This is a genomic window from Arthrobacter sp. zg-Y238 (assembly GCF_024385525.1).
Classification (GTDB): Bacteria; Actinomycetota; Actinomycetes; order Actinomycetales; family Micrococcaceae; genus Arthrobacter_B; species Arthrobacter_B jinronghuae.
Map to the genome: position 1 here is coordinate 1 of NZ_JANFLU010000009.1, position 55,989 is coordinate 55,989.

Annotated in this window: 58 protein-coding genes (1 of these 58 only partly in view); 34 read left to right on the top strand and 24 right to left on the bottom strand. The window is 65.7% G+C overall.

All coding sequences use genetic code 11. The features are described 5' to 3' along the window. Positions 1-87 precede the first annotated feature (87 nt). A complete protein-coding gene (rpsT, locus tag NNX38_RS08655; RefSeq protein WP_146361896.1) occupies positions 88-348 on the bottom strand; it encodes a 30S ribosomal protein S20 in 261 nt (86 codons plus the stop codon). 174 nt (positions 349-522) lie between these two features. Continuing rightward, complete coding sequence (locus tag NNX38_RS16920; protein WP_370646403.1) at positions 523-1,251, bottom strand: type II toxin-antitoxin system PemK/MazF family toxin; 729 nt, start codon at positions 1,249-1,251, stop codon at positions 523-525. 175 nt (positions 1,252-1,426) lie between these two features. Here NNX38_RS16920 and lepA point away from each other — a divergent pair, with 175 nt between their 5' ends. Together lepA and hemW are read left to right on the top strand one after the other, a co-directional pair. Further along, positions 1,427-3,280 (top strand): translation elongation factor 4, encoded by a 1,854-nt coding sequence (lepA, locus tag NNX38_RS08665; RefSeq protein ID WP_255797630.1) that lies wholly within the window; start codon positions 1,427-1,429, stop codon positions 3,278-3,280. Next, on the top strand, positions 3,277-4,509 hold the full coding sequence (hemW, locus tag NNX38_RS08670) for a radical SAM family heme chaperone HemW (RefSeq protein WP_255797631.1): 1,233 nt from the start codon (positions 3,277-3,279) through the stop codon (positions 4,507-4,509). Before lepA ends, hemW begins: the two co-directional genes overlap by 4 nt. A gap of 72 nt (positions 4,510-4,581) precedes the next feature. Here the strand turns inward: hemW and NNX38_RS08675 are convergent, their stop codons facing one another. Together NNX38_RS08675 and NNX38_RS08680 are read right to left on the bottom strand one after the other, a co-directional pair. After that, complete coding sequence (locus NNX38_RS08675; protein ID WP_255797632.1) at positions 4,582-5,010, bottom strand: DUF4870 domain-containing protein; 429 nt, start codon at positions 5,008-5,010, stop codon at positions 4,582-4,584. 117 nt (positions 5,011-5,127) lie between these two features. Further along, positions 5,128-5,976 carry a DUF3097 family protein gene (locus tag NNX38_RS08680; RefSeq protein WP_255797633.1) on the bottom strand — a complete coding sequence of 283 codons (849 nt, stop codon included), beginning with the start codon at positions 5,974-5,976 and terminating at the stop codon, positions 5,128-5,130. A gap of 221 nt (positions 5,977-6,197) precedes the next feature. Here NNX38_RS08680 and hrcA point away from each other — a divergent pair, with 221 nt between their 5' ends. The 3 genes from hrcA (at position 6,198) to NNX38_RS08695 (ending at position 9,224) form a co-directional block, all read left to right on the top strand. Next, complete coding sequence (gene hrcA, locus NNX38_RS08685; protein ID WP_255797634.1) at positions 6,198-7,211, top strand: heat-inducible transcriptional repressor HrcA; 1,014 nt, start codon at positions 6,198-6,200, stop codon at positions 7,209-7,211. 104 nt (positions 7,212-7,315) lie between these two features. Next, positions 7,316-8,455, top strand: coding sequence for a molecular chaperone DnaJ (gene dnaJ / locus NNX38_RS08690; RefSeq protein WP_229951825.1), 1,140 nt, complete (start codon positions 7,316-7,318; stop codon positions 8,453-8,455). 1 nt (position 8,456) lies between these two features. After that, complete coding sequence (locus NNX38_RS08695; protein ID WP_255797635.1) at positions 8,457-9,224, top strand: 16S rRNA (uracil(1498)-N(3))-methyltransferase; 768 nt, start codon at positions 8,457-8,459, stop codon at positions 9,222-9,224. 15 nt (positions 9,225-9,239) lie between these two features. On the opposite strand, the gene NNX38_RS08700 is transcribed toward NNX38_RS08695, so the two are convergent. Next, complete coding sequence (locus NNX38_RS08700) at positions 9,240-10,211, bottom strand: GerMN domain-containing protein (RefSeq protein ID WP_255797636.1); 972 nt, start codon at positions 10,209-10,211, stop codon at positions 9,240-9,242. 381 nt (positions 10,212-10,592) lie between these two features. Here NNX38_RS08700 and NNX38_RS08705 point away from each other — a divergent pair, with 381 nt between their 5' ends. From NNX38_RS08705 to NNX38_RS08740, 8 genes are all read left to right on the top strand, one after another. After that, positions 10,593-11,672: a PhoH family protein gene (locus tag NNX38_RS08705; protein WP_370646406.1), complete on the top strand. Its 1,080-nt coding sequence runs from the start codon at positions 10,593-10,595 to the stop codon at positions 11,670-11,672. After that, complete coding sequence (ybeY, locus tag NNX38_RS08710; RefSeq protein WP_255797638.1) at positions 11,669-12,145, top strand: rRNA maturation RNase YbeY; 477 nt, start codon at positions 11,669-11,671, stop codon at positions 12,143-12,145. Before NNX38_RS08705 ends, ybeY begins: the two co-directional genes overlap by 4 nt. A 20-nt stretch (positions 12,146-12,165) precedes the next feature. After that, on the top strand, positions 12,166-13,470 hold the full coding sequence (locus NNX38_RS08715; RefSeq protein ID WP_370646407.1) for a hemolysin family protein: 1,305 nt from the start codon (positions 12,166-12,168) through the stop codon (positions 13,468-13,470). Then, positions 13,463-14,392 carry a GTPase Era gene (gene era, locus NNX38_RS08720; protein ID WP_255797640.1) on the top strand — a complete coding sequence of 310 codons (930 nt, stop codon included), beginning with the start codon at positions 13,463-13,465 and terminating at the stop codon, positions 14,390-14,392. Before NNX38_RS08715 ends, era begins: the two co-directional genes overlap by 8 nt. 90 nt (positions 14,393-14,482) lie before the next feature. Then, positions 14,483-16,006, top strand: a complete 1,524-nt coding sequence (locus tag NNX38_RS08725; RefSeq protein ID WP_255797641.1) for an LCP family protein — start codon at positions 14,483-14,485, stop codon at positions 16,004-16,006. A gap of 175 nt (positions 16,007-16,181) precedes the next feature. Then, complete coding sequence (gene leuA, locus NNX38_RS08730) at positions 16,182-17,924, top strand: 2-isopropylmalate synthase (RefSeq protein ID WP_255797642.1); 1,743 nt, start codon at positions 16,182-16,184, stop codon at positions 17,922-17,924. 67 nt (positions 17,925-17,991) lie between these two features. Beyond that, on the top strand, positions 17,992-18,741 hold the full coding sequence (gene recO / locus NNX38_RS08735; protein WP_255797643.1) for a DNA repair protein RecO: 750 nt from the start codon (positions 17,992-17,994) through the stop codon (positions 18,739-18,741). A gap of 41 nt (positions 18,742-18,782) precedes the next feature. Continuing rightward, positions 18,783-19,628: an isoprenyl transferase gene (locus NNX38_RS08740; RefSeq protein WP_370646404.1), complete on the top strand. Its 846-nt coding sequence runs from the start codon at positions 18,783-18,785 to the stop codon at positions 19,626-19,628. Here the strand turns inward: NNX38_RS08740 and NNX38_RS08745 are convergent. Beyond that, positions 19,612-20,610: an alpha/beta hydrolase gene (locus NNX38_RS08745; RefSeq protein WP_255797644.1), complete on the bottom strand. Its 999-nt coding sequence runs from the start codon at positions 20,608-20,610 to the stop codon at positions 19,612-19,614. The two genes, NNX38_RS08740 and NNX38_RS08745, sit on opposite strands and share 17 nt — an antisense overlap. Before the next feature lie 78 nt (positions 20,611-20,688). On the opposite strand from NNX38_RS08745, the gene NNX38_RS08750 reads away from it, so the two are divergent. Further along, entirely contained in the window at positions 20,689-21,759 is a 1,071-nt protein-coding gene (locus NNX38_RS08750; RefSeq protein WP_255797645.1) for a quinone-dependent dihydroorotate dehydrogenase, read from the top strand. 66 nt (positions 21,760-21,825) lie between these two features. Here NNX38_RS08750 and NNX38_RS08755 read toward each other — a convergent pair whose 3' ends face one another. Further along, on the bottom strand, positions 21,826-22,419 hold the full coding sequence (locus tag NNX38_RS08755) for a DUF3043 domain-containing protein (protein ID WP_255797646.1): 594 nt from the start codon (positions 22,417-22,419) through the stop codon (positions 21,826-21,828). Between the two features lie 38 nt (positions 22,420-22,457). Here NNX38_RS08755 and NNX38_RS08760 point away from each other — a divergent pair, with 38 nt between their 5' ends. The 7 genes from NNX38_RS08760 to NNX38_RS08790 all read left to right on the top strand — a co-directional run bounded on the left by NNX38_RS08760 (position 22,458) and on the right by NNX38_RS08790 (position 29,215). Continuing rightward, the gene (locus NNX38_RS08760; RefSeq protein ID WP_255797647.1) at positions 22,458-23,873 is read left to right on the top strand and encodes a dipeptidase; all 1,416 of its coding nucleotides are present in this window, start codon (positions 22,458-22,460) and stop codon (positions 23,871-23,873) included. Between the two features lie 160 nt (positions 23,874-24,033). Then, positions 24,034-24,414, top strand: a complete 381-nt coding sequence (locus NNX38_RS08765; protein ID WP_229951839.1) for an iron-sulfur cluster assembly accessory protein — start codon at positions 24,034-24,036, stop codon at positions 24,412-24,414. 182 nt (positions 24,415-24,596) lie between these two features. Then, the gene (coxB, locus tag NNX38_RS08770) at positions 24,597-25,454 is read left to right on the top strand and encodes a cytochrome c oxidase subunit II (protein WP_255797648.1); all 858 of its coding nucleotides are present in this window, start codon (positions 24,597-24,599) and stop codon (positions 25,452-25,454) included. Between the two features lie 8 nt (positions 25,455-25,462). Beyond that, positions 25,463-27,187, top strand: a complete 1,725-nt coding sequence (gene ctaD, locus NNX38_RS08775; RefSeq protein WP_229951841.1) for a cytochrome c oxidase subunit I — start codon at positions 25,463-25,465, stop codon at positions 27,185-27,187. Continuing rightward, positions 27,187-27,588: a cytochrome c oxidase subunit 4 gene (locus tag NNX38_RS08780; RefSeq protein WP_255797649.1), complete on the top strand. Its 402-nt coding sequence runs from the start codon at positions 27,187-27,189 to the stop codon at positions 27,586-27,588. The genes ctaD and NNX38_RS08780 overlap by 1 nt, the downstream gene beginning before the upstream one ends. Before the next feature lie 211 nt (positions 27,589-27,799). Beyond that, positions 27,800-28,597 (top strand): GntR family transcriptional regulator, encoded by a 798-nt coding sequence (locus tag NNX38_RS08785; protein ID WP_370646405.1) that lies wholly within the window; start codon positions 27,800-27,802, stop codon positions 28,595-28,597. 60 nt (positions 28,598-28,657) lie between these two features. Beyond that, a complete protein-coding gene (locus NNX38_RS08790; RefSeq protein ID WP_255797650.1) occupies positions 28,658-29,215 on the top strand; it encodes a hypothetical protein in 558 nt (185 codons plus the stop codon). Positions 29,216-29,313: 98 nt separating this feature from the next. On the opposite strand, the gene NNX38_RS08795 is transcribed toward NNX38_RS08790, so the two are convergent. The 4 genes from NNX38_RS08795 to NNX38_RS08810 all read right to left on the bottom strand — a co-directional run bounded on the left by NNX38_RS08795 (position 29,314) and on the right by NNX38_RS08810 (position 33,640). Then, the gene (locus NNX38_RS08795; RefSeq protein WP_255797651.1) at positions 29,314-30,999 is read right to left on the bottom strand and encodes a ubiquinol-cytochrome c reductase cytochrome b subunit; all 1,686 of its coding nucleotides are present in this window, start codon (positions 30,997-30,999) and stop codon (positions 29,314-29,316) included. Between the two features lie 2 nt (positions 31,000-31,001). Continuing rightward, complete coding sequence (locus NNX38_RS08800) at positions 31,002-32,033, bottom strand: ubiquinol-cytochrome c reductase iron-sulfur subunit (protein WP_255797652.1); 1,032 nt, start codon at positions 32,031-32,033, stop codon at positions 31,002-31,004. Positions 32,034-32,118: 85 nt separating this feature from the next. Beyond that, complete coding sequence (locus NNX38_RS08805) at positions 32,119-32,919, bottom strand: c-type cytochrome (RefSeq protein ID WP_255797653.1); 801 nt, start codon at positions 32,917-32,919, stop codon at positions 32,119-32,121. 82 nt (positions 32,920-33,001) lie between these two features. Beyond that, positions 33,002-33,640, bottom strand: coding sequence for a heme-copper oxidase subunit III (locus tag NNX38_RS08810; protein WP_255797654.1), 639 nt, complete (start codon positions 33,638-33,640; stop codon positions 33,002-33,004). A 160-nt stretch (positions 33,641-33,800) separates the two neighbouring features. On the opposite strand from NNX38_RS08810, the gene trpD reads away from it, so the two are divergent. Then, positions 33,801-34,847 (top strand): anthranilate phosphoribosyltransferase, encoded by a 1,047-nt coding sequence (gene trpD, locus NNX38_RS08815; RefSeq protein WP_255797655.1) that lies wholly within the window; start codon positions 33,801-33,803, stop codon positions 34,845-34,847. A 27-nt stretch (positions 34,848-34,874) separates the two neighbouring features. Here trpD and NNX38_RS08820 read toward each other — a convergent pair whose 3' ends face one another. The 5 genes from NNX38_RS08820 to NNX38_RS08840 all read right to left on the bottom strand — a co-directional run bounded on the left by NNX38_RS08820 (position 34,875) and on the right by NNX38_RS08840 (position 38,118). Beyond that, positions 34,875-35,156, bottom strand: a complete 282-nt coding sequence (locus tag NNX38_RS08820) for an Lrp/AsnC family transcriptional regulator (RefSeq protein ID WP_227921514.1) — start codon at positions 35,154-35,156, stop codon at positions 34,875-34,877. 92 nt (positions 35,157-35,248) lie between these two features. Then, entirely contained in the window at positions 35,249-35,647 is a 399-nt protein-coding gene (locus tag NNX38_RS08825) for a DUF3054 domain-containing protein (RefSeq protein ID WP_255797656.1), read from the bottom strand. Further along, a complete protein-coding gene (locus tag NNX38_RS08830) occupies positions 35,644-36,249 on the bottom strand; it encodes a TetR/AcrR family transcriptional regulator (protein WP_255797657.1) in 606 nt (201 codons plus the stop codon). Before NNX38_RS08830 ends, NNX38_RS08825 begins: the two co-directional genes overlap by 4 nt. 25 nt (positions 36,250-36,274) lie before the next feature. Beyond that, complete coding sequence (locus NNX38_RS08835; RefSeq protein WP_255797658.1) at positions 36,275-36,976, bottom strand: ABC transporter ATP-binding protein; 702 nt, start codon at positions 36,974-36,976, stop codon at positions 36,275-36,277. After that, positions 36,973-38,118: an ABC transporter permease gene (locus NNX38_RS08840; RefSeq protein ID WP_255797659.1), complete on the bottom strand. Its 1,146-nt coding sequence runs from the start codon at positions 38,116-38,118 to the stop codon at positions 36,973-36,975. The genes NNX38_RS08835 and NNX38_RS08840 overlap by 4 nt, the downstream gene beginning before the upstream one ends. Before the next feature lie 168 nt (positions 38,119-38,286). Here NNX38_RS08840 and NNX38_RS08845 point away from each other — a divergent pair, with 168 nt between their 5' ends. After that, entirely contained in the window at positions 38,287-39,378 is a 1,092-nt protein-coding gene (locus tag NNX38_RS08845; RefSeq protein ID WP_255797660.1) for a YbhN family protein, read from the top strand. A gap of 6 nt (positions 39,379-39,384) precedes the next feature. On the opposite strand, the gene NNX38_RS08850 is transcribed toward NNX38_RS08845, so the two are convergent. From NNX38_RS08850 to NNX38_RS08870, 5 genes are all read right to left on the bottom strand, one after another. Then, the gene (locus tag NNX38_RS08850; protein WP_255797661.1) at positions 39,385-40,170 is read right to left on the bottom strand and encodes an SDR family oxidoreductase; all 786 of its coding nucleotides are present in this window, start codon (positions 40,168-40,170) and stop codon (positions 39,385-39,387) included. Between the two features lie 37 nt (positions 40,171-40,207). Next, complete coding sequence (locus tag NNX38_RS08855; protein ID WP_255797662.1) at positions 40,208-40,555, bottom strand: UBP-type zinc finger domain-containing protein; 348 nt, start codon at positions 40,553-40,555, stop codon at positions 40,208-40,210. A 158-nt stretch (positions 40,556-40,713) separates the two neighbouring features. Then, positions 40,714-42,345, bottom strand: coding sequence for an alpha-amylase family glycosyl hydrolase (locus NNX38_RS08860; protein WP_255797677.1), 1,632 nt, complete (start codon positions 42,343-42,345; stop codon positions 40,714-40,716). A gap of 107 nt (positions 42,346-42,452) precedes the next feature. Beyond that, positions 42,453-43,700, bottom strand: coding sequence for an RNA polymerase sigma factor (locus tag NNX38_RS08865; RefSeq protein ID WP_255797663.1), 1,248 nt, complete (start codon positions 43,698-43,700; stop codon positions 42,453-42,455). 2 nt (positions 43,701-43,702) lie between these two features. Beyond that, complete coding sequence (locus NNX38_RS08870) at positions 43,703-44,146, bottom strand: YciI family protein (RefSeq protein WP_255797664.1); 444 nt, start codon at positions 44,144-44,146, stop codon at positions 43,703-43,705. A 193-nt stretch (positions 44,147-44,339) separates the two neighbouring features. On the opposite strand from NNX38_RS08870, the gene NNX38_RS08875 reads away from it, so the two are divergent. Both NNX38_RS08875 and NNX38_RS08880 read left to right on the top strand, forming a co-directional pair. Beyond that, positions 44,340-44,969, top strand: coding sequence for a ClpP family protease (locus NNX38_RS08875; RefSeq protein WP_255797665.1), 630 nt, complete (start codon positions 44,340-44,342; stop codon positions 44,967-44,969). Further along, positions 44,966-45,553, top strand: a complete 588-nt coding sequence (locus tag NNX38_RS08880) for a ClpP family protease (RefSeq protein WP_255797666.1) — start codon at positions 44,966-44,968, stop codon at positions 45,551-45,553. The genes NNX38_RS08875 and NNX38_RS08880 overlap by 4 nt, the downstream gene beginning before the upstream one ends. Before the next feature lie 57 nt (positions 45,554-45,610). Here the strand turns inward: NNX38_RS08880 and NNX38_RS08885 are convergent, their stop codons facing one another. Continuing rightward, positions 45,611-45,940 carry a helix-turn-helix domain-containing protein gene (locus NNX38_RS08885; RefSeq protein ID WP_255797667.1) on the bottom strand — a complete coding sequence of 110 codons (330 nt, stop codon included), beginning with the start codon at positions 45,938-45,940 and terminating at the stop codon, positions 45,611-45,613. Positions 45,941-46,174: 234 nt separating this feature from the next. Between NNX38_RS08885 and NNX38_RS08890 the strand changes: the two genes are divergently transcribed. From NNX38_RS08890 to NNX38_RS08905, 4 genes are all read left to right on the top strand, one after another. After that, entirely contained in the window at positions 46,175-47,011 is an 837-nt protein-coding gene (locus NNX38_RS08890; protein ID WP_255797668.1) for a class I SAM-dependent methyltransferase, read from the top strand. 1,123 nt (positions 47,012-48,134) lie between these two features. Beyond that, complete coding sequence (locus tag NNX38_RS08895; RefSeq protein ID WP_229951861.1) at positions 48,135-48,437, top strand: DUF4193 domain-containing protein; 303 nt, start codon at positions 48,135-48,137, stop codon at positions 48,435-48,437. A gap of 89 nt (positions 48,438-48,526) precedes the next feature. Further along, on the top strand, positions 48,527-48,961 hold the full coding sequence (locus tag NNX38_RS08900; protein ID WP_255797669.1) for a cytidine deaminase: 435 nt from the start codon (positions 48,527-48,529) through the stop codon (positions 48,959-48,961). Positions 48,962-48,972: 11 nt separating this feature from the next. Continuing rightward, positions 48,973-49,545: a GNAT family N-acetyltransferase gene (locus NNX38_RS08905; protein WP_255797678.1), complete on the top strand. Its 573-nt coding sequence runs from the start codon at positions 48,973-48,975 to the stop codon at positions 49,543-49,545. On the opposite strand, the gene NNX38_RS08910 is transcribed toward NNX38_RS08905, so the two are convergent. Further along, positions 49,518-50,075 (bottom strand): heme-binding protein, encoded by a 558-nt coding sequence (locus NNX38_RS08910; protein WP_255797670.1) that lies wholly within the window; start codon positions 50,073-50,075, stop codon positions 49,518-49,520. The genes NNX38_RS08905 and NNX38_RS08910 overlap by 28 nt on opposite strands. A 64-nt stretch (positions 50,076-50,139) precedes the next feature. On the opposite strand from NNX38_RS08910, the gene NNX38_RS08915 reads away from it, so the two are divergent. Beyond that, on the top strand, positions 50,140-50,769 hold the full coding sequence (locus NNX38_RS08915) for a peptide deformylase (protein WP_255797671.1): 630 nt from the start codon (positions 50,140-50,142) through the stop codon (positions 50,767-50,769). A gap of 11 nt (positions 50,770-50,780) precedes the next feature. Here the strand turns inward: NNX38_RS08915 and NNX38_RS08920 are convergent, their stop codons facing one another. Beyond that, the gene (locus NNX38_RS08920) at positions 50,781-52,820 is read right to left on the bottom strand and encodes a S9 family peptidase (protein WP_255797672.1); all 2,040 of its coding nucleotides are present in this window, start codon (positions 52,818-52,820) and stop codon (positions 50,781-50,783) included. Positions 52,821-52,877: 57 nt separating this feature from the next. Between NNX38_RS08920 and NNX38_RS08925 the strand changes: the two genes are divergently transcribed. The 4 genes from NNX38_RS08925 to NNX38_RS08940 all read left to right on the top strand — a co-directional run. Further along, positions 52,878-53,714, top strand: a complete 837-nt coding sequence (locus NNX38_RS08925; RefSeq protein ID WP_255797673.1) for a methyltransferase domain-containing protein — start codon at positions 52,878-52,880, stop codon at positions 53,712-53,714. Between the two features lie 199 nt (positions 53,715-53,913). Continuing rightward, positions 53,914-54,393: an NfeD family protein gene (locus NNX38_RS08930; protein WP_230023739.1), complete on the top strand. Its 480-nt coding sequence runs from the start codon at positions 53,914-53,916 to the stop codon at positions 54,391-54,393. Positions 54,394-54,500: 107 nt separating this feature from the next. Next, the gene (locus NNX38_RS08935) at positions 54,501-55,466 is read left to right on the top strand and encodes an SPFH domain-containing protein (protein ID WP_255797674.1); all 966 of its coding nucleotides are present in this window, start codon (positions 54,501-54,503) and stop codon (positions 55,464-55,466) included. Positions 55,467-55,711: 245 nt separating this feature from the next. Beyond that, positions 55,712-55,989: the 5' portion of an RNA polymerase-binding protein RbpA gene (locus NNX38_RS08940; protein WP_229951869.1), read on the top strand. 70 nt of this gene lie beyond the right edge of the window; only the first 278 of its 348 coding nucleotides appear in the window; the start codon lies at positions 55,712-55,714; its stop codon lies off the right edge, out of view.

A 55,989-nucleotide genomic window follows, 5' to 3' on the forward strand; every position in this document is an offset into this window, starting at 1 on the left:
CTGCTACGGGCGGCCCTGCTAAACCCCCGGGGTCCCGCGCCCCGCGGCCCCCCCCACGCTTGGTAAGTCTGTAATGCTGGCTGCTGGTTAGAGCGCGCTGACCTTCTTGGAGATGGCCGACTTGCGGTTGGCAGCGTTGTTCTTGTGGATTACGCCCTTGCTGACGGCCTTGTCCAGCTTGCGGCTGGCGGTCTTCAGCGCTTCGGCTGCTGCGTCCTTGTCGCTGGCCTTGACTGCGGCATCAACCTTGCTGATGACGGTCTTCAGCTCGGACTTCACCGAGTTGTTACGCTGACGCGCCTTCTCGTTGGTGAGGATGCGCTTCTTCTGGGACTTAATATTGGCCACTTATAAACTCTCTTTGTATTGCGGACTTGGTCGGTGAGGGTATTTCAGCCCAGACATTGACTGAGCGGCGTGGGGATACCGTAATGGCGCCTGAACCAAAGTGCCCGTCGACCTGCGCGGACACACAGCAATAAATGTTAGCAGAGTTTGGGCTCCGGTAACTAAAGCGGCGGTTCAGCGTGCCGGACGCATCACGGCCAGCCGGCGGGCAACTGTCTGGAAAACGTTCTTATCCATGATTGCACCTTCCCTGCGCACGCTGCCCGGTTCGAGCTGCAGCACGCGGTCCAGCCTCACCTCGCTGGGCCGCCCCTTGCTGTCCCACGGGCCGGTGCCCACATCGAGGTAGCGGGGATCGGAACCGCTGCTGTTGTTCCGGTCCCGGCTGGTCATCATCAGGCCCAGCAACATGCCGCCGCTGCGCCCGATGAGCAGGACCGGACGGTCCTTGCCCTGGCTGGGGTCGTCTTCGAACGGGACCCAGGCCCACACCACTTCGCCGGGATCAGGATCGCCGTCGGGCTGCGGGGCGTAGACCGGGGTGACAGGACCGGTGTAGTCACCGAGGGAACCTGTCCCGGCGGCCGCCGCGGTGGTCCGCGCGGATGACCGCGACTGCGACGACGGCGGCAAAGTCGACGGCGACTGCCCAGTCGCCGGGCTGCGCGGGGGAGCTGCCTTGGCCCTGGGGGAGGGCGACGGCGTCCGTCGGGTCTCCGGGGTCCGGCCGCCCTCCGGCGTCCGCCGGGTCTCCGGGGTCCGGCGGCTATCCGGTGTGCGGGAGCGGTCCGGGCTGCGGGTCTCACGGCTGCTTTCGGCTGGGCCGGCAGAGGAGGAAGCGGAACGCAGCAGGCGGAGCGCCGTGCGGGCAATCGAGGCAAAAGAGCGGGCGTTAAAGGGCATGGCACTACGTTATGCTCCCCGCCGCAAAACCTCAGGTGCGTCCGGTTCCTGCTGCGGCAGGCAAACGTGGGAGACTGTTAACTCGACAGAACTCCCACTAGAACCGCCAGGACCAAGGACACCCGCGCACCGCGCCGCGTCCGGATTGTCCCGGAACAGTAAAGGAACCGCCACAGTGTCACCCATGGCCCGCTTCTCGCCGGTGCCTGCCGCGACGGATCCGGCGATCATCAGAAATTTCTGCATCATCGCCCATATCGACCACGGCAAGTCCACCCTGGCCGACCGCATGCTCCAGTCCACCGGAGTGGTTGAGCACCGGAACATGAAGGCCCAGTACCTGGACCGGATGGATATCGAGCGTGAGCGCGGCATCACCATCAAGTCCCAGGCCGTGCGCATGCCGTGGGAGCTGGACGGGCAGTCCTACGCCCTGAACATGATCGACACCCCGGGCCACGTGGACTTCACCTACGAAGTTTCCCGTTCCCTGGCTGCCTGCGAAGGAGCAGTGCTGCTGGTGGACGCCGCCCAGGGTATCGAGGCGCAGACGCTGGCGAACCTGTACCTGGCGATGGAAAACGACCTGACCATCATTCCGGTCCTGAATAAGATCGACCTCCCGGCGGCGCAGCCGGAGAAGTACGCCGAGGAACTGGCGAAGCTGATCGGCGGCGACCCGGCGGACGTACTGAGGGTCTCCGGTAAGACCGGTGTTGGCGTTGAAGCCCTGCTGGACCAGATTGTCCGCGAGATTCCGGCACCGGTGGGCGACCCCAACGCTCCCGCCCGAGCCATGATCTTCGACTCCGTGTATGACACCTACCGCGGCGTCGTCACCTATGTCCGCGTGATCGACGGATCGCTGTCCCCGCGTGAACGCATCCAGATGATGTCCACCCGGGCCAGCCATGAACTCCTCGAAATCGGCGTCAGCTCGCCGGAACCCACCCCGTCCAAGGGCCTGGGCGTGGGCGAGGTGGGCTACCTCATCACCGGCGTGAAGGACGTACGCCTGTCCAAGGTGGGCGACACCGTCACCAACCTGGCCAAGCCGGCCTCTGAATCACTGCCCGGATACGCCGACCCCAAACCCATGGTGTTCTCCGGGCTGTACCCCATCGACGGCGCCGACTACCCGGTGCTGCGTGAAGCGCTGGAAAAACTGATGCTTAACGACGCCGCGCTGGTGTACGAACCCGAGACGTCCGCGGCGCTGGGCTTCGGCTTCCGGGTGGGCTTCCTGGGCCTGCTGCATCTGGAAATCACCCGTGAACGGCTCGAGCGTGAGTACAACCTCGACCTGATCTCCACCGCGCCCAACGTGGAGTACGAGGTGACGCTCGAAGACAAAAAGGTGGTCACTGTGACCAACCCGAGCGAGTATCCCGAAGGCAAGATCAAAGAGGTCCGCGAACCGATGGTCTCCGCCACGATCCTGGCGCCGAACGAATTTGTCGGCGCCATCATGGAGCTGTGCCAGGCCCGGCGCGGCGTCCTGGGCGGCATGGACTATCTCTCCGAGGACCGCGTGGAAATCCGGTACCGCCTGCCGCTGGCCGAAATCGTTTTCGACTTCTTTGACATCCTCAAGTCCAAGACCCGCGGCTACGCCTCCCTGGACTGGAAGGCCGACGGCGACCAGGTTGCCGACCTGGTCAAGGTGGACATCCTGCTCCAGGGCGAGCAGGTTGACGCCTTCAGCTCCATCACGCACAAGGACAAGGCCTACGCCTACGGCGTTATGATGACCGGCAAGCTGCGTGAGCTGATCCCGCGGCAGCAGTTCGAGGTACCCATCCAGGCAGCCATCGGTTCCCGCATCATCGCCCGCGAATCCATCCGCGCCATCCGCAAGGACGTGCTTGCCAAGTGCTACGGCGGCGATATCAGCCGTAAGCGCAAGCTGCTGGAAAAGCAGAAGGAAGGCAAGAAGCGCATGAAGATGGTGGGCCGCGTGGAAGTTCCCCAGGAAGCCTTCGTGGCTGCGCTTTCCTCCGACGAATCCAAGGACAAATCCAAGAAGTGACACCCAGTGCACTGCCCCTCGGAGACCCGGCACCCGCCGACGGTCTCCTCCCCGCACAGGCCGCGGACGGAGCAGCGGAGCGGAACTTCGGACTCTACGTCCACATTCCGTTCTGCTCCGTCCGCTGCGGCTACTGCGACTTCAACACGTATACGGCCACCGAGCTGGGCGGCGGTGCGTCGCAGGCAGCCTACGGCGGAACGGCGGCCCGCGAGGTGGTCTTCGCCGCGGACGCGCTGCGGCGTTCGGGCCTGCCGGAACGCCGGATGGGCACCGTTTTCTTCGGCGGCGGTACGCCCACGCTGCTCCCGGCGGAGGATCTTGCGCTGATCCTCCGCACCGCCGTCGACCAGTGGGGCCTGGCTCCCGGTGCCGAAGTCACCACCGAAGCGAACCCGGACTCCGTCACGCCGCAGTCCCTGCAGCTGCTTGCCGACGCCGGGTTCACCCGGGTTTCCTTCGGCATGCAGTCGGCCGTGCCGCACGTACTGGCAGTGCTGGACCGCACGCATACGCCGTCGAGGGTTCCGCAGGCCGTGCAGTGGGCGCGCGACGCCGGCCTGCATGTGAGCGTTGACCTCATCTACGGAACCCCGGGCGAGTCCATGGCCGACTGGAAGCACTCGCTTGAAGAGGCGCTGAGCTACGAGCCGGACCATATCTCCGCCTACGCGCTCATCATCGAGGAAGGAACCAAACTCGCCGCCCGGATGCGCCGCGGCGAGGTGCCGCCCATCGACGACGACGACCATGCCGACAAGTACGTGCTGGCGGATGAAATGATGACCGCTGCCGGGCTGAACTGGTACGAGGTCAGCAACTGGGCGCGTACCCCGGAGGACCAGTGCCGCCACAACCTGGCCTACTGGCGCAGCGATGACTGGTGGGGAGTCGGCCCGGGAGCCCATTCACATGCCGGCGGCGTCCGCTGGTGGAATGCCAAGCATCCCACCGCCTATGCCCAGCGGATCGGCGCGGGGGAGTCGCCCGCCGTCGGGCGCGAGACCCTGGATGCTGATACCCGGTACGTGGAAGACGTTATGCTGCGGACCCGTCTCGCCGAAGGCCTGGCCCTGGACCGGCTGCGTGAGCCCGGCAGGCTGGCCGTGGCGGGACTCATGGCCGACGGCCTTGTGGATCCGAGGGCTGCGCTGACCGGAAAGGTGATCCTCACCCCGGCGGGGCGGCTGCTGGCCGACGCAGTGGTCCGGCGGCTGCTGCCGGACTGAGTTCGGCGGCGTAGCTGCCCTGCACCGCTGCTTCCTGCGGCGCTACTGGATGCACCGCTACTGGATGCGGCGCTACTGGATACGGCGCAGGTTGAGCGGGTAGCGGTACGGCCGGCCGCGGTTGCACTCGATGCCTGCGATCACCGAGGACACGGCAACGTAGACCCAGATCATGGCATTGAGCACGGCGAAGAAGCCGCCGATCTCGGGAATGAAGGACAGAGCCCAGACCGTCAGGGCAGCAATGCTTGGCGGGAGCGTGAAGTTCAGGGCTTCCTTGGACTCCTGTGCAGTGAACGGACCGCGGTCGCGGAACACCAGGTAAATGATCAGCGACGGAACAAAAGCGAGGATGCCGCCGAAGTGCGCCAGAGTTGCCCACTGCCGGTCCTCGGATGCGGTCAGCGGCAGTGCATTGGCCGGGGCGCCCTGGTAAACGGGACGCTGCGCTCCGCCGTGTTCTTCCGGTCGGGGGTGGTGGTTCTGGCGTGTGTTGGACACGGCGTATATTCCTTTTGGCTCATGGTGACACAGGGTCGGTCCGCTACTACGTATTCCTCAAGGGTACTGGCTCGCGCACTTCCTACAGGAAAGGAGGCAGGCAGTGCGATGCGCGTCTCACCCGGGAACGGTCAGGAAATCGATGACTTCCTCCACCCGTCCGAGCAGTGACGGTTCCAGGTCCGCATAGCTGTTCACCTGCCCCAGCAGCTTCTTCCAGCCCATTGCGACGTCGGTGTGGTCCCGGTGCGGCCAGCCCAGTCCCTGCAGGATGCCGGTTTTCCAGTCCAGGTGACGGGGGACAACCGGCCAGGCGGTACGTCCGATCACGGACGGCTTGATGGCCTGCCAGACATCCACGTACGGATGCCCGACAATCAGGACATTGCCCGGCGCGCCGGGGGAGGTCATCGCCTCGGCCGCGATGCGCGATTCCTTGGAGCCTGGAACCAGGTGATCCACCAGAATGCCCAGCCGGCGTCCCGGGCCCGGGGCAAACTCCCGAACTGCGGAGTACAGGTCATCGACGCCGTGGAGGGGCTCGACGACGATTCCCTCCACCCGCAGGTCATCACCCCAGACCTTTTCCACCAGTTCGGCGTCGTGCTTGCCTTCCACCCAGATACGGCTGGCGCGGGCGGTGCGGGCGCGCTGGTTGGCAACGCGCACCGAGCCGGACGCCGTCCGGGCCGGACCTGCCTTGGCTGAAGCGGCAGCCGCGGGCACAACTTCCACCGGCTCGCCTTCGAGCAGGAAGCCGAAGCCCAGTTCGAAGGATTTCTTTTTCCCGCGCCGGTCTTCGAGCACCATCAGGTGCAGTCCGCCGGATTTCTCCACGCGTACCACCGCGCCGACCCAGCCCGAGGCCACGTCCTCAAGGACCAGGCCGGTTTCAGCGCCGACTTTGCGCAGGACGGTCCGGGCCGGCGCGGTGATGTCCTGCGGACCCCAGGAAAAGCTGGACACGGAAGTTGCCTCACTTACGGTTCTGATCGGGCGGAAACCGCAGCAGGCCACGGGTCCCTCAATGCTAGCAACGCTGCCGATCCGTACTAGACTTGGCACTTGAACACTGTGAGTGCTAAACGTCCGGCGCTCTGCCCATAGATCACGACGCAGGTCACGACGCAGGTCACGACGCAGGTCAACAAGCCGATCAAACCGCCGATCAACAGGGAGGGAAAACCATGAGTGAGCCACGCCGACTCGAGGTCCTCCGCGCCATTGTTGAGGACTACGTCCATTCGCGCGAGCCCGTGGGATCCAAGGCACTTGTGGAACGCCACCACCTGGGCGTTTCCTCGGCGACCATCCGCAATGACATGGCCGCCCTTGAGGAAGAGGGGCTGATCACCGCCCCGCATACGTCCGCCGGGCGCATCCCCACTGACAAGGGCTACCGTCTGTTCGTTGACCGGATCTCCGACGTCAAGCCGCTCTCGGCTCCCGAACGGCGCGCCATCCAGTCGCTGCTGGAGGAGGCCGACGACCTCGACGATGTGATGGACCGTACCGTCAGGCTGTTGTCCCAGCTGACCAACCAGGTGGCCGTGGTCCAGTACCCGCATCTGGGCAATGCCAAGGTCCGGCACATTGAATTTGTCCTGCTGGCACCGTCGCAGGTGCTGGTGGTGCTCATCTCGACCACGGGGCGGGTAGAGCAGCGGGTCATTACCGTTCCGCAGCCGGTGACGGAGCCGGACCTGATGGACCTGCGCCAGCACTTCCTGGCCGCGTTGGCAGGCACGCCGCTGAGCAGCATCACCAGCCAGCTGGCCAATGCCCTTGCCACCGTGCCTGCCGATCGCAGGCGCGTCGGCAACTCCCTGGGCCACTGCCTGGAGCAGCTGGCGGGCATCAACCGCGAGGACCGCATGGTGATGGCAGGGACAGCCAACCTGGCGCGCTCCACGGTAGACTTCCCGCTGACTATCGGTCCCGTGCTTGAAGCGCTTGAGGAACAAGTGGTGATGCTCCGGCTGCTGTCCGAGATGGAACAGGATGCGCGCGGCGTTGCCGTCCGGATCGGACGGGAGAATCCGCACGGCGGGTTGTCGGAAGCATCGGTGGTGGCTACGGGATACGGTCCCGACGCCACCGCGAAAGTCGGCATTCTCGGCCCCACGCGGATGGACTATCCCACCACCATGGCGGCCGTGCGTGCCGTGGCTAGGTATCTGTCCCGAATACTGAACAACTAACGCGGTCCCCAGCAGTGACGGACCCGCCCGCCGGGGAACCGGCGGAATCCAACCTCCGTCTTCAAAGTTTGAAGGCACGCAATACAGGAAAGCGATGTGCACGAGTGAGCGATCACTACCAGGTTCTGGGTGTCGGACGAGACGCCACCGGTGAAGAAATCAAGAAGGCGTACCGGAAGCTAGCCCGCAAGCTGCACCCGGACGTCAACAATGCTCCGGGTGCCTCGGACGAATTCAAAGCCGTATCGCACGCCTACGAGGTTCTTTCCGATCCGGAAAAACGGCGGATCTACGACACCACGGGCAACGAGAACGGCAACGACAACGGCTTTGGCGGCGGGGGCTTCGGTGCCCAGGGCTTCGGCTTCCAGGACATTTTCGACACCTTCTTCGGCGGCGGCGCCCCGGGCGGAGGACGCGGACCGGCCTCACGCAGCCGGCGCGGACAGGACGCCCTGATCAACGTCCGGATCGACCTCAAGGACGCCGTCTTCGGCACCAACAAGAAGATCGACGTCGACACTGCAGTCGTCTGCCCCACCTGTGACGGCTCTTGCTGCCAGCCCGGCACCTCCCCGCGTACCTGCGACATCTGCCACGGCACCGGTCAGGTTCAGCGGGCGGTCCGCTCCATCCTGGGCCAGGTCATGACCTCGGCGCCCTGCGGCACCTGCAACGGCTTCGGCACCGTCATCCCCGACCCCTGCCACGAGTGCTCCGGAGAAGGCCGCGTCCGCAACCGCCGCACCCTGACCATCAAGATCCCCGCCGGCGTCGCCACCGGTACCCGGATCCAGCTCGGCGGACAGGGCGAAGCCGGGATGGCCGGCGGCCCCGCCGGCGATCTCTACGTGGAGATCCGGGTCAACAATGACCCGACGTTCCTCCGCGACGGCGATGACCTGCACGCCACACTCACCATCCCCATGACGGCCGCAGCGCTGGGAACCACCGTTGCACTGGAGACCTTCGACGGCGAACGCGAAATCACCGTCAAGCCCGGCACGCAGTCCGGCGAGGTGTCCGTCCTCAACGACCTCGGCGTCACGCACCTGCGGGGCCACGGCCGCGGCGATCTCCGGGTGCACCTGCACGTGGAGACCCCGCAGAAGCTGGACTCCGAGCAGGAGGAACTGCTCCGCCGGCTCGCCAAGCTGCGCGGTGAGGAATACAGCGAGGGAAAGCTGAACAGCTCAGGCAACGGCGTTTTCGCCAAGCTGCGGGACCGTCTGGGCAACCTCTGAGATGACCAACCCGATTTTCTTCGGTGACCCGGCGCAGGTGGCAGCGGCCGGGCCCGGAGACATTTTCCGTCTCGAGGGGCCGGAGGCACGGCATGCGGTGTCGGTCAAGCGCCTCGAAGCCGGTGAAAGCGTGGACGTGGTCGACGGCGCCGGGCGCCGACTCACCGGCACGGTGACGGAAACCGGTGCGTCCCTTCTGGAACTGCGGGTGGCGGACGTCCTTGACGAACCGGTTGCACCCGAACGGTTCCTCCTGGTGCAGGCACTGGCCAAGGGGGACCGGGACGAGCAGGCCGTGGAAGCTGCGACGGAGCTGGGAGTCGACACCGTCATACCGTGGCAATCCGACCGCAGCATTGTCCGGTGGCGCGCCGAGAAGGCGGCCAAGGGACAGGCCAAATGGCAGGCTCTTACTTTTGCCGCGGCCAAGCAGTCCCGGCGTTCCCGGATCCCTGCGGTGGAGCCCGCGCTGGACAGCCGCGCCCTGCCGGCCCGGCTGGCGGAGCTTGACCTTGTCCTTGTGCTCCATGAGGAGGCCGATGTACCGCTGGCGAATGCGCTGCGTGACCTCGGCAGGCGCGCTCCGGACGACGCCTCCGCATCCATTGCGGTAGTTGTAGGTCCGGAAGGCGGCATCAGCCCCGCCGAGCTGGAAGCGCTGCGCGGCGTCGGGGCCGTTGCCGTCCGGCTGGGACCGCACGTGCTTCGTTCCTCCACTGCGGGGCCGGCGGCGCTGGCCGTGCTGAATCAGCTGCTCGGCCGCTGGTAGAGGAAGTCCGCCGGCCTAGTGCCCCGGATCCTGCGGGGACGCCGAGACCGTAATGCGCTTGGAATCCCCGGCGGTTTCCTGCCCGGTGTAGTAGACCCGAAGGCTGTATTCACCCGGGGCGAGGGAAGCAGTGAAGCTGAATTCGCCGGTCTTGCCGGGCGCCTTGTCCAGTTCGACGTTGCCGGAAGCGGCAGCCCCGGATGAGGGCCTGCCGTCCACTATGGGTTCGGCCCGCCAATGCAGTTCAGCCGTCTGCGCCACCGCAGTTCCGCTGACCTCGACATCCGTGCCGCGGATCTCCGATTCCTGCGGATCAATCACCCAGATCGGCGCCACCAGCGCGGGGTCCCTGTTCAGGGGCTCCTCCAGGGGCACATGGCCGAACGCACGGTACCCCTCCTTGCCGTCCACCAGGATCGCCACGCTGCTTTCCTGCCCCACGGTCGTCAAACCCGCGTTGGCGGCTGCCGCCGTGGCTGTGTAAACCAGCTGCTGCACTGCACGGTGGGCCATGCCGGAGTCGAGGGAACCCTTGAACGCATCCGAGGAGATGTCCACGGTAATAACGTTCTTGCTGGAAATGGAGGCGGTGACGCTGTCCGCCGCGTGCCAGGGCGTGAAGTAGTCCTGGTCCAGCGGCTTGTCCGCCGTCATGGCCTGAACTGCCTCACCGATGGGATCACCGGTGTTGTCCGAGTGAAGGAACTCACGGTAGAGACTGACCGTCGAGTCGTTTCGTCCCAGCCAGTACACCGGCATGAGGGTGCCGACGGAACTCGCTTCCGCCGGCGGTGAGACGGTCATGGGAGCAGCGGCGGGGACTTCGCCGGCGTCGAAGGACGAGGGCATCGTGATGGTGGGATTCTCGGCTACAACGCCGCATCCACCCAGCCCCAGTGCAGCCGCGGCCACTAGCGAACCGGCCAGGAAATACCGCTGGCTTAGCCCTCGGAGACAGGACGTTGCGTTGTTGGATCCGGCGTCCATCCATCCTCCTTAGGGGTAACTCGAAAACGTACGTCTTCAACCTTTGCACATGCTTCGGGGCCCGCCCGTGCTGCGGACGGGCCTGCGCCCGGACTGAAACACGATTGAGACATCACCGTTGCGGGGCCGAGATAAAACCGGATGCTGTTCCGTGCGCCGGGGGGTGCATCAAGTAAGATTTAGGTAGCGTGCGGTGCGCGGCGCGCAGAGGCCGCACCCGTGTTCAGGGGAAATAATCGCCTGCATCAGGGCGTTTGCTTTGGTGGGACGGATACCCGAACCAACCGTCACCACCGTAAAAAGTTCGATGAACTTTTAAAACCAGACTCTATAAGGGGCGATGAAAGGCCTGAAAGGGCCGTCTATATGACCGAATCTTCAATGGAAATCGGCACCATTCGGCTGGACAACCAGACAATAGTCTTTGACTCCACGGAACACATGGTCCAGTCGCTGGGTGCCAACGATGAGGCGCTCAGGATCATTGAGACGGCAAATCCCGAGGTAAGCCTGATGGTGCGCGGCAACGAACTGTCCGTATCCGGCCCCGCCGCGGAGGTGGAGCAGACCGTACGCCTGGTCAATGAAGTCCGTGTACTGGCCCGTCACCAGACCCGGGTCACACCGCAGGTTCTCGAGCAGTTGATCAGCATGCTCAAGGACCAGAGCACGCACCGCCCGGCCGATGTCCTGACGCAGAACATCCTCTCCACCCGGGGCAAGACCATTCGGCCCAAGACCCTGAACCAGAAGAACTACGTGGATGCGATTGACCGCAACACGGTGGTTTTCGGCATCGGTCCTGCGGGCACCGGCAAGACGTACCTGGCCATGGCCAAGGCGGTGCAGGCCCTGCAGCAGAAAGAGGTCAACCGGATCATCCTCACCCGTCCGGCAGTGGAAGCGGGGGAGCGGCTCGGTTTCCTTCCGGGGACCCTGAGCGACAAGATCGACCCGTACCTGCGGCCGCTCTACGACGCCCTCCACGACATGATGGACCCCGAGTCGATTCCCCGCCTGATGGCCGCCGGCACCATTGAAGTGGCGCCCCTGGCCTACATGCGCGGCCGGACGCTCAACGACGCGTTCATCATCCTCGATGAAGCCCAGAACACCACGCCCGAGCAGATGAAGATGTTCCTCACCCGTCTCGGCTTCGGCTCCAAGATGGTCGTCACCGGCGACGTTACCCAAGTGGACCTGCCCGGCGGCACCGCCTCCGGCCTGCGGATTGTCCACGACATCCTGGGCGGCATCGAGGACGTCGCATTCTCGGAACTGCAGGCAGTGGACGTCGTCCGGCACCGCCTCGTCAGTGACATTGTCACGGCCTACAGCGAATGGGACGAGGTCCGGCGCTCCGGAGCAGCCCGCGGAAACGGCGCCCGGTCCAACGACGGCGCCCGGTCCAACAGCAGCGGCCACTCCAGTGCCGGACGCAGCCGGGAGGCCCGCGCATGAGCATCGAAGTGAACAACGAATCCAGTGCACCGGCTGTCGATGAAGAGGAACTGGCCCGGCTGGGCCGGTACCTCTTGGACAGCCTGTACGTGCATCCGGAAGCAGACCTGTCCATCATCCTCGTGGACGAGGACGCCATTGAGAAGCTGCACATCGAGTGGATGGACCTGCCAGGTCCCACGGATGTGCTGTCCTTCCCGATGGATGAGCTGCGCCCCGGAACCGCCGGCCGGATCACCCCCGCGGGCGTCCTTGGCGACATTGTGCTGTGCCCGCAGGTGGCGGCCCGGCAGGCCGCCGACGCCGGCCACAGCACCGGTGAGGAGCTGCTGCTCCTGACCACCCACGGCGTCCTTCACCTGCTGGGCTACGACCACGCCGAGCCGGAGGAGGAGAAGGAGATGTTCGGTCTCCAGCGCCGCCTCCTTTCCGCCTACCTGGGTAAACAGGCACCCAAGGAGACCCGAAGTTGAGTATTGGCGTCCTCATCGTCATGGCCATGGCTTTCATGGTCCTGGCGGGCCTGCTGACCGCCGCGGAATCGGCGTACGGCTACCTGCCCCGGCAGGATGCCGAAGCGCTGCTCCACGGCAAGGCAGGAGCCCCGCTGCGCCGTATCCTGGCGCACCCGGTGGCACACATGCATGCGCTGCGGTTCTGGCGCGTCTGGTTCGAAATGGCCATGGCCGTGTCTGTGGCGACGCTCTTCCAGCTGCTGCTGGACAATATCTGGCTGGCGGGCCTGCTTGCCACGGTGACCATGGCTGCCGTCGGTTTTGTCCTCGTCGGCGTCTCGCCAAGACAGATCGGGCGCAAGCACGTCACGGCCGTCGTTGTACTCACGGCCGGACTGGTCCGTGTGCTGCGGACGGTGCTGGGACCGATCCCGGGATGGCTCGTCCGCCTCGGCACCGCCGTCGCCCCCGGCACCCAGGGGCCCGATGCCGCGTTCTTCACGGAAGAGGAATTCCGGGAACTGCTGGACCGCGCGTCCGATGCGGACATGATCGAGGATACCGAGGCGGAACTGATCCACTCGGTCTTCGAACTCGGCGACACCAAGGTCCGGTCCGTCATGGTCCCGCGCACGGACATGGTGTGCATCGAAGCCGGCAGCACGCTGCGCCAGGCCATGTCGCTGTTCCTGCGCTCGGGCTATTCCCGTGTCCCGGTCATCGAGGACAGCGCGGACCATCTGGTGGGCATCCTCTACCTGAAGGACGTCGCCGCGCAGATGCACAGTGACCCGGAGCGGGCCTCGGTGCAGAAGGTCGAGAATTACGCCCGGAGCGTCCGCTACGTTCCAGAGTCCAAGGCCGTAAGCGAGCTGCTGCAGGAACTGCAGCGCGAGTCCACGCACGTGGCGATCGTCATCGATGAATACGGCGGAACGGCGGGATTGGTTACGCTGGAGGACCTGATCGAAGAGATCGTCGGGGAAATCGTGGACGAGTACGACTCGGAGCGCCCCGAGATCGAAGGCCTCGGCGACGGCCGCTACCGGGTCAGCTCCAAGACCGGCATCGACGACCTTGGTGAGTTATTCGGCGTCGAACTGGAGGATGATGAAGTGGACACAGTGGGCGGCCTCCTGGCCAAGGCCCTGGGCCGCGTCCCGATTGTCGGCAGTGAGGTAGTGGTCGAAGGCATCGCACTGCACGCCGAACGGTTGGAGGGCCGGCGCAACCGCGTTTCGCATGTGCTGGCCTGGAACACAGAAAACGAAGAAATCAGCGATGAGGGCAGAAACCCTGCTCCGCGCACCCGCTCTACAGAATTGGTACCCCGTAATGACTGAACCGCAGTTCCGCGCAGGATTCGTTTCCCTGGTGGGCCGGCCCAACGCCGGAAAGTCCACCCTGACCAATGCGCTGGTCGGTTCCAAGGTGGCCATCACTTCCGCCAAGCCGCAGACCACCCGGCACACCATCCGCGGCATTGTCCACCGCGAGGACTCCCAGGTGATCCTCGTGGATACCCCGGGCCTGCACCGTCCGCGGACCCTGCTGGGCAAGCGGCTGAACGAACTGGTGGCGGATACCCTGGCGGAGGTTGACGCCGTTGGTTTCTGCCTGCCCGCCAACGAGGCGGTTGGCCCCGGCGACCGCTACATCGCTGCCCAGCTGGCGGCCCTGAAGCGGACACCCGTAATCGCCTTGGTCACGAAGACGGATCTGGTGGACCGCGCCGCCCTGGCCAAGCAGCTGATGTCCGTCACCGCGCTGGGCAATGAAGTGCTGGGGGAGGCTGGATGGGCCGACGTCGTGCCCGTTTCGGCAGCCGACGGATTCCAGGTCGGTACCGTGGCGGAAGTCCTGGCGGGGCACATGCCCGCGTCCCCGCCCCTGTACCCCGACGGCGAACTGACTGATGAGCCCGAAGCCGTGATGGTGGCCGAACTGGTCCGTGAAGCAGCCCTTGAAGGCGTCCGCGACGAGCTGCCGCACTCGCTTGCAGTAGTGGTGGACGAGATTGTGCCGCGCGAGGGACGCAGCGAAGAGAATCCGCTGCTGGATGTCCGGGTCAACCTCTACGTAGAGCGTTCGTCGCAGAAGGCCATTATTATCGGCCGCGGCGGGTCCCGGCTGCGCGACGTCGGAACCACCGCCCGACGCGGCATCGAGGCGTTGCTGGGCACTAAGGTGTACCTCGACCTGCACGTTAAAATCGCCAAGGACTGGCAGCGCGATCCCAAGCAGCTGGTGAAGCTCGGTTTCTAGTCCGGAGCGGCCCGGTCCCGTATCCACAGGATCTGGCCGTACACTTTGAAGCATTCGTTTGAGCACTTTGATTCATGAAGGGGACCGGCTATGTCATCTCGCCGTGCCGCAACGGGCGGCGGCCCCTTGGGAAAACCGACTACAGGTAAGGGTTCAGCAGAACCAGGCGGCAGGCACCTTTCGAGCGGCGCCGCCGCCGGCCACCCGTTGCTTAAAGGCATTGCCGCGGCGCTGGCCCTGGTGCTGGTCGGCGGGGTGGTGTTCGGCGCCGTCCAACTGCTGAGGCTGAGGGGTAACTTCGAAACCCAGCCCCTGAATCTTGGGTCGGATGACACACCGGTGGAGCAGGTAGACGCCAACACTGATCCGATGCAGATCCTGGTGCTCGGCACCGATAAGCGTGACGGGCAGGACTCGAACAACTCCGACGTCATGATGCTGGTGAATCTCACGGCGGACCGCTCGAACGTCACCGTGGTCAGCTTCCCCCGCGATCTTCTGGTCCCGCTGCCGACATGTGAGGATCCCGAATCCGGCACGGTGTATGACGCCATGGACCTGGGCCAACTGAACGGGGCCCTGGGCAACGGCGGCCCCGGCTGCACCGTTGCTGCCATTAACGAGGTCACCGGTCTATCGATCGACCACTTCATGATGGCCGACTTCGATGCAGTGAAGGAACTGTCGAACACCCTCGGCGGCGTGGAGGTCTGCGTCAACCAGCCCGTTGACGACCCGCTCTCCGGCCTGAAGCTGCCGGCCGGAGTGAGCAGCGTCCAGGGCGAGCAGGCCCTTGCCTTCCTCCGGACCCGGCACGGTTTCGGCAACGGAGGCGACGAAGGCCGGATCCGCGCGCAGCAAAGCTTCCTGGCCTCCATGGTCCGGAAGGTCAAGGATGAAGGAACGCTGAACAACCTGCCCAAGCTCTATTCGATTGCGGAGACCGTCACGAAGAACCTCACCGTGGACGAAGAGCTTGCGAACATCCCCGACCTGGTTTCACTGGCCACCCGCCTTAAAGACGTTGACCTCGGCAATGTTGCCTTCGTAACGGCTCCCGTGGTGCCGTATGAATACGACACCAACCGGCTGGTCCTCGACGAAGCCAAGGCCCAGCCGCTCTTCGACGCGCTGGTCTCCGACCAGGGCATCACCGCGGGCGCAACACCGTCACCGGAGGCTACGGATACGGCAGAAGCGGGCACCCCTGCCGCTCCCGGGACGGCGGAACCTGCCGCCCCCGCCGTTGACCCCGCTGCCGTTCCGGTGACACTGGTCAACGCTTCGGGCACCGCCGGCCGCGACACCGCGGTCCTCGAGTACCTCACCTCCAAGGGGTTCATCCAGGCCCTTGCCGGCGGCACAGCCGGTGCCCAGAGCCCGGCCACCCAGATCTTCTACGGCTACGGATATGAAGAGATGGCCATGGAAGTGGCCCGGACACTGAACATTCCTGATGTGCAGGTGGTACTCAGCGGCGCCTACACCGGGGTATCCGTGCAGATCGGCACGGACTTCGCCAGCGGTTCCACGATGGGGGATCTGGGCGATCTGGGAGACCTGGACGGACAAACCGCGGCCCAGGTTACGTGCCAGACGGCGTTTGGGAACTAGCTCTTCAGGAACCTGGACGGCTGCGTGTTAGTCTGGTCACGTGCACGCAGAGATCCTCCTCCTTAGCTGCCGCGGCGAGGCCACACAAGCACCTGCTTAGGCCGCCCCTCGCTGCGGAGTCTGTGTTGCCCGGCCACTCTTTCTGACGATCGACTAGAAAAGGCCAGACAACACCATGCGTAACGCACAGCAGCCCTCGGGCATGCCGATCAACAAGTACGTCCCCTTCCACGAGCAGATTGCCGTGGACCTGCCGGACCGGACCTGGCCGGACAAGGTCCTCACCAAGGCACCGCGCTGGTGCGCCGTGGACCTGCGGGACGGGAACCAGGCGCTGATCGACCCCATGACGCCCGAACGCAAGCATAAGATGTTCGACCTGCTGGTGAAGATGGGGTTCAAGGAGATCGAGGTCGGTTTCCCCTCCGCCTCCCAGCTGGACTTTGACTTTGTGCGCCAGCTTATCGAGGGGGACCGGATCCCCGATGACGTCACCATCCAGGTTCTGACCCAGTCCCGGGAGCACCTGATTGAGCGCACCTACGAATCCCTTGAGGGCGCGGACCGGGCGATCGTCCACCTGTACAACTCGACGTCGGTGCTGCAGCGACGCGTTGTGTTCAACACGGACCGCGACGGCATTGTGGATATTGCCCTCTCGGGTGCGCGCCTGTGCAGAAAATATGAGGAGCAGCTGCGCGGCGTCGACGTCACCTACGAGTACTCGCCCGAGTCGTACACCGGCACGGAGCTGGATTTTGCCCTGCGGATCTCCGACGCAGTCGCGGAAGTCCTGGAGGCATCCCCTGACCGGCAGATGATCCTGAATCTTCCGGCAACGGTGGAAATGACCACACCGAACGTCTACGCGGACTCCATTGAGTGGATGCACCGGAACATTGCCAACCGTGAATCCGTCATCCTGTCCCTGCACCCGCACAATGACCGGGGCACCGGTGTCGCAGCGGCGGAACTGGGCTACCTCGCCGGCGCGGACCGGATTGAAGGCTGCCTCTTCGGCAACGGCGAACGCACCGGCAATGTGGACCTGGTGACGCTGGGCATGAACCTGTTCAGCCACGGCATAGACCCCCAGATCGACTTCTCCGACATGGACGAGATCCGCCGCACCGTCGAATACTGCAACCAGCTCCCCGTGCCCGAGCGGTCACCGTACGGCGGGGACCTGGTCTTCACCGCCTTCTCCGGCTCCCATCAGGACGCCATTAAGAAGGGCTTCGAAGCCATGGAGAGCCAGGCCGCCGCGGACGGCAAGACGGTGAACGAGCTGCAGTGGGGCGTGCCCTACCTGCCGATCGATCCGAAGGACATCGGCCGCAGCTACGAAGCAGTGATCCGCGTGAATTCCCAGTCCGGCAAGGGCGGCGTGGCCTACCTGCTCAAGAATGAGCACAACCTGGACCTGCCGCGCCGCGCGCAGATCGAATTCTCCGGGGTGATCCAGCGCCGCACGGACACCGCCGGCGGCGAGATCACCGGAGCAGAGCTCTGGAAGGTGTTCCAGGACGAGTACCTGCCGCACACGCCGGAGTCCGACGGCGCGGCCTGGGGACATTACGAGCTGACGTCGGTAAACGCGGACTCGGCTGCCGACGGGCGCTTCAATCTCACCGCCACCCTGAGCGCGGACGGCATAGTGAAGCGGCGGATGGCCAGCGGAACCGGTCCCATTGCGGCGCTGCTGGAAATCCTGGGCCAGGACGGGATCGACGTCCGGCTGCTCGACTACACCGAACACGCATTGTCCGCCAGCGGCAACGCGCACGCCGCGGCGTACGTTGAGCTGGCCGTGGGGGAGCGGGTGCTGTGGGGTGTGGGGATCGATCCCAACACGACCATGTCGGCGTTGAAGGCCGTCATCTCGGCCGTGAACCGGGCCATCCGGGACCAGTCCTAGGCTGCCCGGAGGCACGCCGGGCGGCAGCGGTCCGCCGGGCGTGCCCGGGCATGGGAAAATAGGTTTCGTGGCCAAATCCTTTGCATCCCGCACTTATCGGGATGACGCGGTTGTCCTGCGCACCCACAAGCTGGGCGAAGCGGACCGCATCCTCGTCCTCCTCACCCGCGAACACGGGCAGGTCCGGGCCGTGGCCAAAGGCGTTCGGCGGACGTCGAGCAAGTTCGGCGCCCGGCTGGAACCGTTCATGGTCGCCGAGCTGCTGCTCGCGCACGGCCGAAACATGGACATCGTGACCCAGGCCCAGACCAAGGGCGCCTACGGGCACGGCATTGCAGCCGATTACGCCCGCTACACAGCTGCGGCCGCAATTGCCGAAACCGCGGAGCGGCTGACCGACATCGACGGCGAGTCCGCCAAGGCCCACTACCAGCTGGTGATCGGCGCCTTCGCGGCCCTCAGCCGCGGTTCCCACGCCCCGGAACTGATCCTGGATTCCTATCTGCTGCGCGCCCTGTCCACCGCCGGGTGGGCACCGAGCTTCACCGACTGTGCACGCTGCGGAGCCCCTGGCCCGCACACCGCGTTCTCCGCACCGCTGGGCGGAGCTGTTTGTCCCGCGTGCCGGCCGCCCGGCTCGGCGTCGCCGTCCCCGGAGACCATGGTGCTGCTCGGCGCGCTGCTTACCGGTGACTGGCCCACGGCCGACGCCTCCGGCCCGCAGCCGCGCCACGAGTCCGCCGGCCTGGTGGCCGGATATCTTCAGTGGCACCTGGAACGGGTGCTGCGGTCCCTTCAACATGTGGAGCGTGTCTGACCTTGCGTTCAAAATCTTCCGCTGCCAGGCCGGCAGGACCCGTGAGCAGGCCTGCTCCGCACCCCTCCGGCGCGGTTCCGCCGCCTGTTCCGGCGGAGCTGGTGCCCGCCCATGTGGCGATCGTGATGGACGGCAACGGCCGCTGGGCGAACCAGCGCGGCCTGCCCCGGACCGAGGGACACCGCGCCGGGGAGGCTGCGCTGCTGGACGTTATGGCCGGCGCCATCGAGATGGGCATCCGCCATGTTTCCGTGTACGCGTTCTCCACGGAGAACTGGAAGCGTTCCCCGGAGGAGGTCCGCTTCCTCATGGGCTTCAGCCGGGATGTACTGCGCCGGCAGCGGGACCAGCTCAACGAGTGGGGTGTACGGATCCGCTGGTCGGGTCGCCGTCCCCGGCTGTGGCAAAGCGTGGTGCGGGAACTGGAAATTGCGGAAGAGGAAACCCGCAGCAACACCGTGTGCACCTTGAACATGTGCGTGAACTACGGGGGCCGGGCCGAGATCGCCGACGCCGTCGCCGCCATTGCCGCCGACGTCCAGAAGGGCAAGCTGCGGCCCGGGTCCATTTCCGAGAAGACCATCCAGAAGTACCTGGACGAACCGGACCTGCCCGACGTCGACCTGTTCCTGCGCACCTCGGGGGAGCAGCGGTTCTCCAACTTCATGCTCTGGCAGTCCGCATACGCCGAGATGGTCTTTATGGATACCCTGTGGCCGGACGTAGACCGGCGGACCCTGTGGGAAGCGGTGGAAATCTATGCCCGCCGGGACCGCAGGTACGGCGGTGCCGTAGACAAGGCGGCCGGCGGCACGGACGCGGGGGAAGCGGCCGGCCAGGCGCCTGCGGCTGCTCCTGACAAGGCCGGAGCTAACGCGGGAGGATAAAGGCCCTGGACCACCGCTGGATCCCCTCGTAGACCCGGGTGCGGACGGGCAGCGCGGAAAGCAGGGTGTCATGCAGGGCACCGTCGAACCGGTACACGGTGATCTCCGGGCCAAGCAGGACGCCGCGCTGCACCATCAGGTTCACGTCCAGCACGCTGTCGGTGCGCAGCATCAGCGGATTCCACGTGGGGGAGATGGTGGAGGCGGCAGAGGCGAGCAGCAGGACCGGGACCCGGATGTCGAGGCCGCGGGCGACCCGGGCGTGCCCCGCGAGCACAGCCCTGAGCCAGCCGGCGCGGACCGGGAAACTGAACGGCGGACGCCAGAGCGGATCCACGTCCCACTCTCCGTCCATCGCTGAACTGATGCTCCGGAAGTAGAAACCGAACTCGGGGATCTTCAGCCGGGTCCGGGGCCTCCGGCGGGCGACCGGTTCCAGCAGGCCGTTGGTGGCGAAGCGGAGCATGGAACTGCCGCTGAGCTCCAGCCAGGGACTGTTCAGGATCAGTGCCTGCAGGCGCCCGGGGAAACGGTCCGCCCAGAGTGCGGCGACCAGCCCGCCGGTCGAGTGCGCCATCAGCGTGGTGCGCATGCCCGCGCCGAAACGGGCCTGGATATCCGCCTCCATAGCCTCGAGCGCCGCCTCGATATCGGCGTCGTACTCCGCCAGGTCGCTCACATAGCCCTCCGACTGCCCCGGGCGCAGGCTTCTGCCGTATTTGCGCAGGTCGAGGGCGTAGAAGGCCGCCCCCTGCGCGGCCCAGAACCGTGCCAGGTCCGCCTGGAAGAAATAGTCACTCCATCCGTGCAGGTACAGGACGGCATCGATCTTGCCCCCGGCCGGGACGGGCGGAACCGGCGGACAGTACGAGACCAGGGTTGCAACCACCGGGCCTTCGTCGTCTTCCCCCAGCTCGAGGGTCAGGCTGCGGAACCCGTCGCCGAGAACATCAGGTTTCCAAGTGGGGTGTTCGCGGCGCATGCAACCGACATTAGCCGACCGCGCGCCGGTTTGCCGTTGGGGTTTGGCACACGGTGCCGGTTCTGCAATCTTTGACGTATGCGCATCTATCCCGCCTTTTTCCGGCTCGTTTTCTCCGGCATGGATCCCGAACTGGCCCACCGGATCGGTTTTGTCCTCATCCGTGCCGCCGCCCGCACGCCCGCCGGTCCGGTGCTGCGCCGCCTGATGCGCCCTGCCCCGGTGCTGCGGACCGAGGCACTGGGCCTGACGTTTCCGTCCCCGTTCGGGCTGGCTGCGGGATTCGACAAGGAAGGCTCGGGCATTGTTGCCCTCTGCAACCTGGGCTTCGGACACGTGGAGGTGGGTACCGTGACTGCCTCCGCCCAGCCGGGCAATCCGAAGCCTCGCCTGTTCCGCCTCGTCGAGGACCGGGCGGTGATCAACCGGATGGGCTTCAACAACGACGGCGCCGCCGCCGTGGCGCCCCGCCTGGGCAAGGCCCGGACGGCACTGGCAAAAGCCTTCGGGACGCCGCGGCCCGTCATCGGTGTGAATATCGGCAAGACCAAGACCGTCGAACTCACGGACGCCGTTGAGGATTACCTCGCCAGCACCCGGGAACTGGCCCCCTACGCCGACTACCTCGCCGTTAACGTCAGCTCACCCAACACGCCCGGGCTGCGCCTGCTGCAGGACATTTCCACGCTGCGGCCGCTGCTGGAGCAGGTGGGCAGCGCCGCAGACGAGGCCGCCGGCCGGCACGTCCCGCTGCTGGTCAAGATCGCCCCGGACCTGAGCGACGCGGACATTGACGACGTCGCCGAGCTCGCCCTGTCCCTGAAGCTGGACGGCGTGATCGCCACCAACACCACCATCACCCGGGAAAACCTGGTGACCGACCCGGAACGCGTGATTGCCTGCGGCGTCGGCGGGCTCAGCGGTGCCCCGCTGAAGAAACGGTCCCTCGAGGTGCTGCGGCGGCTGCGCGCCGGGCTGGGGGAGGACGGCCCGGCCATCATTTCCGTCGGGGGAGTGGAAACGGCCGCCGATGTACAGGAGCGCCTCGATGCCGGTGCGCTTCTGGTGCAGGGGTACACCGCGTTCCTGTATGAAGGTCCTTTCTGGGCGGCACGGATCAACCGGGGCCTGGCCCGGGCGCGCCGTTAAGCAATGAAAGGGCCGCCCTCGGGCGGCCCTTTCATTTTTCGTACGGAAGTTTGTCTTGGGAAACGCTCAGGAGGGGTACTGGCCGCGGCGGACCTGGGGCTTGGGCAGGCGGAAACGCCGCAGCTGCAGGGAACGGGAAACCCCGTACCAGACATCACCGGGGTTGGGCCCGCCGAACTTGGCCGTCAGGCGCTTCCGGATCTGCCGGCGCAGCATAAAGCTGTCCGCAATCACCAAAAGGATCAGCACCCAGAACGCAGCCATCACAATCAGCTGGACATCGATGCTCGGGATGAAGCTGAACAGGACGAAGACCAGCGCAGCGATCATGATGAATTCGCCGATGTTCCAGCGGGCATCAACAACGTCGCGGACAAACCGGCGGTTGGGGCCCTTGTCCCGAAGGGGAAGGTAACGCTCTTCGCCGGTGTCCAGGGCGCGGCGGGTCTTCAGCCGCTCCTCCCGGAGTGCATCGCGGTTGGCAGCCTTGGCCGCCTTCCGGTCATCAGGAACCAACGGCCGCCGGCGGGCGGCTACCTGGTCCTTGCGGCGGGGCGTCGGGGCACCCTTGCCCACCCGTACGTTGGCTGCCTGGTCAGCGGCAGCTGCCTGGTCCACAGTTTCCTGCGCGGTGGGCGCTTCTTTCTTTCGTCCGAACACATCCCAAGGATACCGTGAAAGATTGTAGGGTTTTGGCTATGACTTCCAACCCCACTCCAGACGCAAATCCCTCATCCGCGGATGTCCATGAGGACGCCCTCCGTGCCAGCGTGGCCGCGGATTTCCCGCGGACCGTCGAGCAGCTCAAGTCCCTGGTGAGCATCCCGGGCATCGCGTGGGACTCCTTTGATCCGGAGCACCTGAACCGCAGTGCCGCCGCCGTCGCCGAGCTGGTCCGCGAAGCCGGCATCGAAGACGTCCAGGTGCTCCGCGTGGACAACAACGGCACCCCCGGCGGCCCCGCCGTCGTCGCCCGCCGTCCCGCCCGTGCCGGCGCGCCCACCGTCCTGCTGTACGCCCACCACGATGTCCAGCCGCCCGGGGACCCGGACCTCTGGGAGTCCGACCCCTTCACCGCCGAAGAGCGCAACGGACGGCTCTACGGCCGCGGCGCTGCTGATGACAAGGCCGGCATCATGGCGCATATCGGTGCACTGCGTGCTCTGGAGGACGTCCTGGGGGAGGAGTCCGGCGTCGGCGTCACCCTGTTCATCGAAGGTGAGGAAGAAGCCGGATCGCCGACCTTCCGCACCTTCCTGGAGACCTACCAGGACCTGCTGCGGGCCGACGTCATTGTGGTTGCCGATTCGGGCAACTGGAAGGTAGGTGTACCGGCGCTCACCACGAGCCTGCGCGGGCTGGTGGACGGCACCGTGGAGGTACAGGTGCTGGACCACGCCGTGCACTCCGGGATGTTCGGCGGTCCGGTGCTGGACGCGCCCACCCTGCTGGCCCGGCTGATTGCGACGTTCCATGACGACGCCGGCGACGTCGCCATCGCCGGACTCGTGTCCGGTGACGACGCCGCCGTGGAGTACCCCGAGGCGGACTTCCGTGCCGATTCGTCGCTGCTCGACGGCGTCCGGCTCGCCGGAACGGGCTCCATTGCCTCCCGGCTGTGGACCAAACCCGCCCTGTCGATCATCGGCATAGATGTACCGACCGTGGCGATGTCCTCCAACACCATCCAGCCGAAGGCCCGCGCGAAGTTCAGTCTGCGCCTGGCCCCCGGGCAGAGCCCGGAGGAGGCCATGGCAGCCGTCGAGGCACACGTCCAGGCTCATGCTCCCTTCGGTGCCAAGGTCACGTTCACACCGGGGGAGCAGGGCAACGCCTTCGCCACCGACACCACTGCCAGCGCCGCACGCACCGCGTTGTGGGCCCTCGAACGGGCGTGGGGTGTGGAGCCGGTGGAATCGGGCATGGGCGGATCCATCCCGTTCATCTCGGACCTCGTGGAACTGTTCCCGGAGGCGCAGATCCTGATCACCGGCGTCGAGGATCCGGATTCACGCGCCCACAGCGCCAACGAATCACTGGACCTGGGCGACTTCCGGAACGCCATCCTGGCCGAAGCGCTGCTCCTCGCCCGCCTTGGAGCCGTTGCAGGCTAGGAAACAGGACCAAAGCAGGTGCCGGGCGGGAATTCTTTTAGGCCCGGCACCTGTTAGATCGTTGGGGGCCAGCAGACGTACCATTGAGACACTGGTCCGGCCCGCGGCAGGCGATTCAAGGCGTGTACGCGGAAAGACCAGCTGAGGAAAGAGAGAAACTATGAGCGTTTCCACCAGCGAAAACACGACCGCTGCAGCAGAGGCCGAGCTGCCCGTACACGAAGTACTGCTGTCTGATGTAGCCGCACAGAAGGTCCGCAGCCTGCTGGAGCAGGAAGGCCGCACCGACCTCCGTCTCCGTGTGGCAGTCCAGCCCGGAGGCTGCTCGGGACTCATCTACCAGCTCTACTTCGACGAGCGCGTCCTGGACGGCGACGCCGTCCGTGACTTCGACGGCGTCGAGGTCATCGTGGACAAGATGAGCGTCCCCTACCTGTCCGGCGCATCGATCGACTTCGAGGACACCATCTCGAAGCAGGGGTTCACCATCGACAACCCCAATGCCGGCGGCTCATGCGCCTGTGGAGATTCCTTCCACTAGGAACCATGGCTGCGGCGGCCCGCAATAGGAGCATTAAACGCCCGGCGCGGCGGTGATCTGTCACTGGATCGCCGCGCGTACGGGTAAGCTCTACACGTAGTAGTAAAACTAATGTCCGTAGACGGGAACTTTTTTGTCTCCGTACGGACAGCACTTGCACGCAACAAGAGGAAGGGCCGTCTGTGAGTTCGCAGGACCGAACCAGCAGCCGACGCGCCAGGATCTTAAAGATCTCAGCCGTAACGTCGGCCGGCGCGTTGTTTTTATCGGGGTGTTCATCGGAGGCTCAAACGGGCTGGTTGCCGTCGGACCGCGACACCACTAACCACACCGGCCGCATCATTGACCTGTGGGTCAACTCGTGGATTGCCGCCCTGGCGGTTGGTATCCTCACCTGGGCTTTGATCCTGTGGTGCATGGTTGCCTACCGCCGCCGCAAGAACGAGACCGGGTACCCCCGCCAGCTCAGCTACAACCTGCCGCTGGAAATCTTCTACACGGCCGTACCGCTGTTCATGGTTCTGGTGTTGTTCTACTTCACCAACCAGGACATCAAGGCGATCAATGCAACCAGCGATGACCCGGACCGGGTCATCATTGATGTGCGCGCCAAGCAGTGGTCCTGGGACTTCAACTATGTCAACGAAGACAAGTACTACCAGGGCGTTCAGGTAAACCTCGACGGCCAGGAAGTCAAGCAGGATGAGTTCCCCACGTTGGTGCTCCCTGTTGACCAGACCATCGAACTGCAGCTGAACACCCGCGACGTCCAGCACTCCTTCTGGGTGCCTGCGTTCCTGCAGAAGATGGACGTCTACCCCGGCCGCACCAACGTCATCACCCTCGAAACCGGTAAGACCGGAACCTTCGACGGTAAGTGCGCCGAGCTCTGCGGTGAGTACCACTCCGAAATGCTCTTCAACGTCGAGGTTGTCAGCGAAGCCGAGTACGACGAGTACGTAGCGACCCTGCCCAGCGGGCAGGTCGACGAGAACTACGACCGCCAGTACAACTCAGAATCTAGCGAAGTTAGGAAGTAGGTGACGTCATGACTACTCTCGAATACACTTCGGAAGATTCCGGCACCAGGGTTGCGCCCCGCGTAGTACCCGTCTCCAAGGGACGAATCGTTGTCAGCTGGATCACGTCCACTGACCACAAGACGATCGGGTACATGTACCTGATTGCCTCGTTTATCTTCTTCTGCCTCGCAGGCGTGATGGCATTGGTCATCCGCGCGGAGCTGTTTGAACCCGGTATGCAGATCCTGCAGACCAAGGACCAGTACAACCAGCTGTTCACGATGCACGGCACCGTGATGCTGCTGATGTTCGCCACCCCGCTGTTCTCCGGTTTCGCGAACGTCATCATGCCCCTGCAGATCGGCGCACCGGATGTTGCCTTCCCGCGGTTGAACGCCCTGGCGTTCTGGTTCTTCCTCTTCGGCAGCACCATTGCCGTTGCCGGCTTCATTACGCCGCAGGGCGCAGCGTCCTTCGGCTGGTTCGCGTACACCCCGCTGTCCAGCACCACGTTCTCTCCGGGCGTGGGCGGAGACCTCTGGGTCTTCGGCCTGGCACTGTCCGGCTTCGGCACCATCCTCGGTGCGGTCAACTTCATCACCACCATCATCTGCATGCGTGCCCCGGGCATGACCATGTGGCGCATGCCGATCTTCACCTGGAACACGCTGGTTACGGCCATCCTGGTCCTGATGGCGTTCCCGCCCCTGGCGGCTGCACTGTTCGCCCTCGGCGCCGACCGGCGCTTCGGAGCGCACATCTTCGATCCGGAACGCGGCGGTGCCATCCTGTGGCAGCACCTGTTCTGGTTCTTCGGCCACCCCGAGGTCTACATCATCGCCCTGCCGTTCTTCGGCATCGTGTCCGAGATCTTCCCGGTCTTCAGCCGCAAGCCGATCTTCGGCTACAAGGGCCTGGTCTACGCAACCATCGCCATCGCCGCACTGTCGGTGACGGTCTGGGCGCACCACATGTACGTGACCGGCGCAGTCATGCTGCCGTTCTTCGCCTTCATGACGATGTTGATTGCGGTGCCTACGGGCGTGAAGTTCTTCAACTGGATCGGCACCATGTGGCGGGGGTCCATCACCTTTGAGACCCCCATGCTCTGGAGCATCGGCTTCCTCATTACGTTCCTCTTCGGCGGTCTGACCGGCATCATCCTGTCCTCCCCGCCGCTGGACTTCCACGTCTCGGATACGTACTTCGTGGTGGCACACTTCCACTACGTCATCTTCGGCACCGTGGTGTTCGCGATGTTCGCAGGCTTCTACTTCTGGTGGCCCAAGTGGACCGGCAAGATGCTCAACGAACGCCTGGGCAAGATCCACTTCTGGCTCCTGTTCATCGGCTTCCACGGCACCTTCCTCATCCAGCACTGGCTGGGTGTCCTGGGCATGCCGCGCCGCTACGCCGACTACCTGGTGGAAGACAACTTCACCGCGATGAACCAGTTCTCCACCATTGCCTCCTTCGTCCTGGGTGCCTCGATGATCCCGTTCTTCTGGAACGTGTACATCACCTGGCGCCACGGCAAGAAGGTTGAAGTGGACGACCCCTGGGGCTTCGGTGGCTCGCTCGAGTGGGCAACTTCCTGCCCGCCGCCGCGCCACAACTTCACGTCGCTGCCCCGGATCCGTTCGGAGCGTCCGGCACTGGACCTGCACCACCCCGAGCTGCAGCAGCACGTCACTGACGATTCCGCGGCTGCCAAGGTATTCGGCCCCGGCGACCGGAAGGAAAAAGTCTAATGAAGGTTGAGACTAAACTCTTCGCTTACATGGCGCCGTTCTTCGTCGTCGTCGGCGTGGTCTACGGCTACATGGTCGAGTGGACGGAGCCCGTTGGTTACCTGGCGCTCTTCCTCACCGGCGGCATGTCCGGGATGATCGCCTACTACATCGGCTTCACCGGCAAGCGGGTCGGTCCCCGCCCCGAGGATCGTCTGGACGCCGAGATCCACGAAGGTTCCGGCGAGCAGGGCTTCTTCAGCCCGTGGAGCTGGTGGCCGCTGCTGCTGGGTGCCTCTGCCGCTATCGGCTTCCTGGGCATGGCAGTGGGCTGGTGGATCCTGTACATCGGTGCCGGCCTGGCCGTCATCGCGCTGGTTGGCTGGGTTTTCGAGTACAGCCGCGGAAACCACGCCCACTAGGGACTGCATAACAGCATAAAAAGGAAGGACCCGCAGGTGACTGCGGGTCCTTCCTTTTTGCGTTGGTCCGCCCCCACAAGACAAGGAACGCTGCAGGGGAGGGGCGGTGCAGAGATACCGGTATTCTTAGACGGCAGCAGTTTTCCCAGCCGAAGGGGCGGAATAGAAGTATGCGTAGGTATGGTCCGTCCGCCGCTTCGGGACACCACCGGTGAGCAATCACCGGCTGCGGCTGCTCACCGAGGGCATCGATCCGGCCGCAGGCATCGCCAAGCACGTACAGCTCCAGGGCATTCTCCGCCGGTTCGTGGAAACCCATGCCGGGGCAGGGGAGGCCATCCCTTCAGAGCGTGAGCTTTCCGAACACTTCTCTGTTGCCCGCATGACCATCCGCCAGGCCGTCGATGCCCTGGTGGCGGACGGCGTCCTGGAGCGCGTCGTCGGGCTGGGGACCTTCGTGGCACGGACGAAGATGGACCTGCAGGTACAGCTGACCTCCTACTCTGAGGAAATGCACCGCCGCGGCATGGTCCCCGACGCACACGTCCTGAGCTTCGAGCAGATCGGCGCCTCGCAGCTGGTGGCGCGCGAGCTGCAGATTGAACCTGGCCAGCCGGTTATCCGCTTCCGCAGGCAGCTGCTGGCGGACGGCGAACCGATGAGCGTTGATGAAAACTTCATCCCGGCGCACTACGTACCCGGCATTCTCGAGGAAGATCCGCCGACGTCGCTCTACAACGTGCTGAGCGAGCGGTACGGCCTGGTGATGGAGTGGGGTGAGGACACCATCGAGGCAACGGCGGCCTCGGCCTCCATCGCCCGCCTGCTCAACGTTGAGCTCGGCGCACCGGTGCTGAAGATCCAGCGCCACGCCTATGTGTCACGGGCAATGGTCGACTACTCGGTGTCCTACTACCGCGCGGACCGCTACAAGCTCTGGGTGCCGCTTCAGCGTCCCGGAGTACGCACCCCCCGCTCATACCACCCGCGCCGGCGACCGAGCGCCTGAGTGCCACTCAGGGGGTCGCAGGCCCCGCCCACAAACCACAGCAGGAAGAGGAACACCACTATGGTCACCATTCGGATGTACAAGCGCGACGAGGCGGGGGTGCTCCATTTCCGTGAGGCCCTCTATGACGAGGACGAGGGGCAGTTGATGCTTTCCTCCGGCCCCGTGGGCTACGAAGGGTCGGCGAAGGTCCAGGATGTGGCGCCCGACGCCGCGGAGGGCCTACTGCACGCCTTTGCCGTCACCTCGGAGGAAGAGGGATACGCGGAGATTGATCCGGCAGACCAACACTGGGTCATCGTTCAGTACGCACTCAAGACCGCCGACGGCACCGAGCGGGACCGTTACCTCGAGCACAAGGCCACCCAGGCCATTTCGTCGTACTTCCTGTGGCGGGGGCTGGGGGAGGTGGACCACACGGAGTTCGCACCGCGCAAGCTGAATATCTATTGCCTGGTCCCGGATGTGAACAAGGCAGTTGCGGGCCTGAAGGTAGTGCTGCGGGACCCGCTGCTGGACTTCACCAAACTCACCATTGGATCCGCACCCGTGGCCGACCTGACGGCCCTGAAGCAGCGGTATCCGCTTCCGGCCAAGCGGCCGTTCACGCTGGCCTAGCGAACTAATCACCGGCACGCCGCCGGTACGTGCGGATAACAAAGAAGAGGGCCCGACCGGATGATCCGGTCGGGCCCTCTTCTTACACTGCCTTGCGGCTAGCGCTGTTCGATCGACACCTGGTCGTCAGCCTTGGCTGCAACCTCGGACGGCGATTCGTGGTGATGCGCATTCTCCAGTTCGGACGGCGTCACCGGAGCAACGCGGTCCTCGAAGAAGAAGCGGGACAGCTTGGCGCGTCGCTTCTCCTTCCCGGAGATCTTGCCGTTGGCGTCCGGCTGGGCCGGGAGCGCCTTGTAGGAGTCAAAGTCCACCAGGCGGTAGCGCTTGTACTCGTCCAGCGGCTCGTGCACCTCAATGTACTCGCCGTGCGGGAGACGGACGATGCGTCCGCTCTCAACACCGTGCAGGACAATCTCGCGGTCCTTGCGCTGCAGCGCCAGGGCGATGCGGCGGGCAATGATGAAGCCCAGGATCGGACCAACGAAGAACAGGACACGGAGCCAGTACGTCACATCGTTCAGCGACACGTGGAAGTGCGTGGCGATGAGGTCGGAGCTGGCAGCGGCCCACATGACGCAGTAGAACGTGATGCCTGCAACGCCGACGCCGGTGCGGTACGGCGCGTTGCGCGGACGGTCCAGCAGGTTGTGGACCCGCTTGTCCTTGGTCAGCCAGGCTTCGATCCACGGCCATGCGAACAGCAGGGTGAAGACGAGGCCTGCCGGGCCCAGGGCCGGCAGCAGCACGTTCAGCGACAGGGTGTTATCGCCCCACGGGAACGGGATGACCCATTCCAGCGGGAACCCGCCGATGAAGCCGGGCATCAGGCGCAGGGCGCCGTCGACCCAACCGATGTACCAGTCAGGCTGGGTACCGGCGGATACGGGGGAGGGATCGTAGGGACCGTAGTTCCAGATCGGGTTGATGGTGAAGAAGCCCGCGATGATGGCAATCACGCCGAAGACGATGAAGAAGAAGCCGCCGGCCTTCGCTGCGTAGACCGGGCCGACCGGGTAACCGACAACGTTGTTGTTGGTCCGGCCGGGGCCGCGGAACTGCGTGTGCTTGTGGATGACCACCATGAACAGGTGGATTGCAATCATCAGCAGGATCAGCGCCGGAACCAGGAGGATATGCAGCATGTACAGGCGGCCGATAATCGCCGTTCCGGGGAATTCACCTCCGAAGAGGAAGAAGCTGATGTAGGTGCCCACCACGGGGACCGACTTGATGACGCCGTCGATGATGCGCAGGCCGTTGCCGGAGAGCAGGTCATCGGGGAGGGAGTAGCCGGTGAAGCCGGCAGCCAGGGACAGGATCAGCAGGACGCCGCCCACCACCCAGTTGAGCTCGCGGGGCTTGCGGAACGCGCCGGTGAAGAACACGCGGAGCATGTGCACCGAGACGGCCGCTACGAAGAGCAGGGCCGACCAGTGGTGCACCTGGCGCATGAAGAGGCCGCCGCGGACATCGAAGGAGATGTTCAGGGAGGACTCATAGGCCACGGACATTTCCACGCCGCGCAGCGGAACGTAGCTGCCTTCGTAACGCGTTTCCGCCATGGACGGATCGAAGAAGAACGTCAGGAACGTTCCGGTCAGCAGCAGGATGACGAAGCAGTACAGCGCCACTTCGCCGAACATGAACGACCAGTGGTCGGGGAAGATCTTGCGGCCCAGACCCTTGACCATGCCGGAGCCGTTGACCCGTGAGTCAACGAAGTTGGTGACGCGTCCCAGACGGGTTTTGGCCTCGTAAGGGGTGGCAGAGGTAACACTCATGGTTAGCCACGCTCCCAGTAGCTCGGTCCGACAGGTTCTTCGAAGTCGCGCTGGGCGACCAGGTAGCCCTCGCTGTCGACCTCGATCGGCAGCTGCGGCAGTGCGTGCCCGGCCGGTCCGAAGATGACTTTGCATTCCTGCGTGACATCGAAGGTCGACTGGTGGCACGGGCACAGCAGGTGGTGCGTCTGCTGCTCGTAAAGGGCAACCGGGCACCCAACGTGCGTGCAGATCTTGGAGTAGGCGACAATGCCGTCCACTGCCCAGTCTTCGCGGCCGGGGGAGGGGTTCAGGTCCTCGGGGTTCAGGCGCATCAGCAGGACAACAGCCTTGGCCTTTTCCTCGAGCTTGTGCTCGTGCAGGTCGTTCAGACCGTCGGGGATGACGTGGAACGCCGAGCCCAGGGTGACATCCGAAGCCTTGATCGGGGTGCCGCTGGGGTCGCGCACCAGGCGGGTACCCTCTTTCCACATCGTGTGGCGAAGGGTATTGCCCGGAAGCGGGCCGAGGTCCCGGAAGACGGCGATAGCCGGCAGCGGTGCCAGGACCATGGCGCCGAGGAGCGTGTTGCGGATCAGGGGACGGCGCTTGATGCCCGTTTCCTCGATGATGTCCCCAACCATCTTCTCCGCAATCACACGATCCTCTTCAGGACGGATCTCGTGACGCTCTTCGGTGATCTCGTGGTCCGGCATAAGCGTCTTTGCCCAGTGGACAATGCCGACGCCGATTCCGAGCATCGCGAACGCGGTGCCGAGCCCCAGGAGGATGTTCTGCAGCCGCAGTTCAGCGATGCTGGCATCATCCAGGTGGATGCTGAAGTACCCGATGAAAAATACGATGGTGCCGATGATCGACACGATGAACAGGCTCGCCACCTGCCGCTCTGCCCGCTTTTCGGCGCGGGGATTTGTGTCGGCTAGACGAGGGCGGTGTGGGGGAAGTCCCGGATTCTGGAACTTCTCCTCATCTCCCTGGCCAGCCGTAGCGACGGTGCCCGAGGTGTTCGGACTGCCGTGACTATGGTCGCCCATGATCCCCCTCATCCTTCTCTGAAAACTGCATTTATAGACCTATATGTAACTGTGATGTCACCCGTGGAGGTGAGCGCGGCTGTGGTTAGGAAGACCGGGAGGTCAACCAGATGGTGAAAGCGATGATGATTCCCAGACCGGCGGTCCAGATGAACAGACCCTCGGATACGGGACCGAGCGAGCCCAGCTGGGCTCCACCGGGGGAGCCGCTGGTTTCGATGTCCTTGAGGAACGTAATGATGTCCTGCTTGTCCTCGGGAGTGATGTTGGTGTCGCTGAAGACAGGCATGTTCTGCGGGCCGGTGACCATGGCCTCGTAGATGTGCTTTTCGCTGACGCCGTCCAGGCTCGGAGCGAACTTGCCCCGGGTCAGTGCGCCGCCGGCAGCTGCGGCGTTGTGGCACATGGCGCAGTTCACGCGGAACAGCTCACCGCCGTTGGCGGATGCCTCTTCATCGGTGGTGTCCGGCTCAAGGTATTCCGAATCCGGAACCGAAGGGCCGGCACCGAGGCTGGAGACATAGGCAGCCAGTTCGGCGGTCTGGTCTTCGCTGAACTGGACCGGCTTCTCCTGGGCCTGCGGGCCCTGCATGGCCATCGGCATACGGCCGGTGCCCACCTGGAAGTCGACCGATGCTGCGCCGACGCCTACCAGCGAAGGCCCGTTTTCGGTGCCCGTGGCTTCTATGCCGTGGCACGTTGCACAGTTGGCGACGAAGAGCTTCTCGCCCTCGCTGACGTCTTCGGCAGTGTACGTGGTGGTAGCTGCCTGGGCCTGGTTGGCTCCGTTGGCTACGGCATAGAGACCACCCGTAACGAGGAGTCCCAGCAGCAGCAGCGCGACTGCTGCGAGGGGATGACGCCGCCTTTGCGATAGTGCCTTCACTTCGTAGTTCCTAACTTATGTGGTCTTTGGGAAACTTGTGCCACTTTGAAGTATTTCGTGGGGTGCGGGTCCTCAAGCAGTGTTACTTGAGGAAGTAAATGATGACGAACAGGGCAATCCAGACCACATCGACGAAGTGCCAGTAGTACGAGGTTACGATCGCCGAAGTTGCTTCGAAGTGTCCGAAGCGCTTGGCGGCGTAGGCACGGCCGATGATGAAGAGGAACGCGATCAGGCCGCCGGCCACGTGCAGGCCGTGGAAACCGGTGGTGAGGTAGAACGCGGAACCGTAGGAGTTCGACGAGAGGGAGACGCCTTCAGAGACGAGCATGGCGTATTCGTAGGCCTGTACGGAGACGAAGATTGCTCCGAGGAAGAAGGTCAGCAGGAACCACTCAGTCATGCCCCAACGGGAGAACTTCAGGAGCCCTCCGGTGCGGCGAGGCTGAAGTCGTTCTGCGGCGAAGACGCCGAACTGGCAAGTGAAGGAGCTGGAAACAAGGATCACCGTGTTCACGAAAGCGAACGGAACGTTCAGCTTCTCGGTCTCCATGGCCCACAGTTCGGTCGAGACCGAGCGAAGAGTGAAATACATGGCGAAGAGAGCAGCAAAGAACATCAGTTCGCTGGAGAGCCACACCACGGTTCCTACGGAAACCATATTGGGGCGGTTCAGCGTGGGGTGAGCCGGGGTACTGGGGGCATGGGTCGCTGTTGTCACATAGACATTATGGCGGTAAAACTGCCCAGTTCTCCAACAGATCGGGGCCGACGGCGCGTCCAAAGCGGGCAACGCCGCCCCGGATCCCAGTATTGGCGCGGAAATAGGCCTCACAGAAAGAAATCAGCTTTTTCTACGAAACGTAGATAACCTAGGGTGTGTGACTACGATTCCGAGTTCCGGTGACACCTGGCCGAGCCTGATTAATGCCCTCATCGGAGGCGAAAACCTCTCTACTGAGCAGACCCGATGGGCCATGGCCACCATCATGGCCGGCAATGCCACGGACTCCCAGATTGCAGGGTTCCTCGTGGCGCTGCGTGCCAAGGGCGAAACCGTTGACGAGCTCACCGGCCTCGTCGAGGCGATGGTTGCCAGTGCCCGCCCCATCGACATCCCGGGGGAGACGCTCGACATCGTAGGCACCGGCGGGGACCGCCACAACACCGTCAATATTTCCACCATGGCCGCACTCGTGTGCGCCGGAGCCGGCGCGAAGGTGGTTAAGCACGGGAACCGCGCTGCGTCGTCGGCCTCCGGATCTGCGGACGTTATTGAAGCACTGGGGGTCCGGCTGGATCTGTCGGTGGAGCGGGTGGCTCAGGCTGCTGTCGAGGCCGGCATCACGTTCTGCTTTGCCCAGGTCTTCCACCCGTCCATGCGCTTCGCCGCCGTGCCGCGCCGCGAGATGGGTGTGGCCACCGCCTTCAACTTCATGGGACCGCTGACGAATCCGTCCAACCCCAGCGCATCGGCCATTGGTGTCGCAGACGCCCGGCTGGCACCGCTGATGGCCGGCGTGCTGGCCAGGCGCGGCGTGCGGGCCCTGGTGTTCCGCGGCGGCGACGGGCTGGACGAGATGACCACCACCGGTGTCTCTACCGTCTGGGAAGTCCGTAACGGTGCCGTAGAGGAGTCCGTAGTGGATCCCTTGGATCTCGGGATCAGCCGGGCCACGCTGGAGGATCTGCGGGGCGGTGACGCCGCCGCGAATGCGGCAGTGGTGCGCAGCGTACTGGCGGGGGACAAGGGGCCGGTGCGGGACGCCGTCGTGCTGAACGCGGCCGCGGCGCTGGTGGCCCTGGACCGCGGGGCGGACGGCCCGCTGATTGACCGGCTGTCCCGCGGTTTGGCCCGCGCCTGCGACTCGATCGACAGCGGTGGGGCCCAGGCGGCGCTGGACCGCTGGGTGGCCGTCACCCAGTAAGCGGGGCCGGCAGGCCGGCGGCGGCTGCTAGCTGTCGAAGCCCAGTGAGAACGCCGCGTCCAGGTCATGCTGCGAGTAGGCACGGAACGCTATCTGCGTGGTGGTGCCGATCACTCCGTCGACCTTGGACAGTCGGTTGGCAATCGCATCGGCGAGGTCCTCATGGCGCTGCACCCGTGCGATGGCGATCAGGTCGCATTCGCCGGTCACCGAGTAAACCTCGCTGATGCCGTCAATCTCGGAGATTTCCTCGGCGCATTCCGGGATCCTGGCGGAGTCGGTCTGGATGAGTACAAAAGCGGTGATCATGGAGGGGCCTTCCCTGCGGGTCTCTTAGTGCGGCGGTGTCTAGATGCGGCACTGTCTTAATGCGGCGGCGTCCGCTGCTGCTCTCTTTGAGCCTAGTGGATGGAACGGTGCCTGCGGCGGGAAAGCACTGTCCACGCCGCGCGCTGGCCGAGCAAGAACACTCCGAGCACTGCCAGGGTGACCATCTGGAAGCTGACGGCGGTGCCGCCGCCGGCCAGCGCACGGATTCCCAGACCGGCTGCTACGGTTCCGAGCCAGATGACGACGCCGTCGGGCCAGAGCCGTGCCGGACGCCGCCAGGCGCGCATGGCCGCCCACGAGAGCAGGCATGCCAGCAGGAACGGCAGAGCGGTGGTGAGGATGCCGAGTACGGCCAGGCCATGTTCGTGGCTTCGCCGGCCAAGGGCGGCGAAAACGACGATAAGGACGAGGTCCGAGGCGAGGACCCAGGGCCAGGTCCGGACGGCTGGGCGGGTGGTCGTGTCTGTCATGGGGTGTTCTCCCGGGTGGGGATGGTGCGGTTTTCGCGGACGTAGGGGCCGAGGAGTTCCCGTACCCGCTCCTCGACCGTCTCCGGCCCGGTGCCGGATTCCAGCAGCCTGGTGGACGAATGCACGATGGCGTTGATGAGCTCGGCCGTCACCGGCGGATCCGGAACGCCCATCGCAGTCAGCGTCTCCACCAGCGGAGTGAGCAGCTGGCGGTGCATCATGGCACTTTGGTTGTCCAGTTCCTCGCCGGGGGCGACGGCGGCCAGCGCGTTGCCGACGGCGTGCTCACCCTCCGCGACCAGGCGGATGTTCGTCAGCACATAGGCCATGATGCGGTCCGCGGGTTCCGGCTCCGCATCCATGGCTTCCCGCACCCGCTGCGTCCAGCGCGGGAAAACGTCCAGCACCAGGGCATGGAGGAGATCCTGGCGGGACTTGTAATACTGGTAGGCGCTCGGACGGGCGAGGCCCGCCAGCGCGGCCACTTCGGCCATGCTGGGGGCCTCGCCGGTGCGGGCCAGGAGGGTGCGTGCCGCGTCCAGCAGCGCCCGCTGCTGTGCCGCCCGGTGTTCGGCCACCGTGGGGGCAGTGATTCGGGGCACTTATGCCCTCCTGTTCGTGCTGTGGCTAGCTTGAGAGGCGTCCATCCACCATCTCTACGACGCGGTCGCAGTGGTGCAGGACGTCGTGATCGTGCGTCACCATAACTGTAGCAACGCCGCGCTCATGGGTTTCCCGGGCAAGCAGGGCAACCACGTCCTGGCTGCGGGCGCGGTCCAGTGCTGCGGTCGGCTCATCAACCAACAGCAGCGACGGCCGATTCACCAGTGAACGCGCAATCCCGACCCGCTGGCGCTCACCACCGGACAGCTGGTCGGGCCGGCTCCGGGCCTTGTGGTCCATGCCCACGGCCGCCAGGAGCTCCAGCGGGTCGAGGCTGTCCCGGGTGCCGGCAAGCTTCTGCATCAGGCGCAGTTGTTCCGCCGAATTCAGTGCCGGAATCAGGTTCCCGGACTGGAACACGAAGCCGATCTCCTGCAGGCGGAACCGGGCCCGGGCCGCCTTGCCCAAGGTGCCCAGATCCACTCCATTGACCCGGACGGTCCCGGAATCGGGGGTGGTGAGGGCCCCGGCCACGGCAAGCAGGCTGGACTTTCCGGCGCCGGACGGGCCGACGACGGCGACCATCTCACCGGGGCGGACGGTTAGCGAGACGTTAGCCAGGGCCTGCACCGTGCTGTCACCGTCGCCCAGAGCGAGGTTCGCGGACTCGATCAGCAGTCCGCCGGTACGCGTGCCGGGAGTGCGTTCTTCAGTGGCGGTGCTCATCTCTGTCCTCCAAGGGCTGCCAGGGGGTCTACGCGGGAAATCCGAACAATGGCCAGGGCGGCGCCCGCCAGACCAAGGACGATCGTCAGGACCGTGGCCGTCAGGATGGGAGTGGCCTCAAGGGCAAACGGCATGGCCGTACCAGTCAGTCCGGCACCCATGGCGAGGCCGGCGAGAATGCCGGCAACGGTGGAGGTCACCAGGATGATGGCCGCCTGGAGCAGTCCGTCACGCAGCAGGTATCCGGTGGAGGCGCCCACGGCGCGCAGCACAGCGAGTTCGTGCTTGCGCTGGATGGTCCAGACCGTGAAGAACGCGCCCACCACAAGGGCGCAGATGGCGTACAGGAAGATCTGGATCATTTCCAGGGTCATGGTTTCGGCGGAGTAGCCGGGGGAGGCGTTGAAGGATTCCGCCAGGGTCGAGGTGACCGTTCCGGCCGCTTTATCGCCGGCGGCGAAATCGATGTCCGCACCGTCGGCCGCCTTTAGGGCAACCGTGCTGGCGGTGTCGAAGTCAACGCCGGACACGGTGTCAGCGGTCGGCGCCCCGGGGGAACTCTGTCCGCTGGCCAGGTACTGCCAGGTGTCCAGCGGCAGGTAGGCGAGGTCGACGTGCCCGAAAGTCGCCTGCCCGTCGGTGTAGCCCACCACTGTCAATTCGACGCCGATGCGCTCCAGGGTGACGACGTCGCCGATGTGCAGGCCTTCTTCGGCTGCAGTGGCTGACACCACGATCTCGTTGGGTGTGGCAATGCTGCGTCCTTCGCCGACTTTCGGCGCCAGGAAGGAACCGGGCTCGATCCCGAACAGGGCCAGGTCGACCTGGGTGCCGTTGCCGGTGGTGCCGTTCATCATGGCGGTGCCCATCAGGGCGGACTCCTCGACGCCGGGCTGTTCGGCCCAGACCGCGGCCTGGTGTTCGTCGACGACGCTGCGGGAGAAAGCGTTGTCGGTTTTGGTGCCTTCATTGAAGGCAAAGGCGGTGGAAGGCATGGCTTTCAGGCCGGACACGCCGTCGTTGACCAGTCCGGAGGACAAGCCGGATAGCAGGACCATGAGAACGGCGATGAGGGCGACGACGCCGCCCATCAGTCCGAACCTGGCCCGGGCAAAACGCAACTCTCGAAGCGCTAGGAACATCGGAACCCCTTGGTGGATTGCTGGAAATGTTGCCAACACTGTGTCGGTAACATACCAACATCATGTCAGAAAGTGCCCTCCGAGGCGAAATGCGCGCGTTGCACCCTTGCCTGCCCGGGCAATGACCGGGGGCTGGCATGGATGCAGGCCGTCTGCTGTGCTTGGACCATGCCAAGGCATGGCTTCTCGGCACGCGGTTCCCGGCATTCGTCCCGCCGGCGGTATCTGCGCGCGATGGCGGTGGCCGTGGTGCTGGTGCTGGTCTTCGAATACGCGGTCCTGCCGCAGCTTGTCGGTATCGACAACGTCCTGCGGTCCTTGGCCGGGTTGCCGCTGATAGTGCTGGTGGGTGCGCTGTGCCTGGAGGTCACCTCCTGGCTGAGCTACAGCGCGCTGACGCGGGTGGTGTTGCCTGGCACCTCGCGGCCGTCCTATTTCACGCTGGTGCGGATCGACCTGTGCGACACCGCCATTAACCACGTGGTGCCCGGCGGCGGAACGACGTCGGCCGCTGCCCGGTTCCGGCTGCTCACCCTGTCCGGATCTCCGCCGCAGGATGCGCTCAGTGCGGCAACCATCCAGGTGCTGGGAGCGAACCTGGTTCTCGGTGCGCTGTTTGGTATCGGGTTGCTGTCCATGCTCGGGCAGGTGAACGTCAGCGGCTATTACGCGGCCGCCGGGGCAGTGGTGCTGGCGCTGTTCGTGCTTGTCGTAGTTCTGCTGACCGTCCTGAACCGGCATCTCGCGGGAGCGGTGCGGGTGGTGCGGTCGGTGGCAGGAGCGGTTCCGCTGATGCACCCGGACAGTGCCGAAAAATTTGTCCGGACGGTGGCCGGCGAAACACAGATGTTCCGTGCACAGCCGCGCCGGCTTCTTGCCGGGGTGGCGCTGGCGGCGCTGCGCTGGCTTCTGGACGCAGCCTGCCTGTGGGTGCTGGTAGCGGCGTTTGGCCATGTGCTGGGACCGGGGGAGCTGCTGGTCGCTTATTCCCTGGCCGGGCTGGTGTCGATGGTGCCGCTGACCCCCGGCGGCGTAGGGCTGGTGGAGGGGCTGCTGGTCCCCACTCTCACCGGATTCGGCGCACCGTCACACGTTGCGGTCCTGGGGGTCCTGTCCTGGCGGATCCTGCAGTTCTGGCTGCCGATCCCCGTAGGGGCGCTGGCCTATGTCTCACTGCGGCTGGGTGTGCTGCGCCGGGCGGGCCGCCGGCGCCGGGAGATAGTCCTCACCGGCGCCAACGGTCCCGCCGATAGGCGGTGAGGCAGATTAGGACCAGATGTCGTCGCCGCGCAGCGTGGCGTCGGCGCCGCCGTCGGTGTAGATGGTCTGTCCCGTGGTGTGGCTGTTCTCCTCGGAGGTCAGCCAGATCAGGAGGCGGGCGATGACTTCCGGTTCCGAGTGGCCGTTGAGCGGCATCGGGACATTGGCGTCCACCATGGCCCGTCCTTCGGGGGTGGACAGCAGGTCGCGCGTCATGGCGGAGAGCACGGTGCCGGGGGCAACGGCGTTCAGCGGGATGCCGGCGCCGGCGAAGGCGGGGCTGATGCTCTCGCGGCGGACCCAGCGGCTCAGGGCGCGCTTGCTGGAGGGGTAGTTGAGGTAGCCGGTCTGGGGGCCGTTGTCGGCGAGTGCCTGGCCGATCCGCAGGGCTTCTTCCTCGTTGCCGGCGAGCATGGCGTCGACAAGCTCGGGGGAGTTGGGCTGCAGGCTCGCCATGGAGCTGACGACGGCGGCGCGGGGCGCACTGCTCTTGGCCAGGACCGGGGCCAGTTCGGTCAGGAAATCCGTGACGCCGAAGAAGTTCACGGCGACGGTGATGGGTGCGGGGGCGGAGATGCCGGCGCAGGCGATCACGGCGTCGACGTTCCCGCCGGCAAGTTCCACGGCCTTGGCGACGGCGGCGGAGCGGCCCTCGGGCTTGCTCAGGTCCGCTTCGACGTCGGCGTTGCGCAGGTCGACGCCGATGACGGTGTTGCCGCGTTCCTTCAGGATTGCGGCGGTTGCTGCTCCGATGCCGGAGGCGGATCCGGTCACAATGTAGGTTCTAGTCATGTTTACAGTGTAGACCTGTCAGCCCGGCACCGGCATTTCAGTGCAGGAGCTCCTGCCAGCCCGGAGGCACCCGGCCGGCCGGTCCGGGAACGGACTGGCTATTCGGGTGGTGGGCCGGCGGGGCCAGCTCCGGTCCGGCGAAGACGGAGGAATCCGCGTAGTTCCAGAACCAGTCCTCACCGGGTTCGAAGCTCCGGATGACGGGATGCCCGGTCTGCTGTTGGTGAAGGGTGGCGTGCTGCCCGGGGGAGCTGTCGCAGCAGCCGATGTGCCCGCATTCGGCACATCGGCGCAGGTGGTACCACCACCCCTCCAGTTGGGCGCATTCCACGCAGCCCGGGCCGCTGGGCGGAACCGAAACGTTGATACCGGGGATCGGGTCCATGGGGGACCTCCTTCAGGTACGGGTGGATCGTCAGTACCGGCCGGCACATTGTGCTGCCGTCCCCACCACGGTAGCTACCCGGCCGTCCCCGTCAACAGGTGCCGGAGCGCAACAGGTTCCGGGCGCAGCAGGTCCGCAGCAGGCCCCCGGCGTCCGGCCTAGGCCAGCCAGGCGGTGGTGTCGGGCGGCAGCAGGCCGCCGTCGAGCGGGCCGCTGCTGTGCAGTACCGACCCCGCCGGCAACCCGATGGATTCGGTGCCGAAGTTGGTGATGCTCTGCCACCCGCCGGGCCGCCGGAAGTGCAGCACGGCGGCCGGACTGTCCAGCCAGTCGAGTTCCTCCGGACCCTGCTGCTTGCCGCGGAGCTCCAGTGCCCGGCGGTAGAACAGCAGGGTCGAGTCCCCGTCCTGTTCCTGGGCCGATACCGCAGCGGAGGCGAAGTGCTCCGGCTGGGGCAGATGGGCGGAGCCGGCGCCGAATCCGAAGGACGGGCCTTCCGCAGTCCAGGGCAGGGGCACCCGGCATCCGTCACGGCCCTTGTCCACACCCGGGTTGCGGTAGAACGTGGGATCCTGCCGGTCAGCGTCCGGGATGTCCGCCACTTCATGCAGGCCCAGTTCCTCCCCCTGATACAGGTAGGCCGAGCCGGGCAGTGCAAGCATCAGCAGGGTGGCGGCACGCGCCCGGCGCAGGCCCAGCTCCCGGTCCAGTGCCGGTTCGGTGCCGCCCGAGAAGACCCAGGCTTTCCCGTCCTGTCCCTTCGAGCTGCCCGCCGGAGCGGGCGGCAGGCCGTAACGCGTGGCGTGCCGGACGACGTCGTGGTTGGACAGCACCCAGGTGGAGGAGGCCCCGGTGGCCGCGGCCTGGTCCAGGTTGGCGGTGATGATCTCCCGGAACCGGGCCGCGTCGAAGTCCGCCTGCAGCAGGTCGAAGTTGAACGCCTGGCCCAGGCCTTCGGGGCTGGCATACCGCCCGCGGCGCGAGGCATGCACCCAGGCCTCGGCCACCGCCGTGCGCGGAGGATCGTACTCGTTGAACAGCTTCCGCCACTCGGCATAGATTTCGTGGACCTCGTCGCGGTCCCAGAACGGATGGCCGCCGTCCAGGCCCTCACCTTCCGCCGCCAGCTCGGCACTGGTTGCCAGGGGCTCAGCGAGGTCCTTGGCGAGTGCATGGGCCACGTCGATCCGGAACCCGTCCACGCCGCGGTCGGACCAGAAGCGCAGGGTGGTAAGGAACTCCGCGCGCACCTCGGGGTTCTCCCAGTTGAAATCGGGCTGTTCCGAGGCGAACAGGTGCAGGTACCACTGCCCGTCCGGCACCTGCTCCCAGGCGCTGCCGCCGAAAACGGACTGCCAGTCCGACGGCGGCAGGCTTCCGCCGGGTCCTGTTCCGTCGCGGAAGATATACCGGTTGCGGGCGGGGGACCCCTTGGGAGACGCCAGCGCTTCCTGGAACCAGGCGTGGCGGTTGGAGGAGTGGTTCGGGACGATGTCCACGATCAGTTTGATGCCGGCGGAGTGCAGTGCCGCGGCCATGTCATCGAAGTCGGCCAGGCTGCCCAGCCGCGGATCGACGGCGCGGTAGTCGTCGACGTCGTACCCGCCGTCGGCGAGCGCCGAGGGGTAGAAGGGGCTCAGCCAGACGGCGTCGACCCCCAGTTGCGCGAGGTACGGGACCTTGGCTGTGACGCCGGGCAGGTCACCGAGGCCGTCCGCATTCGAATCCGAGAAGCTGCGCGGATAGATCTGGTAGACGGCGGCCTGCCGCCACCAGTGCGGATCCTTCATCGGGTCGGCGGGGAATGGCTGCGCGGGAGCGGTCAAGGCGGTCCTTCGGGTGGGAGGTGTTTCTACGTTGTCTGGACTCTACCAACGCGTGTGGCGCACCTAACGTCTCAGGGAGCGGCGGCCCGGCGTTCGAGCACCTCCCGTTCGCGGCGGTTCCCGGCCAGCCCTGCGGCAACGGAAAACTCGGCCCGTGCCTCCTCTGTCCGGCCGAGCCTTGCCAGCAGCTCGGCCCGCACACTCGGCAACAGGTGGGATCCGTGCAGGGCTCCTTCGGCCACCAGCCGGTCCACGATGGCCAGGGCGGCTTCCGGCCCGGTGGCCATGGACACTGCCACCGCCCGGTTGAGGTCAACCACCGGCCCGGGGGAGAGCCGCCCCAGTGCTTCGTAGAGCAGGACGATCCGGGGCCAGTCCGTGAGCTCGGCACGTGCGGCCGTGGCGTGGCACTGCGCAATGGCTGCCTGCAGGGCATAGCTGCCCCGTGGGCGGCCGAGTTCCCTGGACAGTTCGTCGGCACGGGCAAGACCCGCGACGCCGCGTTGGATCTGCGCCCGGTCCCAGCGGGTACGGTCCTGGTCCGCCAGCAGGACGGGTGCGCCGCCGGGACCGCTGCGGGCGGCGAAGCGGGAACCGGAGAACTCCATCAGGGCCACCAGCGCGTGCGCTTCCGGTACCCGGGGGACCAGCCCGGTGAGGATCCGGCCGATCCGCAGCGCCTCGTTCGCCAGTTCCGGCCGGGTCCAGTTTTCCCCTGTGGTGGCCGCATACCCCTCGGTGAACATCAGGTAGATGACATGCAGGACACCGCGCAGCCGCGGCGTCCACTCATTGGGCTCGGGCGGTTCAAAGGGGACCCGCGCCGCCGCCAGTGTTTTCTTGGCCCGGACAATGCGCTGCTGCACAGTGGCGGCCGGGACCAGGAACAGCCGGGCGATCTCTGCGGTGCTCAGCGAACCGACCACCCGCAGGGTCAACGCAATCTGGGCCTCCGTGGAGAGCACCGGATGGCAGGCCGTGAAGAGGAGCCGAAGCACATCGTCGGGCAGCGGGTCCCATTCCGGGGCTGCCTCGTCCTGCGCCCGGCGTGCCAGCATCTCGTAGCGGTCCTGAAGCCGCTCGGCGCGCCGCCACCTGTCGATGGCCCGGCGTTTGGCCACCGCGCTGATCCAGGCACCGGGATTACGGGGAATACCCGTTCCGCTCCATGACACCAGGGCTTCGGCGACGGCGTCCTGCGCAGCATCCTCGGCCAGTCCGACGTCGCCGGTCACCCGGGCGAGGGCGGCCACAATCCGGGCGCCTTCGATACGCCACAGCGCGTCAAGGCGTCCCCGGACCGCTGCCGCGGAATTCACGGCTACTTGTTCTCCGCCTTCAGGCTCTCCTCTTCCTGACGCCACAGTTCTTCCTTCCGGATGTATTCGTTGTCCGCAAAATCGGCGAAATCGGAAGCTTCGTTCACGCGGCGGACCTCGAGTTTGGACCCTGGGCCGAGCGGTGCACGGCTGGCCCACTCTGCTGCCTCCTCGCGGGACCCCACCTGCACAATCCAGAACCCGTTGAAGAGCTCGTGGGTTTCACCGTAGGGGCCGTCGGTGACCAATGGCGGATCCTCCGCGAAGTCGACCACCAGCCCGCTGCCCTCGGAGACGTCTGCCAGGCCTTCGCCGCCGATCATCACTCCGGCATTGATCATCGACTCGTTGTAGGCGCCCATCTGGTTGATGATCTGCTCAAACGGGATGTCCTTGGATGCCTGTACGGCCTCGTCCGTGGCCCGCATGATGAACATGTACTTCATGGCACTCTCCCTGCTGCTTGTTCCGTAGAAGGTGCTGATGCGCCTCCTACTATGACGTCGAACGAGCAGGATGGATATCGACAGCCCGGAAAATCTTTTCTCTCTCCGGGGCCGTAGCAGGCACTGCTGACAGCAGATCCGCCGAGGGCAGATACCCCTTCTCCTGCCGTCCGGGCAGGCGCAGCGTGGGGGCATGAATGAAACCGAAAAAGCCCCGCTGTTTACCGAAAGAATCCGCCAAGAGTTTTTCGAGCGCCGAGTCCTCGTCCTGGACGGGCCGCTGGATGACGACAATGGAACCCTGCTGGCCACGCAGCTGATTGCCCTGGCGGCTGAGGACCCGAAATCAGATATAGCACTCTGGATCCATTCCCCTGGTGGATCCGTCCCCGCAATGCTGGCGATCCGCGACGTCATGCGGGCAATCCCCAACGACGTATCCACCCTCGCTTTCGGAATAGCCTGCAGCGCCGGGCAGTTCCTGCTGTCGGCCGGCACACGCGGCAAGCGCCGGGCGCTGCGACACTCCCGCGTGCTGATGCATCAGGGGTCGGCGGGACTCGCCGGTACTGCGGCCGACGTCGAGCTCCAGGCGGACGATCTGCGCTACACGCGGGACACCGTGCTGCGCCTGATCGCGGAGGACACCGGCCAGCCCGTCGAGCGGATCTTTGCCGATTCCCTGCGTGACCACTGGTATACCGCAGAGGAAGCCCTCGACTACGGCTTTATTGACGCCATCGCCGGGTCCCTGGCGGAGTTCAGGCCGGCGGGCCGGGTGACGGCCGGGTTTCGGAGCCTGGTCCGGGAGGGAGTCCGATGAGCACGTACACCATCCCCAACGTCGTCGCCCAGCATCCCCGCGGCGAACGGATCATGGACATTTACTCCCACCTGCTCACGGAGCGGATTGTCTACGTCGGCACGGCCATTGACGCCGGCGTCGCCAATGCGCTGATAGCCCAGCTGCTTTTCCTGCAGTCGGACAACCCGGAAGCCGATATCGAGCTCTACATCAACTGCGAGGGCGGAGATCCCAGCGCCATGCTGGCCATCTACGACACCATCCGCTTCATCCGCCCGTCCGTTGCCACCACGTGCGTGGGGCAGGCCGTGGCTGTGGGGGCCGTCCTCCTGGCCGCCGGCGCCGAAGGCAAACGCGCCGCGCTGCCGCATGCGCGGATCATCCTGCACCAGCCCGCAGCGTCAGGTCGAGGCACCATTCCCGACCTGATCCTGCAGGCGGACGAGCTGGTGCGGGTGCGCTCCGACATGGAGGAGGTCCTCGCCCGCCACACCGGGCAGAGCCTGCAGACGCTCCGGACGGATACCGACCGGGACCGGTTGTTCACTGCCGAAGCGGCGCGCGAATACGGCCTGGTGGACCACGTAATCCAGCAGGGGTGACTGGTCCTTGGGCTATGTCCCTGTACCTGTCCCTGTGCCTGTTTCAGGCCGCGACTCCTAGGCCGCGAGACGGAAGGCGTTTTGCGGAGCCGTGACGGGGGCGGCGTCGCCTGCGGTGATCAGGGACTCGGCCACCCCGAGGGTCAGGTCCAGCAGGGTGAGGCCCAGTGCCCCGGCGACGGCGGCCACCATCTCACTGGACGGTTCCTTGAGCCCGCGTTCAATTTCCGAGAGGTACTGCGGCGAAATCCCCGACCGGGCAGCGAGCCCGCCGAGGGTCCAGCCGCGTTCGTGCCGCAGCCGGCGCAGGAGTTCTCCAAGCACCTGGCGCCACAAAGGGTCGGAGGCGGTTTCGGACGGGCCGTTGAAAGGAAGAATCTCGCTCATCCTTGATGGTAAAACGCAGTGCGGCCCGGGGCCATGGGTCCGGGCCAGCGGCAGTTCTGCCCAGAGCGGAGGGCGGCAACTGGCGTTGCCCGCAACCTGAAGCGGGCGGGTCTTTCGTCCGGGCGGGCACAGTCCTACAGTGTGGAGCATGGCCGGGAACAGCGTGCGGCTGCCCCACCGAGAGCCAGTCCAGGGGGCGGTCTTCCGTCCCGCCATTGCAAGGACGTGAGGACCATGACGGAAACCCAAAGCGGTGTCGAAGCCGATCGGGAACTCAAAGCAAAACTCCGGGCGGTATGGGCGCTCGGGAACTATACCGCTGTGGCCACCGAAATCATTTCCGGTCTGGGTCCCGTGCTGGTGCAGGCCTGCAACATTACTGATCGAGACGAAGTGCTGGATGTCGCGGCCGGTACGGGAAACGCGGCCATTCCCGCCGCTGAGACCGGGGCCGACGTGACCGCCTCGGATCTGACCCCGGAACTCCTGGAGTCCGGCAAGCGTCTGGCCGAAGCACGCGGGGCGCACCTCAGCTGGGTCGTGGCCGACGCCGAGGCTCTGCCATTCGCGGACGGGTCCTTTGACACGGTGATCTCCTGCGTGGGTGTGATGTTTGCCCCGCATCACCGGCAGACGGCAGCCGAACTGGTGCGGGTCTGCCGGCCCGGCGGTCGCATCGGCCTGATCAACTGGACGCCCGAAGGATTCATCGGACGGATGTTCGCCACCATGAAGCCGTACGCCCCGCCGCCGCCTCCCGGGGCGCAGCCGCCGCCGCTCTGGGGGAGTGTGGAGCATGTGCAGTCGCTGCTGGCCGGCCGGGTGCGGGAGTTCCGGGCTGAGCGCCGGACGGTGCGCGTTGACCGGTTTGCGACGCCGGAGGAGTTTCTCGCTTTCTTCAAGGCGAACTACGGGCCCACCATTGCGGTGTACAAGTCGATTGCTGGCAGCCCCGACCAGGCCGCAGCACTGGACGAGGAACTGATGGCTCTGGTTCGCCGATTCAGCGCCGGCACCGGCGGCACGGCCATGGACTGGGAGTATCTGCTGGTTACCGCGCACCGCGCCTAGGGGAGTGGGCCTGTAGCCCTCTCCAGTGCTGCCGCCGATCCCGGGACGTGGAGCCGTAGGGACTGTTGCCGTGCGTTGCCGTGCACAGCTTCCCAGCAAATGGTGCAGCTGTGACTAGTGGGGTCACATTGGCGCCCATACGTCACAGAGCCTGGGACCCTGTACCGGACTGGGCCATCGCCGTGCACAGCCTCCCAGCAAATGGTGCAGCTGTGACTAGTGGGGTCACATTAGCGCCCATGCGTCACAGAGCCTGGGACCCTGTGCCCGGACTGGGCCATCGCCGTGCACAGCCTCCCACCAAATGGTGCAGCTGTGACTGATGGGGTCACATTGGCGCCCATACGTCACAGAGCCTGGGACGCTGTGCCCGGACCGGAGGCAGCAGACGTCCCGGGGGACCCCCTTCTAAACGTTAGTTGACATAATGTGGATTATCGGCGTTATAACCGGGGTGCTGGAAGTGGCGGAAACCACAGATATTCCCGAACCTTCCATCCGGCCCCGATTACCCGCTAATCCCCCGTTTTTGGCGCTTTTTCCCGGATTTTACCGACCCCCGGCCTTTTCTGCACAGGCTCCGGTTCCGGGACGCTGTTCTGCGCCGAAGAAGGCCGCCTCGGCTGAGTCCCCAAAAACGGCCGACCTGGTCGCACGGTTTCCGGCCTCCCGGCAACGGATCCACCTCTTCGCGATCAGTTGACATAACGTCCCCCGGTAACCTGCCGGGGGCTGTCTGCGCTGCTTTACATAACCGCCCGCCGGCTCCTGCCCTGCCCGGCAAACCGCCGGACCTGGTCGGACAGTTTTCGCCTCCGCCACCCGCGCGCAGAGCACCTCGGCGGGTTGACATAATGCCTCCGCCGGCTGGGTCGGCCGGGACCTCCGGGTTGACATAACCGGCCCCGGACCCGGCCGCGCCCCCTGCCCCGCCGCCGGACCCGGCCCGGGCCGTTACCGGTGCGAAAGCGGGAATACAAACTTCCGACGGGACGTTGATCACTTTCCTGCCGTATTTCGTCATCCGTGGTCCGCCACGCCTGTACGGTTTGGTGCAGCGACTTTCGTTGCCCTATATGATCTACGCTTCACCCCCCCACAATCAGGAGATAAGCACAAGAAAATGGCTACCGATTACGATGCCCCGCGCGTCAAGGAAGAAGACCAGCACACAGACTCCCTCGAGGGTCTGAAAGCTCAGCAGCGTGGCGGAGCGATGACAGCAGTCATCGATGTCGAAGAGTCAGACGCCATCGACGGTTTTGACCTTCCGGGTGCGGATCTTTCCGGCGAGGAACTGCTCATCAAGGTGGTTCCCCCGCAGGCAGACGAGTTCACCTGCATGTCCTGCTTCCTCGTACGCCACCGTTCGCAGATCGCCCGCGAAAAGAACGGCGAGGCCTACTGCCTGGACTGCGAGGGCTAGTCTCTCCCCGAGCCGCACAGCCGGGTTCCGCCAGACGGCGGACCCGGCTGTTTGTCTTTAACGCAGGGTCCGCACCGTAGACTCTCCGCATGCCTACCTCCCTTCCCCCATCCGCCCTTGCACTCACCCCGGCGGACAGGGCGCTCGTGGACCTGGCCCGGCGCACCATTGACGCCGCCACGGACGCCGGCCCCGGCGAAGACGGAATCCATACCATGGGCGCGGCGGTCAGGACGGCCGACGGCGGGATGCATGCGGGCGTGAACCTGTACCACTTCACGGGCGGTCCCTGCGCCGAACTTGTTGCCCTGGGTGCGGCCCGGGCAGCCGGAGCGGCCGATCCCACCTGCATCGTGGCCGTCGGCAACCACGGCCGCGGCGTCCAAAGCCCGTGCGGCCGGGACCGGCAGGTCCTTGCCGACTACTACCCCGGCATCCGCGTGATCCTGCCGACGCCGGACGGTCCGGTCAGCATTCCCGCGGGCGACCTGCTGCCGCTGGGATTCGTCCCGCCCGCGGCGTAACCGCCGGATGCCTGCCTCTCCCCTGCTGCGTCCCTGGACGGAGGCCGACGCACCGTCCCTGGACGCAGGCCGACGCACCGTCCCTCCATGCGGCTTTCGCTGCCGATCCTTCGCTTGAGCAGCAGCTGGGCTGCCGGCTCGACGACGTCGGACAGGCCGCCGGGTATCTCGAGACCGCCCTGGCTGATTCTCCGCAGCGGCGAAGCTTCGCTGTTGACATGGACGGTACGGCGGTAGGGAACATCGGAATCAGTGCCATCGACAGGCGGCACCAGACCGCCTGGGTCTCGTATTGGCTGGCTCCGTCCGCGCGGGGACATTCCCTCGCCTCCCGCGGCGTCGCGGCAGCAGCAGGCTGGGCCCTCGGTGACGGCGGGCTTTTCCGCCTCGAGCTGGGACACCGGACCAACAACCCTGCATCCTGCCGGGTGGCGCTGAACGCCGGGTTCCGGCCGGAGGGCATCGAACGGTCCAAGCTGCGCTACGGCCGGGAACGCTTCGACGTGGAAACCCATGCGCGGCTGGATCCGGTTCCGAAGATCAGTGCGCTGCCGCTTCAATCCCCCGGCCCCTCCACGTCCTGAACCACTTCGTTGCGGCGCAGGAACCAGGGCCGGAACGGCGGGTCGAACCGTGCGAACCGCGGACGGCCCAGCGGGGTGAACCCTTCGGCAGACACAGCCGCCAGGAGGACGTGGAGATGGCCCTGATAGTTGGCTTCGCTCCAGCGGCCGGAAAACGCCGCAGCGGCAGCCGTCTGGCCCGGCACCGGAACAATGCTGACGGCCGGGTCCTCAGGCACCGGGGCGGACGCCGCGGTCAGCTCCGCGGGCAGGACGAAGGCCACGCAGAAAGCACCCGGAAGCGGGCTTGGTTCCAGCAGGACCGGAGCCGTCATCGCCAGGGGCATGCCGTCGGTTCCGGGCGACGGTTCCAGCGGAGACAGAAAGGTGTTCCTCCCGCTGATATACGCGTAGAGGTGCCGGAAGCCGGCATTGCCGGCCCCCTGGAACCCTGCGTTCACGGTGACCTGGGCCACGAGGTGGGCGGGGTAATGGCGCAACTCGAAATCCGGATACCGTCCCAGGACGCTGTACGGCTGCTGCTCGGTCATGGTGAGCACACGTTACGCCGCCCCGGCTGCGCGGGAACACCGTAGCGGCTACTAGGATGAAGCGGTGCCCACAGATTCCACCGCCCTCCTGCGTGACCTGGTCCTGCCGATGCTCGAACAGGAGCTCGTGCCGATAGTCCAACTGGGGCACCCCGCCCTCCGCCGTGAGTCGCTGCCCTTCGACGGCGAGCTGGACGCCGCCGAACTGGACGCCCTTGTTGCACTTCTGCGCCGGGTCATGCACGCCGCCCCCGGCGTGGGAGTGGCTGCACCCCAGCTGGGTATTCCGCTGCAGATTGCGGTGCTGGAGGACACCTTCGACGCCGGAGCCGAGGCCTCGGCCGTCCGTGAGCGGTCTCCCCTGCCCTTCTTCACGATCATCAATCCCCGGTACGAAGCCGACGGAGACGAGACTGCGGAGTTCTTCGAAGGCTGCCTGTCCTTCGAGGGCTACCAAGGCGTGGTCCGCCGGCCGCGGTCCGTGGTGCTGGACTACACCGACCTGCAGTCCCGGCAGCGCATGGAACGCTTCAGCGGCTGGCAGGCGCGGATCGTCCAGCATGAAACGGACCATCTCTTCGGAACCGTGTACGTGGACAGGATGCTTCCCCGGTCCCTGTGCAGCAATGCCGAATACGCCCGCCGCTGGGCCGCGCCGGGTATCGGCGAGGCCCAGCGGATACTGGGTTTCTAGACCCGGCAGGTTTAGGCCCGGGCAGGCTCCGGCGTGCGCGCCTGCTCCGGGGCCGGGTTCTGCGGCGTGGGCAGCCAGCGGGCCCACCATGCGAGCAGGTGCTCGAAGCGCTTGCGCCGGTGCCACGGCGTGCCGCTGCGGGAAAGCTCGTGGTTCTCGCCCGGGAAGAGCAGCAGCTCCGTAGGCACCGACCGCAGCTTCAGTGCGGTGTAGTAGCGCTGAGCCTGCTCCACCGGACAGCGCAGGTCCTCTTCGGAATGGACCACGAAGGTGGGGGTGCGGACGGAGTCCACGTGCGCCATCGGGCTCTGCGCCAGGACGGCGGCCGGATCCGTACCCGTGTAACCGGCACTGAAGAACCAGCCGATGTCCGCTGAGCCGACGAAGGACAGCGGATCAAGGAAGCCGCGTTCCACCACGGCGGCGGTGAACCGGTGGTCGTGCGCGATAGTCCACGCCGTGAGGTAGCCGCCGTAGGATCCGCCCATGATGCCCAGCCGGCTCCCGTCAAGTTCCGGATGAGCGGCCAGTGCACCGTCAACGAACGCGAGCACGTCGGCCAGGTCCAGGGTGCCCATGGCTTCCTTGATGCTACGCCCGTGCGCCTGCCCGTAGCCGGCTGACCCGCGCGGGTTGCACATCAGCACGGCGTAACCAGCGTTGGTGTAGATCTGCGTCTCGTCGAAATACCCCCACCCGTACTGGGCGAACGGACCGCCGTGGATGTTCAGCAGCACCGGGTGCGGGCCGGGTCCCTCGGGCAGGGCCAGCCAGCCGTGCACGGGATAGCCGTCCCCGGACGGGTGCGTTTCCTCCGCCGGCAGCGTCACCGTGGTTTCCCGGCGCAGCGCTTCGGAGAAATCCGTGACGGCGCGGAGGCGGCCGTCCTCGACGACGGCGAGGTCGCCGGCCGTCCGCGGGTCGGTGTAGCTGACCACCACTGTGCCGTCCGCGGACCCGGCGGCTTCCACGACCCGGGGGCCGGCCACCAGAACTTCCACGCGTCCGCGCGGGTCCACGGCCAGGAGTTCGCCCGCCCCGCGCGTCCGGCGAAAGACCAGCACCTCGGCGCCGTTGTGCGGCACGACGGTACCCTCCGCCAGGTCAACGCTCTCCGGGTCCGTCAGCCGGCGCACTGCCGTCGGATCCGCCGCCGGGGCCGCATACAGGGCGGTGTTGCGGGCAACGAAATCGGTGCCGGTGACGGAAACCTCCTGGCCCAGATAGAACAGCCAGTGACCGTTGGCGCTTTCCACCGGGTCCGAGACCGTCAGCGGGTTGCCGGCGTCGTGGTTGGTAAGCCGGGTCAGGCCGGTGCCGTCCGGATGGATGCTGAAGACATCGGACACCAGGGAGTCATCCAGATCCGGGGAGGACGTGAACAGGATCCTGCTGCCGTCCGCAGTGAACACCGGCTGCAGATGGTCCGCTGGGTCCGATGTCAGCTGCACGGCCTCGGGCAGGCCCTTTTCGGGCCCGCCGTCGTCCTTGGCCCGGCCCCGCGGCTGGATGTGCGGCTCGGCGTCGAGGTCAGGCAACATCAAGTGGAAGATCTGCACGGGCTTGTCATTGGTGTAGCCCACGCCGTTCATCCGGTATTTGAAGGTGGTGATGAGCCGGGGATCCTCAGCGGTGGAACCCACGCCGTCAATGGTTCCGTACCGGCCTTCCTCGGGCACACGGGCGGAAAACACCACGCTGCGGCCATCCGGGGAGAAATTGAACCAGGACACGCCCAGCAATGCGTCAGTCAGCTGAATGGGCTCGCCGCTGCCGGCACCCAGGATGTGCAGCTGGGGCGGCTCCCCCGGCGCCGCACGCAGGAATCCGAGACTGGAACCATCGGGACTGTACTTCGGCAACGTGTCCCGGAAACCGCGGGTGAGCCGCCGCGGCCGGCCGCCCTGCGTCAACGGAATACGCCACAGCTGCCCGGTATAGGCATCGGCGGTGAAGTCCGGGCGGGTCACTGAGACCACGCAGTGCAGGGCATCGGGATGCACGGCCGGAGCGGACAGGGAATTCAGGAGAGGCAGGTCACATGGTTTCACGCTCCGAAGCCTAATGTCCGCGGCCGCCGGGGCCAACCGCCGCCTTAGGATGGATTCATGCCTTCCCTGCCGCTGCTGGTCTGTCCCGTCTGTGGCGGCAGCCTCGAACCCGATCCCGATTTCCGGTCCCTCAGCTGCCCGGCAGGCCATCGATATGATGCGGCCAAGCAGGGCTATTTCAATCTCCTTACCGGCGGCGGGACTAAATTCCAGGCGGACACTGCCGCCATGGTGCAGGCCCGCACGGACTTTCTGGCGGCCGGACACTACCAGCCCATGGCGGCCGAGCTGGCACGCCTCGTGTCGGCTGCAGTACCCCGTGCAGGTGCCGTCCTCGACGCCGGCGCGGGCACCGGTTACTACCTCGGCGAGGTGCTGCGTCCGCTTCCGGGGGCCGAGGCGGTGGCACTGGATATTTCCAAGTACGCGCTGCGCCGGGCGGCCCGCGCACTGCCGGGAACCTACGCACTCGTGTGGGACGTCTGGCGGCGGCTTCCGCTGCGGGATGCCTCCGTGGACGTGGTCCTGAACGTCTTCGCACCGAGGAACCCGCCGGAATTCCACCGGGTGCTGGCTCCCGGCGGCATCCTGGCCGTGGTGACTCCGCGGCCGGAGCACCTGCAGGAAATCCGGGCAGGGGCGGCGATGCTGGGTATCGCCGCCGAAAAGGAAGAACGGGTCGCTGCGTCCCTGTCACCCGGATTCTCCGCCCTGCACACCACACAGTGCACGTACACCATGCAGCTGCGCACTGCGGACGTCCGAAACGCCGTGCTGATGGGTCCTTCCGCCCGGCACCTGGAGCCGGACGCCCTCGGACGGACCCTCGCCGCCCTGCCCGACCCCGTCGAGGTGACTGCTTCCTTCACCCTGCAGATCTTCCGCGCCGACTGAGGCAGGACGCACAAAACGTTATCCTTCCGCCGCCCGCGGCCCTAGGTCTGCGGCACGGTCTCGGGCAGAATGTACTAAACGCCCGGTAACCGCCGCCGCGCGCGCTACCGGTGCCGCAGGCTACGGAACAAGCAGGACAAGCAGGACAAGCACGACAAACAGGACAACGGGTACTGTCCGGAAGATAAGGGGAAAACGGATGCAGGAAGTCTTCGAATGGATGCTCAGCTATGGCTGGGCCCTCTGGCTGGTGCTTTTCCTCGGATTCGCCGCCGTGGAGGCCCTTACCCTGGACCTGTTCTTCGGAATGCTCGCCGTGGGCGCGCTGGCGGCTATGCTGGCCTCGTTCTTCGCCGCCCCGCTCTTCCTGCAGGTGGTGGTGTTCGCGGTGGTCTCCGTCCTCATGATCGGCGTAGTACGGCCGATCGCGCTGAAACACCTGCAGAAGGGCGACAAGGACCAGTTGTCCAACATCGACCGGATCATCGGCGCGCCTGCGCTGACGCTGGAATCCGTGACGGGTTCCTCCGGAACGGTGAAAATCGGCGGCGACACGTGGACTGCCCGCAGCGTTGACGGATCCCCGCTGCCCGCGGGCGTCGAGGTCAGCGTCGCACGGATCGAGGGTGCCACCGCCCTGGTCCAGGCGGCCGGAACCGGAACAACAGCAGCACACTGACAAATCAGGCGGCATGGCCGCCGAACCAAATGCAGGAATTCCGGAAGGAATCCCGCTGAACCAAACCGCGGAATCCGTCCCGGATCGCGCGGAACGCAAGGGGGAACATGAGTGGAACAGCAGTCCTATTAATTCTCGCCGTCCTGGTGATCTTTGTACTGGTCATCCTGGTCAAGGCGGTCAAGATCGTCCCGCAGGCACGGGCAGGCGTCGTCGAACGGCTTGGCAAGTACCAGCGCACGCTGAATCCCGGCCTGACCATCCTGGTTCCGTTTGTGGACCGGATGCTGCCGCTGCTGGACCTGCGTGAACAGGTGGTGTCCTTCCCCCCGCAGCAGGTAATCACCGAGGACTCCCTCGTGGTCTCCATCGATACCGTGGTCTATTTCCAGGTCACCGATGCCCGGGCAGCAACCTATGAGATCGCGAACTACATCCAGGCTGTGGAGCAGCTGACCACCACCACGCTCCGCAACGTGGTGGGCGGCCTGAACCTGGAAGAGGCGCTGACCTCCCGTGACCAGATCAACGGCCAGCTGCGCGGCGTCCTGGATGACGCCACCGGCCGTTGGGGTATCCGGGTCTCCCGGGTGGAGCTCAAGGCCATTGAACCGCCCCTGTCGATCCAGGATTCCATGGAGAAGCAGATGCGGGCCGAGCGGGAACGCCGCGCCACCATTCTGACCGCCGAAGGCACCAAGCAGTCCCAGATCCTCACCGCCGAAGGACGCCGACAGGCCGCCATCCTCGCTGCCGAGGGTGACGCGAAAGCCGCCATCCTGCGCGCCGACGGTGAGGCGCAGGCCATCGCCAAGGTCTTCGATGCCATCCACAAGGGCAACCCGGACCAGAAGCTGCTTGCCTACCAGTACCTGCAGACCCTGCCGAAGCTGGCCGAAGGCACGTCCAACAAGCTGTGGATCATCCCGAGTGAGCTGGGCGAAGCCCTCAAGGGTGTCGGCAGCGCATTGGGCGACTTTGTTCCGGACGCGGCCATGCACTCGTCCAATGGGAGCACCCCGGTCCAGGCTTCCGGCCCTGCCGCCGCATCAGGCCCCGCAGCCGGAGCCTAGCCCGTTCCGCTCCCCTGTTAGCCGATTCCCGTTCGGTGCCGGTATAATCGGTTGTTTGCCGGGCAATAGCTGCGGCACCGAACGGGACCGCCGACGGGAACAGCTGCGGCGTCGTCGGCGTTGTATTGGCTGTGACGGCCAGCCTTAGGTTTACCTGCCGGTCCGCCTCCGGGCGGCAGGCGGGCACGGCACCGGCATAACAAGGGATCCGCCAGCGGATCCAGCGGATTGAAGAGGGAGAAAAGATGAGCGATCGTAGCCTGCGGGGTATGCGCCTGGGCGCGCAGAGCATGGAGACTGAATCCGGTGTGGAGCCGGCTCCCCGCCAGCGGGTGGAATACCGCTGTGAGGACGGCGAGCGTGTTTTCGTAACTTTCGCTGCCGAAGCGGACGTTCCCCCGGTCTGGATCTCCAAGACCGGCAAGGAAGCGCTTCTGGTGGACGGCGAAAAGCCGGACACCAGCAACGACAAGCCGGTGCGGACGCACTGGGACATGCTGTTGGAACGACGCAGCATCGAGGA

What these genes read in the sequence shown, in the direction of transcription:
- NNX38_RS16920 (WP_370646403.1), bottom strand. Translation starts at nt 1,251, where the DNA reads ATGCCCTTTAACGCCCGCTCTTTTGCCTCGATTGCCCGCACGGCGCTC.
- hrcA (WP_255797634.1), top strand. Translation starts at nt 6,198, where the DNA reads ATGAGTGAGCCACGCCGACTCGAGGTCCTCCGCGCCATTGTTGAGGAC.
- NNX38_RS08695 (WP_255797635.1), top strand. Translation starts at nt 8,457, where the DNA reads ATGACCAACCCGATTTTCTTCGGTGACCCGGCGCAGGTGGCAGCGGCC.
- NNX38_RS08700 (WP_255797636.1), bottom strand. Translation starts at nt 10,211, where the DNA reads ATGGACGCCGGATCCAACAACGCAACGTCCTGTCTCCGAGGGCTAAGC.
- NNX38_RS08705 (WP_370646406.1), top strand. Translation starts at nt 10,593, where the DNA reads ATGGAAATCGGCACCATTCGGCTGGACAACCAGACAATAGTCTTTGAC.
- ybeY (WP_255797638.1), top strand. Translation starts at nt 11,669, where the DNA reads ATGAGCATCGAAGTGAACAACGAATCCAGTGCACCGGCTGTCGATGAA.
- NNX38_RS08715 (WP_370646407.1), top strand. Translation starts at nt 12,166, where the DNA reads ATGGCCATGGCTTTCATGGTCCTGGCGGGCCTGCTGACCGCCGCGGAA.
- era (WP_255797640.1), top strand. Translation starts at nt 13,463, where the DNA reads ATGACTGAACCGCAGTTCCGCGCAGGATTCGTTTCCCTGGTGGGCCGG.
- NNX38_RS08725 (WP_255797641.1), top strand. Translation starts at nt 14,483, where the DNA reads ATGTCATCTCGCCGTGCCGCAACGGGCGGCGGCCCCTTGGGAAAACCG.
- leuA (WP_255797642.1), top strand. Translation starts at nt 16,182, where the DNA reads ATGCGTAACGCACAGCAGCCCTCGGGCATGCCGATCAACAAGTACGTC.
- NNX38_RS08745 (WP_255797644.1), bottom strand. Translation starts at nt 20,610, where the DNA reads ATGCGCCGCGAACACCCCACTTGGAAACCTGATGTTCTCGGCGACGGG.
- NNX38_RS08750 (WP_255797645.1), top strand. Translation starts at nt 20,689, where the DNA reads ATGCGCATCTATCCCGCCTTTTTCCGGCTCGTTTTCTCCGGCATGGAT.
- NNX38_RS08760 (WP_255797647.1), top strand. Translation starts at nt 22,458, where the DNA reads ATGACTTCCAACCCCACTCCAGACGCAAATCCCTCATCCGCGGATGTC.
- NNX38_RS08765 (WP_229951839.1), top strand. Translation starts at nt 24,034, where the DNA reads ATGAGCGTTTCCACCAGCGAAAACACGACCGCTGCAGCAGAGGCCGAG.
- ctaD (WP_229951841.1), top strand. Translation starts at nt 25,463, where the DNA reads ATGACTACTCTCGAATACACTTCGGAAGATTCCGGCACCAGGGTTGCG.
- NNX38_RS08780 (WP_255797649.1), top strand. Translation starts at nt 27,187, where the DNA reads ATGAAGGTTGAGACTAAACTCTTCGCTTACATGGCGCCGTTCTTCGTC.
- NNX38_RS08790 (WP_255797650.1), top strand. Translation starts at nt 28,658, where the DNA reads ATGGTCACCATTCGGATGTACAAGCGCGACGAGGCGGGGGTGCTCCAT.
- NNX38_RS08795 (WP_255797651.1), bottom strand. Translation starts at nt 30,999, where the DNA reads ATGAGTGTTACCTCTGCCACCCCTTACGAGGCCAAAACCCGTCTGGGA.
- NNX38_RS08800 (WP_255797652.1), bottom strand. Translation starts at nt 32,033, where the DNA reads ATGGGCGACCATAGTCACGGCAGTCCGAACACCTCGGGCACCGTCGCT.
- NNX38_RS08820 (WP_227921514.1), bottom strand. Translation starts at nt 35,156, where the DNA reads ATGATCACCGCTTTTGTACTCATCCAGACCGACTCCGCCAGGATCCCG.
- NNX38_RS08825 (WP_255797656.1), bottom strand. Translation starts at nt 35,647, where the DNA reads ATGACAGACACGACCACCCGCCCAGCCGTCCGGACCTGGCCCTGGGTC.
- NNX38_RS08835 (WP_255797658.1), bottom strand. Translation starts at nt 36,976, where the DNA reads ATGAGCACCGCCACTGAAGAACGCACTCCCGGCACGCGTACCGGCGGA.
- NNX38_RS08840 (WP_255797659.1), bottom strand. Translation starts at nt 38,118, where the DNA reads ATGTTCCTAGCGCTTCGAGAGTTGCGTTTTGCCCGGGCCAGGTTCGGA.
- NNX38_RS08845 (WP_255797660.1), top strand. Translation starts at nt 38,287, where the DNA reads ATGCCAAGGCATGGCTTCTCGGCACGCGGTTCCCGGCATTCGTCCCGC.
- NNX38_RS08850 (WP_255797661.1), bottom strand. Translation starts at nt 40,170, where the DNA reads ATGACTAGAACCTACATTGTGACCGGATCCGCCTCCGGCATCGGAGCA.
- NNX38_RS08855 (WP_255797662.1), bottom strand. Translation starts at nt 40,555, where the DNA reads ATGGACCCGATCCCCGGTATCAACGTTTCGGTTCCGCCCAGCGGCCCG.
- NNX38_RS08860 (WP_255797677.1), bottom strand. Translation starts at nt 42,345, where the DNA reads ATGAAGGATCCGCACTGGTGGCGGCAGGCCGCCGTCTACCAGATCTAT.
- NNX38_RS08870 (WP_255797664.1), bottom strand. Translation starts at nt 44,146, where the DNA reads ATGAAGTACATGTTCATCATGCGGGCCACGGACGAGGCCGTACAGGCA.
- NNX38_RS08875 (WP_255797665.1), top strand. Translation starts at nt 44,340, where the DNA reads ATGAATGAAACCGAAAAAGCCCCGCTGTTTACCGAAAGAATCCGCCAA.
- NNX38_RS08880 (WP_255797666.1), top strand. Translation starts at nt 44,966, where the DNA reads ATGAGCACGTACACCATCCCCAACGTCGTCGCCCAGCATCCCCGCGGC.
- NNX38_RS08885 (WP_255797667.1), bottom strand. Translation starts at nt 45,940, where the DNA reads ATGAGCGAGATTCTTCCTTTCAACGGCCCGTCCGAAACCGCCTCCGAC.
- NNX38_RS08890 (WP_255797668.1), top strand. Translation starts at nt 46,175, where the DNA reads ATGACGGAAACCCAAAGCGGTGTCGAAGCCGATCGGGAACTCAAAGCA.
- NNX38_RS08895 (WP_229951861.1), top strand. Translation starts at nt 48,135, where the DNA reads ATGGCTACCGATTACGATGCCCCGCGCGTCAAGGAAGAAGACCAGCAC.
- NNX38_RS08900 (WP_255797669.1), top strand. Translation starts at nt 48,527, where the DNA reads ATGCCTACCTCCCTTCCCCCATCCGCCCTTGCACTCACCCCGGCGGAC.
- NNX38_RS08910 (WP_255797670.1), bottom strand. Translation starts at nt 50,075, where the DNA reads ATGACCGAGCAGCAGCCGTACAGCGTCCTGGGACGGTATCCGGATTTC.
- NNX38_RS08925 (WP_255797673.1), top strand. Translation starts at nt 52,878, where the DNA reads ATGCCTTCCCTGCCGCTGCTGGTCTGTCCCGTCTGTGGCGGCAGCCTC.
- NNX38_RS08930 (WP_230023739.1), top strand. Translation starts at nt 53,914, where the DNA reads ATGCAGGAAGTCTTCGAATGGATGCTCAGCTATGGCTGGGCCCTCTGG.
- NNX38_RS08935 (WP_255797674.1), top strand. Translation starts at nt 54,501, where the DNA reads ATGAGTGGAACAGCAGTCCTATTAATTCTCGCCGTCCTGGTGATCTTT.